At 75.1% G+C, this 55,985-nt stretch carries 50 protein-coding genes (1 of these 50 running past the window's edge); 26 read left to right on the top strand and 24 right to left on the bottom strand.

What is annotated here, in order from left to right; translation table 11 throughout:
- A protein-coding gene (locus ACZ4UX_RS29730; RefSeq protein ID WP_329490820.1) for a glycosyltransferase family 4 protein crosses the window boundary here: on the top strand, positions 1–763 show its 3' portion. 437 nt of this gene lie to the left of the window's left edge; only the last 763 of its 1,200 coding nucleotides appear in the window; the start codon falls outside the window, past its left edge; the stop codon is at positions 761–763.
- 103 nt (positions 764–866) lie between these two features.
- Here the strand turns inward: ACZ4UX_RS29730 and ACZ4UX_RS29725 are convergent, their stop codons facing one another.
- The gene (locus ACZ4UX_RS29725; protein WP_465708891.1) at positions 867–1,610 is read right to left on the bottom strand and encodes an SAM-dependent methyltransferase; all 744 of its coding nucleotides are present in this window, start codon (positions 1,608–1,610) and stop codon (positions 867–869) included.
- Positions 1,611–1,634: 24 nt separating this feature from the next.
- Positions 1,635–2,774: a glycosyltransferase gene (locus ACZ4UX_RS29720; RefSeq protein ID WP_359808398.1), complete on the bottom strand. Its 1,140-nt coding sequence runs from the start codon at positions 2,772–2,774 to the stop codon at positions 1,635–1,637.
- A gap of 57 nt (positions 2,775–2,831) precedes the next feature.
- On the opposite strand from ACZ4UX_RS29720, the gene ACZ4UX_RS29715 reads away from it, so the two are divergent.
- A complete protein-coding gene (locus ACZ4UX_RS29715; protein ID WP_465708890.1) occupies positions 2,832–3,602 on the top strand; it encodes a glutamate racemase in 771 nt (256 codons plus the stop codon).
- Positions 3,603–3,845: 243 nt separating this feature from the next.
- On the opposite strand, the gene ACZ4UX_RS29710 is transcribed toward ACZ4UX_RS29715, so the two are convergent.
- Entirely contained in the window at positions 3,846–5,054 is a 1,209-nt protein-coding gene (locus tag ACZ4UX_RS29710; protein WP_465708889.1) for a polysaccharide deacetylase family protein, read from the bottom strand.
- Between the two features lie 400 nt (positions 5,055–5,454).
- Between ACZ4UX_RS29710 and ACZ4UX_RS29705 the strand changes: the two genes are divergently transcribed.
- From ACZ4UX_RS29705 to ACZ4UX_RS29675, 7 genes are all read left to right on the top strand, one after another.
- Positions 5,455–5,679 (top strand): hypothetical protein, encoded by a 225-nt coding sequence (locus tag ACZ4UX_RS29705; RefSeq protein ID WP_329490825.1) that lies wholly within the window; start codon positions 5,455–5,457, stop codon positions 5,677–5,679.
- A 316-nt stretch (positions 5,680–5,995) separates the two neighbouring features.
- Positions 5,996–6,847, top strand: a complete 852-nt coding sequence (locus tag ACZ4UX_RS29700; protein ID WP_465708888.1) for a polysaccharide deacetylase family protein — start codon at positions 5,996–5,998, stop codon at positions 6,845–6,847.
- A complete protein-coding gene (locus ACZ4UX_RS29695; RefSeq protein WP_465708887.1) occupies positions 6,840–8,051 on the top strand; it encodes a glycosyltransferase in 1,212 nt (403 codons plus the stop codon). Before ACZ4UX_RS29700 ends, ACZ4UX_RS29695 begins: the two co-directional genes overlap by 8 nt.
- A gap of 43 nt (positions 8,052–8,094) precedes the next feature.
- Positions 8,095–8,883, top strand: a complete 789-nt coding sequence (locus ACZ4UX_RS29690; protein WP_465708886.1) for a sugar transferase — start codon at positions 8,095–8,097, stop codon at positions 8,881–8,883.
- Between the two features lie 26 nt (positions 8,884–8,909).
- Positions 8,910–9,527: an acetyltransferase gene (locus ACZ4UX_RS29685; protein WP_465708885.1), complete on the top strand. Its 618-nt coding sequence runs from the start codon at positions 8,910–8,912 to the stop codon at positions 9,525–9,527.
- 191 nt (positions 9,528–9,718) lie between these two features.
- Positions 9,719–10,207: an NUDIX hydrolase gene (locus ACZ4UX_RS29680; protein ID WP_465708884.1), complete on the top strand. Its 489-nt coding sequence runs from the start codon at positions 9,719–9,721 to the stop codon at positions 10,205–10,207.
- Positions 10,208–10,215: 8 nt separating this feature from the next.
- Positions 10,216–11,325, top strand: coding sequence for a GDSL-type esterase/lipase family protein (locus ACZ4UX_RS29675; RefSeq protein WP_465708918.1), 1,110 nt, complete (start codon positions 10,216–10,218; stop codon positions 11,323–11,325).
- A 102-nt stretch (positions 11,326–11,427) separates the two neighbouring features.
- Here ACZ4UX_RS29675 and ACZ4UX_RS29670 read toward each other — a convergent pair whose 3' ends face one another.
- Both ACZ4UX_RS29670 and ACZ4UX_RS29665 read right to left on the bottom strand, forming a co-directional pair.
- Complete coding sequence (locus tag ACZ4UX_RS29670; RefSeq protein ID WP_465708883.1) at positions 11,428–12,357, bottom strand: NAD-dependent epimerase/dehydratase family protein; 930 nt, start codon at positions 12,355–12,357, stop codon at positions 11,428–11,430.
- Between the two features lie 120 nt (positions 12,358–12,477).
- Complete coding sequence (locus tag ACZ4UX_RS29665; protein ID WP_465708882.1) at positions 12,478–13,017, bottom strand: PTS-dependent dihydroxyacetone kinase phosphotransferase subunit DhaM; 540 nt, start codon at positions 13,015–13,017, stop codon at positions 12,478–12,480.
- Positions 13,018–13,332: 315 nt separating this feature from the next.
- Here ACZ4UX_RS29665 and ACZ4UX_RS29660 point away from each other — a divergent pair, with 315 nt between their 5' ends.
- From ACZ4UX_RS29660 to ACZ4UX_RS29650, 3 genes are all read left to right on the top strand, one after another.
- The gene (locus ACZ4UX_RS29660; RefSeq protein ID WP_352295047.1) at positions 13,333–13,620 is read left to right on the top strand and encodes a DUF397 domain-containing protein; all 288 of its coding nucleotides are present in this window, start codon (positions 13,333–13,335) and stop codon (positions 13,618–13,620) included.
- 746 nt (positions 13,621–14,366) lie between these two features.
- Positions 14,367–14,861 carry a hypothetical protein gene (locus tag ACZ4UX_RS29655; RefSeq protein ID WP_329490835.1) on the top strand — a complete coding sequence of 165 codons (495 nt, stop codon included), beginning with the start codon at positions 14,367–14,369 and terminating at the stop codon, positions 14,859–14,861.
- Between the two features lie 337 nt (positions 14,862–15,198).
- A complete protein-coding gene (locus ACZ4UX_RS29650; protein WP_465708881.1) occupies positions 15,199–16,497 on the top strand; it encodes an acyl-CoA dehydrogenase family protein in 1,299 nt (432 codons plus the stop codon).
- Between the two features lie 84 nt (positions 16,498–16,581).
- Here the strand turns inward: ACZ4UX_RS29650 and ACZ4UX_RS29645 are convergent, their stop codons facing one another.
- Positions 16,582–17,574: an aminoglycoside phosphotransferase family protein gene (locus ACZ4UX_RS29645; RefSeq protein ID WP_465708917.1), complete on the bottom strand. Its 993-nt coding sequence runs from the start codon at positions 17,572–17,574 to the stop codon at positions 16,582–16,584.
- A gap of 694 nt (positions 17,575–18,268) precedes the next feature.
- Here ACZ4UX_RS29645 and ACZ4UX_RS29640 point away from each other — a divergent pair.
- A complete protein-coding gene (locus ACZ4UX_RS29640) occupies positions 18,269–19,750 on the top strand; it encodes a DNA-binding protein NsdB (RefSeq protein WP_465708880.1) in 1,482 nt (493 codons plus the stop codon).
- 125 nt (positions 19,751–19,875) lie between these two features.
- Here the strand turns inward: ACZ4UX_RS29640 and ACZ4UX_RS29635 are convergent, their stop codons facing one another.
- Entirely contained in the window at positions 19,876–20,322 is a 447-nt protein-coding gene (locus ACZ4UX_RS29635; RefSeq protein ID WP_465708879.1) for a hypothetical protein, read from the bottom strand.
- A 340-nt stretch (positions 20,323–20,662) separates the two neighbouring features.
- Here ACZ4UX_RS29635 and ACZ4UX_RS29630 point away from each other — a divergent pair, with 340 nt between their 5' ends.
- Complete coding sequence (locus tag ACZ4UX_RS29630) at positions 20,663–22,171, top strand: HEAT repeat domain-containing protein (protein WP_465708878.1); 1,509 nt, start codon at positions 20,663–20,665, stop codon at positions 22,169–22,171.
- Positions 22,172–22,294: 123 nt separating this feature from the next.
- Here the strand turns inward: ACZ4UX_RS29630 and ACZ4UX_RS29625 are convergent, their stop codons facing one another.
- Positions 22,295–23,137, bottom strand: coding sequence for an undecaprenyl-diphosphate phosphatase (locus ACZ4UX_RS29625; protein WP_329492356.1), 843 nt, complete (start codon positions 23,135–23,137; stop codon positions 22,295–22,297).
- A 238-nt stretch (positions 23,138–23,375) separates the two neighbouring features.
- The gene (locus ACZ4UX_RS29620; RefSeq protein ID WP_465708877.1) at positions 23,376–24,071 is read right to left on the bottom strand and encodes a class I SAM-dependent methyltransferase; all 696 of its coding nucleotides are present in this window, start codon (positions 24,069–24,071) and stop codon (positions 23,376–23,378) included.
- Positions 24,072–24,209: 138 nt separating this feature from the next.
- Between ACZ4UX_RS29620 and ACZ4UX_RS29615 the strand changes: the two genes are divergently transcribed.
- A complete protein-coding gene (locus ACZ4UX_RS29615) occupies positions 24,210–24,752 on the top strand; it encodes a DUF4396 domain-containing protein (RefSeq protein ID WP_465708876.1) in 543 nt (180 codons plus the stop codon).
- Between the two features lie 64 nt (positions 24,753–24,816).
- Here the strand turns inward: ACZ4UX_RS29615 and ACZ4UX_RS29610 are convergent, their stop codons facing one another.
- On the bottom strand, positions 24,817–25,347 hold the full coding sequence (locus tag ACZ4UX_RS29610) for a PadR family transcriptional regulator (RefSeq protein ID WP_352295061.1): 531 nt from the start codon (positions 25,345–25,347) through the stop codon (positions 24,817–24,819).
- 161 nt (positions 25,348–25,508) lie between these two features.
- On the opposite strand from ACZ4UX_RS29610, the gene ACZ4UX_RS29605 reads away from it, so the two are divergent.
- Positions 25,509–26,279, top strand: a complete 771-nt coding sequence (locus tag ACZ4UX_RS29605) for an alpha/beta fold hydrolase (protein ID WP_465708875.1) — start codon at positions 25,509–25,511, stop codon at positions 26,277–26,279.
- A gap of 369 nt (positions 26,280–26,648) precedes the next feature.
- Positions 26,649–26,978: a hypothetical protein gene (locus ACZ4UX_RS29600; protein ID WP_329490846.1), complete on the top strand. Its 330-nt coding sequence runs from the start codon at positions 26,649–26,651 to the stop codon at positions 26,976–26,978.
- Between the two features lie 43 nt (positions 26,979–27,021).
- Here the strand turns inward: ACZ4UX_RS29600 and ACZ4UX_RS29595 are convergent, their stop codons facing one another.
- The 5 genes from ACZ4UX_RS29595 to ACZ4UX_RS29575 form a co-directional block, all read right to left on the bottom strand.
- Positions 27,022–27,909, bottom strand: coding sequence for a 5-oxoprolinase subunit C family protein (locus ACZ4UX_RS29595; protein WP_465708874.1), 888 nt, complete (start codon positions 27,907–27,909; stop codon positions 27,022–27,024).
- Positions 27,906–28,544 (bottom strand): 5-oxoprolinase subunit PxpB, encoded by a 639-nt coding sequence (gene pxpB / locus ACZ4UX_RS29590; protein WP_465708916.1) that lies wholly within the window; start codon positions 28,542–28,544, stop codon positions 27,906–27,908. The genes ACZ4UX_RS29595 and pxpB overlap by 4 nt, the downstream gene beginning before the upstream one ends.
- Before the next feature lie 65 nt (positions 28,545–28,609).
- Positions 28,610–29,386, bottom strand: coding sequence for a LamB/YcsF family protein (locus ACZ4UX_RS29585; protein WP_352295067.1), 777 nt, complete (start codon positions 29,384–29,386; stop codon positions 28,610–28,612).
- A gap of 124 nt (positions 29,387–29,510) precedes the next feature.
- Entirely contained in the window at positions 29,511–30,047 is a 537-nt protein-coding gene (locus ACZ4UX_RS29580) for a hypothetical protein (RefSeq protein ID WP_465708873.1), read from the bottom strand.
- A 240-nt stretch (positions 30,048–30,287) separates the two neighbouring features.
- Positions 30,288–31,337, bottom strand: coding sequence for an IPT/TIG domain-containing protein (locus ACZ4UX_RS29575; RefSeq protein WP_465708872.1), 1,050 nt, complete (start codon positions 31,335–31,337; stop codon positions 30,288–30,290).
- Between the two features lie 144 nt (positions 31,338–31,481).
- Between ACZ4UX_RS29575 and ACZ4UX_RS29570 the strand changes: the two genes are divergently transcribed.
- From ACZ4UX_RS29570 to ACZ4UX_RS29555, 4 genes are all read left to right on the top strand, one after another.
- On the top strand, positions 31,482–33,023 hold the full coding sequence (locus tag ACZ4UX_RS29570) for a hypothetical protein (protein ID WP_396491343.1): 1,542 nt from the start codon (positions 31,482–31,484) through the stop codon (positions 33,021–33,023).
- 100 nt (positions 33,024–33,123) lie between these two features.
- A complete protein-coding gene (locus tag ACZ4UX_RS29565; protein WP_329490851.1) occupies positions 33,124–33,999 on the top strand; it encodes a hypothetical protein in 876 nt (291 codons plus the stop codon).
- Positions 34,000–34,094: 95 nt separating this feature from the next.
- The gene (locus ACZ4UX_RS29560; protein ID WP_465708871.1) at positions 34,095–38,657 is read left to right on the top strand and encodes a hypothetical protein; all 4,563 of its coding nucleotides are present in this window, start codon (positions 34,095–34,097) and stop codon (positions 38,655–38,657) included.
- A 42-nt stretch (positions 38,658–38,699) separates the two neighbouring features.
- Complete coding sequence (locus ACZ4UX_RS29555) at positions 38,700–39,464, top strand: phosphodiesterase (RefSeq protein WP_465708870.1); 765 nt, start codon at positions 38,700–38,702, stop codon at positions 39,462–39,464.
- Here the strand turns inward: ACZ4UX_RS29555 and ACZ4UX_RS29550 are convergent.
- Complete coding sequence (locus tag ACZ4UX_RS29550) at positions 39,440–39,841, bottom strand: hypothetical protein (protein WP_465708869.1); 402 nt, start codon at positions 39,839–39,841, stop codon at positions 39,440–39,442. The two genes, ACZ4UX_RS29555 and ACZ4UX_RS29550, sit on opposite strands and share 25 nt — an antisense overlap.
- A 158-nt stretch (positions 39,842–39,999) precedes the next feature.
- Complete coding sequence (locus tag ACZ4UX_RS29545) at positions 40,000–40,695, bottom strand: FadR/GntR family transcriptional regulator (protein ID WP_465708868.1); 696 nt, start codon at positions 40,693–40,695, stop codon at positions 40,000–40,002.
- Positions 40,696–40,838: 143 nt separating this feature from the next.
- Between ACZ4UX_RS29545 and ACZ4UX_RS29540 the strand changes: the two genes are divergently transcribed.
- Entirely contained in the window at positions 40,839–41,393 is a 555-nt protein-coding gene (locus ACZ4UX_RS29540) for a gluconokinase (protein ID WP_465708867.1), read from the top strand.
- Positions 41,390–42,781, top strand: coding sequence for a GntP family permease (locus ACZ4UX_RS29535; protein ID WP_329490858.1), 1,392 nt, complete (start codon positions 41,390–41,392; stop codon positions 42,779–42,781). The genes ACZ4UX_RS29540 and ACZ4UX_RS29535 overlap by 4 nt, the downstream gene beginning before the upstream one ends.
- Positions 42,782–43,060: 279 nt before the next feature.
- Here the strand turns inward: ACZ4UX_RS29535 and ACZ4UX_RS29530 are convergent, their stop codons facing one another.
- The 5 genes from ACZ4UX_RS29530 to mmuM all read right to left on the bottom strand — a co-directional run bounded on the left by ACZ4UX_RS29530 (position 43,061) and on the right by mmuM (position 49,293).
- Complete coding sequence (locus ACZ4UX_RS29530; protein WP_329490859.1) at positions 43,061–44,653, bottom strand: glycerol-3-phosphate dehydrogenase/oxidase; 1,593 nt, start codon at positions 44,651–44,653, stop codon at positions 43,061–43,063.
- Positions 44,654–44,806: 153 nt separating this feature from the next.
- Complete coding sequence (glpK, locus tag ACZ4UX_RS29525) at positions 44,807–46,333, bottom strand: glycerol kinase GlpK (RefSeq protein ID WP_465708866.1); 1,527 nt, start codon at positions 46,331–46,333, stop codon at positions 44,807–44,809.
- A 94-nt stretch (positions 46,334–46,427) separates the two neighbouring features.
- Positions 46,428–47,165 (bottom strand): MIP/aquaporin family protein, encoded by a 738-nt coding sequence (locus tag ACZ4UX_RS29520; RefSeq protein ID WP_380391237.1) that lies wholly within the window; start codon positions 47,163–47,165, stop codon positions 46,428–46,430.
- A gap of 294 nt (positions 47,166–47,459) precedes the next feature.
- Positions 47,460–48,224 (bottom strand): IclR family transcriptional regulator, encoded by a 765-nt coding sequence (locus ACZ4UX_RS29515; RefSeq protein WP_352295079.1) that lies wholly within the window; start codon positions 48,222–48,224, stop codon positions 47,460–47,462.
- 118 nt (positions 48,225–48,342) lie between these two features.
- On the bottom strand, positions 48,343–49,293 hold the full coding sequence (gene mmuM / locus ACZ4UX_RS29510) for a homocysteine S-methyltransferase (RefSeq protein WP_465708865.1): 951 nt from the start codon (positions 49,291–49,293) through the stop codon (positions 48,343–48,345).
- 226 nt (positions 49,294–49,519) lie between these two features.
- Between mmuM and ACZ4UX_RS29505 the strand changes: the two genes are divergently transcribed.
- From ACZ4UX_RS29505 to ACZ4UX_RS29495, 3 genes are all read left to right on the top strand, one after another.
- Entirely contained in the window at positions 49,520–50,422 is a 903-nt protein-coding gene (locus ACZ4UX_RS29505) for an NUDIX hydrolase (RefSeq protein WP_329490864.1), read from the top strand.
- A 39-nt stretch (positions 50,423–50,461) separates the two neighbouring features.
- Positions 50,462–51,010, top strand: a complete 549-nt coding sequence (locus ACZ4UX_RS29500) for an NUDIX domain-containing protein (RefSeq protein ID WP_329490865.1) — start codon at positions 50,462–50,464, stop codon at positions 51,008–51,010.
- 154 nt (positions 51,011–51,164) lie between these two features.
- Positions 51,165–53,183: an acetoacetate--CoA ligase gene (locus tag ACZ4UX_RS29495; protein ID WP_465708864.1), complete on the top strand. Its 2,019-nt coding sequence runs from the start codon at positions 51,165–51,167 to the stop codon at positions 53,181–53,183.
- A 94-nt stretch (positions 53,184–53,277) separates the two neighbouring features.
- On the opposite strand, the gene ptsP is transcribed toward ACZ4UX_RS29495, so the two are convergent.
- Positions 53,278–54,948 (bottom strand): phosphoenolpyruvate--protein phosphotransferase, encoded by a 1,671-nt coding sequence (gene ptsP / locus ACZ4UX_RS29490; protein ID WP_465708863.1) that lies wholly within the window; start codon positions 54,946–54,948, stop codon positions 53,278–53,280.
- Between the two features lie 100 nt (positions 54,949–55,048).
- A complete protein-coding gene (locus ACZ4UX_RS29485) occupies positions 55,049–55,498 on the bottom strand; it encodes a PTS sugar transporter subunit IIA (protein ID WP_352295089.1) in 450 nt (149 codons plus the stop codon).
- Positions 55,499–55,985: the final 487 nt, after the last annotated feature.

Below are 55,985 nucleotides of genomic sequence, written 5' to 3'. Positions count from 1 at the left end.
GCACCAGGACGTCAGCCTGATCGAGCCGCCGGTCAACACCGCCACCGACGCGCCGGGCCGGGGGGACGGCGCCGCGTTCCGTCGTGAACACGGCATTCGGGACGACGAGTTGCTGCTCGCGATCGTCACCCGGCTGGTCCCCGCGCTGGAGAAGGACGCCGGCGCCGAGCTCACCGTCGAAGCCGTCCGGCAGCTCGACGACCCGCGGGTGCGGCTGGTCGTCGTCGGCGCCGGCCCCAGCCTGGAGCGGCTGCGCACCCGCGCAGCCTCGGCCAATGCCGCGCTCGGCCGCCAAGCCGTGCTGGTGCCGGGGCAGTTGGCCGACCCGCGGCCGGCCTACGACGCCGCCGACATCGTGCTCGGCATGGGCGGATCGGCGCTGCGCGGCCTGGCCTTCGCCAAACCGGTCGTCGTCCACGGCGCGGCCGGCTACACCGCCGTCCACGAGCCGGGCCCGCTGGTCGAACCGCACGCCTCGCGCTGCATGTACGGCTTCGGCGACGGCTCGCGCGTGCCCGATCCGCTGGTGGACCAGCTCCGCGGGCTGCTCGACGACCCGGACCGCCGGGCGCGGCTGGGCGCCTGGGGCCGGGAGTGGGTGGACGGGCGGTTCTCGCTGGACGGCGTCACCACCGCCTTCGAGGACCTGTACGCCCGGGTGCTGGCCCGCCCGGCGCGGGTGACCGGCTGGCTGAAGGACCTGGAGCAGATGACCAGGTACGAGTTCACCAAGCCGGCCGCCCTGCGGCTGCTGGGGCGGTGACCCAGGCGGGCCCGCCCGCCTGCCGCCCGGTCCGGCGCCGCGTGGTCCGGCTCGGGCCCGCCCGCCGCTCCGTCCGGCGCCGGGCAGACCGCGGGCCGGACGGCTAGCGACGCAGCAGCAGGGTGACGAAGCCCAGCGTGCCCCGGTAGCCGTGCAGCCACTCGGCGCGGTGCCGGTCGACGGCTTCGCGGGCGGCCGCCGCGTCCTGGTGGTCCGGGTTGTCCAGCGCCCACTGGGCGAGCGAGCCCGTCCAGGAGAACTCGTAGTCGTCCCACTCCTGGAGGCTGCTGACGTAGCCGTACACCGGGGTCCAGCCCGCCGCGATCACCCGGTCCGTGGTGGTCGCCAGGTCCGCGAACTCGTCCCGGGTCGCACCCAAGCCGTCCAGCGCGGCCTGGGTGGGCTCGCGCTCCCAGAAGCCGTCGCCGACCATGACCAGGCCGCCCGGCGCCAGGTGCTCGCGGGCCGCCGCGAGCGTCGGCAGCAGCCCGCCGAAGGCGTGTGTCGCCCCGATGTTCAGCACCAGGTCGAACGGCTCCCGCGAGCTGAACTCCTCCGCGCTCTGGTGGTGCAGGCCGAGCCGGCGCTCCACGCCGAGCGCCTCCGCGGTCTGCCGGGCCCGAGTGAGGGCCGCGGCGTCGAGGTCCACCCCGACCGCCTGCCAGTGCGGGCGCGCGGTCAACGCCCGGACCAGCCAGCCGCCTTCCCCGCAGCCGAGGTCCAGGGCCCGGCCGGCGTCGGTGTGTTCGGTGGCCCGGGCCAGCAGCCGGGCCACCGACTCGTCGGTGATCGGCGCGGCGATGGGGTGATGGACATGGGCGAGGCGGGAGATTGTCTGACGATCCATTTGATCATTGTGGACCAGTCGCGCTCAGTACGTGCGGCCTTTCCAGGCCGCCCCGCGGCCGCGCCAGTGCTGCACCGCCGAGTCGACCGTCATCAGCAGGTACAGCGACGCCGTGAACGGCAGCAGCAACGCGGCCGGCGCCGGCTGCCGGTAGTAGCGCAGCATCGGGAGGAAGGTCCCCGTCATCAGGGCCCAGGCCGCGCCGCCCGCCGCGGCCACCGCGCCGTGCCCGGCGGCCAGCCCGGCGACGGTGGCCACCGGCGGCACCAGGTAGACCAGCGTCAGCCCCAGCACCGTCCCGGCCAGCAGGAGCGGGGAGTGCCGCAGCTGGGCGTAGGCGCTGCGCGAGACCATCCGCCACAGCTGGGCGAGCCGGGGATAGGGGCGGACGCTGTCCACCCGCTCGGCCAGTCCGAGCCAGATCCGGCCGCCGGCCGCCTTCACCGCACGGGCCAGCGACACGTCGTCGATCACCGCGCCCCGGATCGCCGCCACCCCGCCCGCGCGCTCCAGCGCCTCCCGCCGCACCAGCGAGCAGCCGCCCGCGGCGGCGGCCGTCCGGGCCCCGGGCCGGTTGCTGCGGCGGAACGGGTACAGCTGGGCGAAGAAGTAGACGAAGGCCGGCACGATCAGGCGCTCCCAGCCGGTCTCCACCCGCAGCCGGGCCATCTGCGAGACGAGGTCCCGCCGGTCGCTCTCGGCGGCGGCCACCAACTCGGCGAGCGAGTCCGGGCCGTGCGCGATGTCCGCGTCGGTGAGCAGCAGGTACTCGACGTCCGGGCCGGCCAGCTCCACCCCGTGCCGCAGCGCCCACAGCTTGCCGGTCCAGCCGGGCGGCAGCGGGGGAGGGGTGGTGACGGTCAGTTCCAGGCCCCCGGGCCCGGCGAGCGCGGCCGCCAGCGCTCCGGTGCCGTCCGAGCTGTGGTCGTCCACCAGGATCACCCGGGCCCGCCCCGGGTACTTCTGCGCGAGCAGGCCCGGCAGGCTGAGCGGCAGCACCTCCGCCTCGTCCCGGGCCGGCACCACCACCGCGACCTGCGGCCAGCGGACCGGTGGCCGGCGCGGCGGCAGCCGCACGTCGGTGCGCCAGAACAGCCCGTGGCAGCAGGCCAGCCAGAGCCAGACCAGCAGGGAGAGGACGGCGATCCACAGCAGGACGGTCACCCGGGCAGTCTGCCGCACCCGGGGCCCGCCACGGGGTATCGACTAGAGTCTTGCCCTGTGAAGATCGCACTGATGGACTCGGGAATCGGCCTGCTGGCCGCCGCCGCCGTGCTTCGGAACCTGCGCCCGGACGTCGATCTGGTGCTCTCCTCCGACCCGGCCTCCATGCCCTGGGGCCCGCGGACACCCGAGCAGATCACGGCCCTCGCGCGGGGCTGCGCGCGGGCGGCGGCGGCCCTCGAACCGGACGCGCTGGTGATCGCCTGCAACACCGCCTCCGTCCACGCGCTCGCCGCGCTCCGCGCCGAGCTGGAGCCCGCGCTGCCGGTCATCGCCACCGTCCCGGCCATCAAGCCGGCCGCGGCACTCGGCGGACCGGTCGCGATCTGGGCCACCCCGGCCACCACCGGCAGCGCCTACCAGCGCGCTCTGATCCGGGACTTCGCCGGACCGGCCGCCGTCACCGAGGTCGCCTGTCCGGGCCTGGCGGACGCCATCGAGCACGGTGACGACGCCGCGATCGACGCGGCCGTCGCCGACGCGGCGGCCCGCACGCCGGCCGGCACGGCGGCCCTCGTCCTCGGCTGCACCCACTACGAGCTGGTCGCCGACCGCATCCGCGCCGCCGTCGCGCCCACCGCCGCCGCCCACCTCACCCTGCACGGCTCCGCCGACGCCGTGGTGGCCCAGGCCCTGCGCCGGGTCGCCGACCCCACCCGCCGGGGCACCGGCACCCTCACCGTCCTCCACGCGGGCCGCAGCGCCGCTCTCCCGCCCGCCGTGCTCCTCTACCCCCAGGGCCTCGACCTCACCGCCCCGGCCGCCTGACCCGAACGGCCGCCGCGGCGCCCCGCTGTCGACCGCTCACGCGCGGACCGCGCAGTGAGCCGCTGCGTGATGGCTCCGCCGACCCGAACGTCGATCCTTGACCCGGTAGTGCGTGCACAGAAGGTCGGCGCGGGAGAAGGCCGCCTACCGGTCCACCGTCGGCGCTCGGCTCGCCCCCTCGCTGCGGAGCCGGCGGGGCGCGGGACGTCGGACCGGCCGACGCACCGCGCACCGCCGCCGCCGTTACGCCACGGCCTGGCCGCGCCAGCGCCGGTAGGCCGGTTCGAGTCCGGAGAGGATGGTGTCGAAGCGGCGCGTGTTGGTGGTGGAGTCGACCTGGAGCCGGCTGATCTGCAGCGGGTGGTCGGGAAGACGCGGGCCCAGGCGGTGGTCGGAGAGGAACCCGAGCCGGTAGCCCAGTTCCTGGAGGACGGTTTCGGCGCGCGGGTCGTGCCCTCCGTCGGGATAGGCGAAGGCGGTCGGCGGCTCGCCCAGCCAGCGGGTGAGCGCCTCGTGCGCCCCGGTGATCTCGGCCCGGACGGTGACGTCGTCGCAGCGTCCGAGACAGGGGTGCCCCTGGGTGTGGTTGCCGATGGCGACGCCGCCCGCGCGCAGGGCGATCAGGTCGGCCGGGGTGAGCTGTTCCTGCCGGGGCGGTCGCCGGTCCGCGCTGACCCGCAGTTCCTGGAGGCTGCGCCGCCGGTCGGGGTCGGGCATGGCCTTGAGCCGGCGCAGCACCTGGGAGGGGTGCCCGCAGTCCAGCGAGCGGGCGCGCCCGCCGTGCCGGGCCAGGAAGTCGGCCTCGTGCCACCAGAACGGCTTCTCCGTGCCGATCAGCTCGGAGATGACGAAGGCGGCCGCCGGGATGCCCCGGTCGTTGAGCGCCGGCAGGGCGTGCGTGAGCACGCTGCGGTCGGCGTCGTCGAAGGTGACCAGGACACTGCGGGCGGGCAGCGGCCGCCGCTCGGCGACGGCCTGCTGGACGGCCGCCAGCGAGACGGGGGTGGCGAGTCTTCGGAGCCGGTCGAGCTGGGCGCCGAAGGACCGCGGATCGGTCACGCCGTGGTAGGCGAGCACGGCGAGCCGCTGCGCGGCCCGGGCCCGGAACAACGGTTGGACGGGGGCGAAGCGCAACCAGTCGCCCCGCTCCTCGGGCCGGTCGGCCGCGGTCGGCGCGGCGTGCCGACGGGCGGCCTGCCGTCCGCGCGGCAGCGGTTGGGGGACCGCCGCGACCGCGGGGGCCGCCGCCGGCCGGCCCGGTGCGGGCGGCGCGGTCACGGACTGCGTGGTCATCGGTGGTGCGGCCGCCGAGTGCCCGGTGGCCCGTCGCCGAGCGGCCGGCTGCCCGGCGGCCGCCTGCGGCAACGAGCGCACGTGGGCGCTCGGCAGGGTGCTGATGACGGACCCGATCCGGGCCATGGAGGTCGACGTCGTGGACTTGGACTGCGGCACGGTTCCCCCTCGGTCGCCGGTGCGGCGTGGCGGTACCGCCGGAGGTTGGAGCCCGGCCTCCGACTCCAGGGCACGGCGGCTCCGCCCCCTGGTGTTTTCCGGTCCTCGGCGGGGACTCCCAACCCGCACCGCGGACGGCTCCTGGATCGCTCAATGTAGTGGAGACAGATGTGCCCGGTGGATGGTTGTACCGGACAGCCGAGGAATTTTCGCGGGCCGAAAACAGGCGCCTCCGGGCGTACGCCGGAGCAGCGACGGCGCCCGTGACCGGGCGGGATCCGGTTGCGGAGAGTAGTCGAAATATCGCTTCCTGCGGGCTGCCTCCCGGGCCGCTCCGGGGTACCTTGGCCTCATGGCAGATGCGGAACGTGATCATTTGCACCCTCATGGGGCGACCAGGATGGCCCGCGTGTGGAGCGGTGGCGCGCTGGTCACCCACCAGCTCCCGCTGGCCGTGGTCGGTCTGGCCTGTCTGGCGCTCGGCATCGTGGTCGCCGTGGCGGTTCCGGACAGTGACGGCCCCGCGTGGGCGATGGCCGTGGCCGGCTGCCTCGCGGCCGGGGTGCTGCTGCTCGGCCGGATCGCGTTCGCCCTGCTCCGGTACCGGCGCGGCGCCACCCTCTGAGGCACCGGCCCACGGACCCGCGCCGTCCTCGGCCCGGGCCCGGGCCCCGGGCCGTAGCCCCGCCGCGCGGCCGTGACCGTCCTGACCGGCTCGTGAGCCGCCCCGGCCGCCACCGGCCGTCACCTGAACGGGCGATCGAGCCCGACCGGTCGGATCGGCCGGTTTCGGCCCATCTGCCTACGCCTTCTCGCTTCTTTCACAATTCCGGGCCATCAGCCCCACAGTTCCCCCTACTGTGATTTCCGTCCGGCAGCCAACTGCGCCGGATGCGAGGCCACTTGACGGCGCCGGGGAGGGCGTCGCAGAGGGGGGAGCAATGAGCGGCACCGCCGCGCCCGGAGCACCCGAGGCGGCCGGACCGACCGGAGGCATCCGCACCAGGGTCAAACGCGAGCTGGCCCGCAGGGTCGGGGCCCGACCCGGCGAGGGCGCCACCGTCCTGATCTACCACCGCGTCGGCGGCGACAGCCCCGACGAGCTCGACGTCAGCACCGCCGACTTCACCGCCCAGGCCGACCTGCTCGCCGAGCTGCCGCCGGGCCGGGTGGTCTCCCTCGACGAGGCCGTGGACCGGATCGAGGCCGGCCGCCGCACCCCCGCCACCGTACTCACCTTCGACGACGGCTTCGCCGACGTGTACGACAACGCCTGGCCGCTGCTGCGCGACCGCGCCCTTCCGTTCACCGTCTACCTCGCCAGCGGCCACGTCGGCGGTGAGATGCGCTGGGAGGGGTCGACCGCCAGGACCACGGGCGCGCCCGCGCTCAGCTGGGAGCAACTGCGCGAGATGACCGCCTCCGGCCTGTGCACCGTCGCCAACCACACCCGCAGCCACGCCCGCCCCGAGCTGCTCACCACCGCCGAGCTGGACGCCTGCAACGACGACGTCGAGCAGCACCTCGGCGTCCGCCCCCGGCACTACGCCTACACCTGGGGCGTCCCGGTGCCCCACATGGAGCCGGCCCTGCGCGCCAGGTTCCGTACCGCCGCCACCGGCGAGGTCGGCCGCAACGCGCCCGGCGTCGACCCGGTCCGGCTGCGCCGGGTGCCCGTCCGCCGTACCGACCCGATCGACTTCTTCCGCGCCAAGCTCTACGGCCGGCTGATCCCCGAGCGCGCCTACGCCCGGATCGTCGCCACCGCCAAGGCGGTGGGCGCCCGTGCCTGACCCCACCCCGATACCCGCCACCGCGGCCGCCGGACCCGCCCCGCGGCTGCGCGGCCCCGGTGGCCGGCCGCTGCGCGTCGCCCACCTCACCACCGTCGACATGAGCCTGCACCTCCTGCTCGCCACCGAACTCAAGGTGGACCTGGAGGCCGGCTTCGACACGTACGGCATCAGCGCGCCCGGCCCGTACGTGTCCGAGATCGAGGCGATCGGCGTCCGGCACGAGCCGCTGCACGCCCTGACCCGGTCCTGGCGGCCGCGCGCCGACGCCGCCGCCGCCCGCGAGCTGCTCGCCGTGCTCGACCGGCTGCGACCCGACGTCCTGCACACCCACAACCCCAAGACCGGCGTCCTCGGCCGGGTCCTCGGGCGGCTGGCCCGGGTCCCGGTCGTCGTCAACACCTGCCACGGTCTCTGGGCGCAGGCCCACGACCCGCTCGCCAAGCGGGCGTTCGTCCTCGGCGCGGAGGCCTTCGCCGCCCGCTTCTCGCACGCCGAGCTGTACCAGAACGGCGAGGACCGCCGCACCCTGGCCCGGGCCGTCCCGGGCCGCCGCTCACGGGTCGTGGGCAACGGCGTGGACCTCAGCCGTTTCGCGACCGCCCCCGGCGACCGGGCCCGCGCCAGGGCCGGGCTGCGCGCCGAACTCGGCGTCGGCCCGGACGAACTGCTGGTCGGCGGCGTCGGCCGCAGGGTCGCCGAGAAGGGCATCCGCGAGTACGCGGAAGCGGCCCGCGCGCTAACCGGCAAGGCCCGGTTCGTCTGGATCGGTCCCGACGACCCGGACAAGCCCGACGCCCACGGCGCCGAGTCCGGCGTCGAGTTCCCCGGCCCGCGCGGCGACATGCCCGCGGTGTACGCGGCCCTCGACGTTTTCGTCCTCCCCTCCTACCGGGAGGGGTTCTCCCGTTCCGCCATGGAGGCCGCCGCCGGCGGCCTGCCGATGGTGCTCAGCGACATCCGCGGCTGCCGCGAGATCGGCACCCACGACGAGCACCTGCTCCTCGCCCCGCCCGGGGACGCCCGGGCCCTCACCAGCGCGCTGGACCGGCTCCTCACCGAACCCGGCCTGCGCGAACGGCTCGGCGCCGCGGCACGGCGCCGCGCCACGGCCCACTTCGACCAGCGCGCCGTCGCCGGGGTCTCGCTGGAGACCTACGCGGCCGTCGCCCGCGCCAAGGCACTGCCCTGGACGGTCGACTGAACCCACGCACTCCCACCAGACCGCATCAGGGGGAAGGACCGTCATGAAGCGAGGGGGGGACCTCGCGGTCACCGTCCTGGCCGGGATCGTCGCGATTCCGCTGGGCCTGCTGATCGCCCTGCTGATCCGCTGCACGACGGGCGGACCGGCGCTCTTCCGCCAGACCAGGACCGGATGGCACGGGAAGGAGTTCGAGATCCTCAAGTTCCGCACCATGCGGGACAAACGCTTTCCCGAGGAGCCGGACGCGCCCCGGATCACCTGGCTCGGTGACCTGCTCCGCAAGACCAGCCTGGACGAGCTGCCGCAGCTGTGGAACGTGGCCCGCGGCGAGATGGGCGTGATCGGGCCCCGGCCCACCCTGCCCGAACAGGTCGTCCACTACTCCCGCCGCCAGCGCGGCCGGCTCGACGTCCGGCCCGGCCTCACCGGCTGGGCCCAGGTCCGGGGCCGCAACTCCCTCACCTGGCCCGAGCGGATCGAACTCGACCTCTGGTACGTCGAGCACCGCTCGCTCCGGGTGGACCTGCGCATCCTCGCGCTCACCGTCGGCGTGCTGCTGCGCCCCAGCGGGATCACCGCCGCCGGCGGCGTCAACCCCGGCTTCCCGGCGCCCACCGAGCCGCTGACCGCCGGCCCGGCGGCCGCCGGCCACGAGAGCGCCGGCCACCAGCCCGCCTCCCACCAGCCCGTCTCCCACCAGCCGGTCGGCTCCGCCGCCAGGCCCGCCGAGCCCGCCGTCCGGCCGCTCACCACGATCAGCCTGCCCCGGCAGGCCACCGCGCCCCGGCTGGCGCAGCCCGTCCGGACCGCCGTCGAGGAGGTGTCCTGATCCCCGAAGCGGGCAGGATGGCCGCCATGGCCACCGACCACCGAGCACTCTGGATCGCCGGCGCCGGGGGCGTCGGCCGCGAGGCACTGGACACCGCGCTCGCGGCCGGCGTCCCGGTCGCCGGCTTCCTGGACGACCGCGGGCACGGCGGCACCGTCCGCGGCCTGCCCGTCCGCCGGCCCGACGACGTCCCGGCCGGCGCGCGCTACCTGGTCGGGATCGCCGCCCCGGCCGTCCGGCAGCGGCTCAGCGTGCTGCTGGAGGCCCGCGGCGCGCTGCCCACCACCCTCGTCCACCCCCGGGCCCTGATCGCGCCCGACACCGAACTCGGCCCCGGCTGCCTGGTGATGGGGGGTGCGTACGTGTCGAGCAGTGTGCGCCTCGGCGCACACAGTCAGGTCCACTACAACGCGACGGTCGGCCACGACAGCGTGTTCGGCGAGCGGGTGACGGTCTATCCGGGCGGCAACGTCTCGGGCGCGGTGCTGCTCGCCGACGGCGCCACCGTCGGCAGCAACGCCGTGGTGCTGCAGGGGCGCCGGATCGGCGCCGACGCCTTAGTCGGCGCGGGCGCCGTGGTGACCAGGGACGTCCCGGCCGGTGAGGTGGTGGTCGGCTCCCCGGCCCGGCCGCTGCGCGGATAGCGGCCGGGGACGCCGGCCGTCCGGATTCCCCGCCGATCCGCCCGGGCGGTGCCCGCCGAGCCGGCGGACGCCGGCCCGCACGGGCGACCGTCCGCCGGCGGCAGGCTCCCCTGCGCGCGGGCAACGCCCGGGTAGGGGCCCGGCGGTGGACTCCCCGGGTGCCTGCCCCGGTGCCGGATAGGGTGCGGGGCATGGCTATCCCCGCGTTCCTCGCCGAACTCCGCGCCGTGGTCGGCACCCGCCCGCTCTGGCTCAGTGCCGCCGTCTCGGTCGTCTTCGACGACGACGACCGGGTGCTGCTGATCCAGCGGGCCGACGACGGCCGCTGGGCCCTGCCCGGCGGCATCCTCGACCCCGGCGAGCAGCCCGCCGACGGCGCGGCGCGCGAGTGCCTGGAGGAGACCGGGGTGGTGGTCGTCCCCGAGGAGCTCGCCGGGGTCGATGTCTCGCCCGAAGTCCGCTACCCCAACGGCGACGTGACCCAGTACCTGGTCCTGGTCTTCCGCTGTCGCCCGGTGGGCGGTGAGGCCCGGGTCAACGACGACGAGTCGCTCGCGGTCGGCTGGTTCGCGCTCGACGCGCTGCCGCCGATGGTCGAGGCGGAGCACCGGGCGCTGCGCCAGGCCCGGGAGGGCCGGGGAGCGGCGTCCTTCCGGTGGGAGGGCGGGGAGCGTCCGTGACCGGCCCGATGGCCGGTGTCCCCCTGCTGGACGGGCCGGTGGAGGTCCGCGGGGCCCTGCACCTGGAGCGCACCGGGTACGGCCTGCGGCCCTGGCGGCTGCCGGCCTGGACGGCCGCGCAGTTCCCGGACGAGGCGCTGCGCCGGGTGGCCCAGATGCCCTCCGGGGTCCGGCTGGCCTTCCGGACCGCGGCGACGGTGCTCGAACTCGCCCTCCGGACGCCGGCCGATCCCGTGCGCCCCGGCGCGGTCGAGCTGGCGCTGGACGGCGTGCGGACCGACCGGGCCGCCCTGCCGGTGGCCGGCGGGCCCGCCGAACTGCGCTTCACCACCGCGCCGGCGACCTCGGCGCCGGGCGACGGCGCCACCGAGCGCGAGGTGGAGCTGTGGCTGCCGCAGTGGACCTCCGTCGAGCTGGTCGCGCTGCGCGCCGACGCGCCCGTGCTGGCGCCCCGTCCGAGCGGCCGCCGCCGCTGGCTGCACCACGGCAGCTCGGTCAGCCAGGCCCCGGAGGCCGATTCGGCCGCCGGTACCTGGCCGTGGATCGCCGCCGGCCGGGCCGGCGCGGACCTGCTGAACCTCTCGCTGGCCGGCAACGCCCACCTGGACCCGTTCACCGCCCGGACGGTGCGGGACCAGCCGGCCGACCTGATCAGCCTCAAGCTCGGCACCAACGTGCTGTCCGCCGCCTCGTTCCGGCGGCGGACCTTCGGACCGGCCGTGCACGGCTTCCTGGACACCGTCCGCGAGGGTCATCCGGACACCCCGCTGCTGCTGGTCTCCCCGCTGTTCAGTCCGCCGTTCGAAGGCACCCCCGGACCGGGCCGGTACGAGGAGACGCCCGACGGGCCCCGGTTCGCCGCGACGGGCGACCCCGCGGACGTCCCGGCCGGGGCGCTCACCCTGGAGACGGTCCGCGCCGACCTGGCCCGGATCGCCGCCGTCCGGACGGCCGGCGACCCGCACCTGCACTACCTGGACGGGCTCGCGCTGCTCGGACCGCGGGACACCGACGGGCTGGCCGACCTGCTGCACCCGAACCCGGCCGGGCACCGGCTGATCGGCGAGCGGTTCGCCGCGCTCGCCTTCGGCCCGGGCGGCGCCTTCACCGAGGGCTGAGCACCGAGGGCTGAGCACCTGGGGCCGAGCGCCGGGCTGTGAGCACCGGTGCTGTGAGCGCCGGGCCGCGAGCACCGCACCGCCCCGGCCCCGCCCCGCGCGTCAGAGCGTCCGGAACCACTCCGCCGTACGCTCCAGCCCCTCGCGCAGCGCCACCGGCCGAACGTCCGGGAAGAGCTCGCGCAGCCGCGCGTTGTCGGCCTGCGAGTCCCGGACGTCGCCGGGCCGCGGGTCGGTGTGGGTCACCGCGACCGGCCGCCCCAGCACCGACTCCATCGTGCCGACCAGCTCCAGCAGCGACGTCCGGGTGCCGAAGGCCAGGTTGACCGGATCGGCGTGCACCACCCGGCGCAGCACCGCCTCGGTGATCACCTCGGTGACGGTGCCGACGTAGGTGAAGTCCCGGCTCTGGCCGCCGTCCCCGTGCACCGTCACCGGCCGCCCGGCCAGGGCCGCGTCCAGGAAGGCCGGTACCACGGCCGCGTAGGCGTGCCCGGCGGGCTGGAGCGGGCCGAAGACGTTGAAGAACCGCAGCGGCAGCACGCCCAGCCCGTAGCAGTGGTGGTAGGCGGCCAGGTAGGACTCGGAGGCCAGCTTGCTGACCGCGTAGGGGCTCATCGGCGCGGTGCGCATGGTCTCGCGCTTGGGCAGCTCGCGGTTGGCGCCGTAGACCGAGGACGAGGAGGCGGCGGCCACGTACGGCCCGCCGGCCCGGCGGGCCGCCTCCAGCACCTCCAGGGTGCCGGTCGCGTTGGCGTGGTGGCTGGCCAGCGGGTCCGCGACGGAGCGCGGGACGGACGGCAGGGCGGCCAGGTGCACCACCGCGTCGGCGCCCGCGAAGGCCTCGTCCAGCAGGTCGGGGTCGAGGATGCTGCCCTCGTACAGGGCGGCGTCGACGCCGGCCAGGTTCGCCTTGTGGCCGGTGGACAGGTTGTCCACCACCCGGACCAGCTCCACCTCGGGGCGGGCCAGCAGGGCCCGGACCAGGTTGGCCCCGATGAATCCGGCTCCGCCGGTGACGACCACGCGCATGGCTGGGGCTCCCCCTCCGCACCCGCCCGGCCCGCCCGGCCCGGCCCTGTGCCGATGGTAGCCGGGCGGTCACCCGCGGTGGGGCGGAACGGCGAGAAGGGCCAGGCGGTCCCGGCCCGCTCAGCCCTTGCGCTGGCGGTACGCCTCCTCGGCCGCGTCCAGGACCGCCGCGAGGTCGCCGCCGGCGGTGGCCGTCGCGACCGCGGCCACCGCGCCCTCCACGAACGGTGCGTCGGCGAACCGGACCGGGAACGGCAGCCCGTGCTCGTCCGCGTCGGAGAGCAGGGCCCGGACGGTGGTCACCGCGCTGCCGAGGTCGGCGAGCATCACCACGCCGTGCCCCTGGTCGACCCGGCGGGTGGCGGCGGACACCAGGACGGCGCTGATGCCCGGACCGGAGTCCGGGTCGCCGCCGGTCGCGGCGACCGGGGAGGGGGAGTCGGTACCGGCCAGCGCGAGCGCCAGGGCGCGTACCGCGGCGGCCAGCTCCTGGCTGTGCGAGACCAGGACGACCCCGACCCGTCCGTGCAGGGGCGGCCGGCCGGGGGCCGACCGGGGCAGCGGGGTGCGCGCGGGCGGGGTGCGAGGCGCCGGGGGGTGGGCCGAGGGGGCCTCGGAGATGGGGATGACATCGGCGCTGGTGCCGTCCCGGCGGCTCATCGGCTGCTCCTGGGGGCGTCGGGGTGCGGGCCCTCCTCACTCTGGCAGCTCGGGCGCCGCCCGGCGGGGCGGGACACGCTCCGGACGGGCCGCCCGGACCGATCGACGGACGCTTTCCGGCCGTGGGTCCCAGGGGGTGTGTGCGCCGCGGCCTGATCCGACGTGACTTCGCCCCCATCCCCTAGCACAGCGCGGCGGCCCGCGGGGCCCGCCGGCGGAGCGTCGCCCCCGGTCGGGGGAGTCCTCGGCAACCCGCTGACCGGGGCGGCAGCGGTGACTAGGCTGGCCTCGAAAGCCGTCGGGAGGAGACCAGTCATGGCAGCCAATATCGGGACTGATGTGGAGTCGGCCGTGGGCACGGGCGTCGAGGTGCCCGCACCGTCGCCGGAGCTCGCGCCGAGCGGGAAGCCGAAGGTGGACTTCACCGGGGCGACCTGGCTGTGCAGCAGTCAGGGGGTCGGGGATGTCCAGATCGCGTTCGTGGACGGCTACATCGGCATGCGGGACGGCCGCCAGGAGGACGGGCCGGTCCTGGTGTTCACGCCGGGCGAGTGGCGGGCCTTCGTGCTCGGCGCCCGGGACGGCGAGTTCGACCTCACCTGAGGCCCGCCCGGCCTGCCCGACCCGCCTGATCGCCCGTCCTGGCCGCCGCGGACCGGCCGGGGAGCAGGGAGGGAAGTGCCGGAACGGGTCCCGTGAGGGGCCCGTTCCCATCTTGTGATCAGCCTTGAGCGTACCCGGTCATAAATTCTGTTGACTGTTAGACAAGCGCAGCTCAGAGTATGAGCACAGGCAGACGCCGTGCCCACCGCCCCCACGCGGCCAGACACGGCGCCTGCTGTGCAGCCCGGCAGTCACGCCGGACCTGCCTCCCAGTCATCCCCTGCGCACCGGGGGTGCGTTGGCCGGTCCCGGCCCACAAGGGGCCGGCAGTCGCCGGGAGGCTGACACCGCTGCCGAGAGCGACTCGACGTCGGTGCCGGGTGCTCGGGACCCGCACGCCCCCACGCGGCGGCGTCCCGAGCAGATCCGCGGGAGCGACGGGCCGGGGCCCCGCGGACCTTGCTTGTGTGGCTTCGAACTGCTGGCTTGTGTGCTGTGCTGTGTGCGACGACGAAGCTGGGTGCTCGGCGGATCGGCACGACGATGTGCACAGTGAGGGATACGCGTGTAGGGCCGCGTTGCGACATGCCGTCCCCCCGAAGGGTGAAACCCAGAACGGCTGTCGTGCTGAACCGAACGTAGCCCGGACGGTTGCTCAGAGTCAACATTGGTCTCTGAGCGTGGATCTCCGTCCAGCGCCCCACCCACCCCGCGAGAGTGGTGTGCCGGGCACGTACGATGTTCCCATGTCTTTTCTCCGCCGTCGCTCCGGACAGCCCACCGGCCCGGACTTCGACGTGCTCGCCATGGACCCGGGCGACTGGCCCGGCGACTTCGGCGCGGCCATGATGACCGGCCCGGACGGCTCCTGTCAGGGGATTTTCCTCCGCTACGACCTGTTCGGAGGCAGAGGCCCGGCGATGTTCATCGGCAACCTCCCCGAGGGCTCGCCGGCCCGCGAGACCGGGGACGAGGTGCCCTTCGAGGTCCGGCAGCTGCTCGCGGCGCTGGAGAACGAAGAACCGGTCGAGTTCGTCTCGGCGGAGGACTTCCCGGTGATGCTCGGGGACGACCTGCTGATCGTGAAGAAGGTCAAGGTCAGCGAGGGCCGGGTGTTCTGCTCGCAGTTCGGCCGCAGCGACGGCGTCCAGGTCACCATCGCCTCCTGGGACCGACCGATTTCGGACGACCTCTACCAGCTGCTCAAGCCGCTCCCGGCGGACATGTTCCAGCAGGGCTGACCGGCACTCCCGCGGCGGCGCGGCCGGGGCCGTTCCGGGCTCCGGGCACTGCTTGACGGTTTCGATCATCGCTTCGTACAGTCGCGAACATGTCGTGCCGTCTCCCGCTGCTGACCCGTCGCAGCTACCTGGACCTGCGGCGCACCGCAAGCGCGGCGTGTCCGGGCCACTGAGGGGGATTCGTCCCCGAGGCGGCGGGTGCCCGGCCGAGTGGCCGGCGCCGATCCGGGGGCGGGTGTTGCGCTGACTTCCGGGGCCGTCCACCGGTACCGCGCGCCCGTCCGGCGTGCCGCCCGCACTTGCCGAGCCCACGCTGCCGCCCGGAGGCACCAGCACCATGACCACCACCGCTGCCGATCAGTCGCCCGTCGCCGCCGCCCTCGCCGGGCTGCCCCGGGTCGTGGACCTGCTGGCGGCCCGCGCCGAGGAACACGACCGCGACGCCACCTTCCCCTACCAGGGCATCGAGGCGGTGCACGAGGCCGGTCTGCTCACCCTCACCGTCGGACAGCGGTACGGCGGCCCCGGCGGCACGCTCGCCGACACCGTCCGGGTGCTCGCCCAACTCGGCCGGGGGGACGCCTCGGTGGCCGTGGTCACCGCCTTCACGCTGCTGCAGCACGCCGAGCAGGCCCGGGTGGCCGCCTGGCCGGCGGCCGGCTACCGGCGGCTGCTCACCGAGTCCCGTCGGGGGCCCGCCCTGGTCAACACCCTGCGCGCGGAGCCGGGCGGCCAGGGCGGCGCCCAGCCGGCCACGGTGGCCCGGCGGGACGGTGACGGCTGGCTGCTCAGTGGCCGAAAGACGTACTGCGCCGGTGCCGAGGCGCTGGCCTGGATGGCCGTCACCGCACGGACCGAGGAGCCGGTGCCGCGGATCGGCACCTTCCTGGTGCGCGGGGACAGCGAGGGCATCGAGGTCGACCCGACCTGGGACCAGCTCGGCCTGCGGGCCAGCGCCAGCCACGACGTCGTCCTGGACGCCGTCCGGGTGCCGGGCGAACTCGCGCTCGGACTCACCGCCCCGAGGGGCAACGGCCCGAGGACCACCGGCCGGGCCGGCGGGCCCGCCCGCGCCGGAACCGCGCCGTCCGGTGCCGAGGCCAGGGGCGCCGAGGCCAGGGGCGCCGAGGCCGGCGGTATCGAGGACGCGGGTGCCGCGGCCGCGGTGCCGGCCGCCGAACTCACCCGCGCCTGGCACGATCTGGCCCTGTCCGCGGTCGCCCTCGGGGTCGCCCGCGCCGCCGAGCAGTGGCTGGTCCGCTTCCTCCACCAGCGCACTCCGGCCAACCTCACCGAGCCGCTCGGCAGCCTGCCCCGGTACCGCTGCGCGCTGGGCGAGATCGAGGCCCAGCTGATCGGCGCCGAGGAGCTGGTCAGCGGACTGGCACCGCGGGTGGACCGGGCCGAACCGGACGCCGTCGCCCGGACCGGCCCGGCGCAACTGCTCGCCACCCGGGCGGCGATAGCGGCCGTCCAGCAGGCGGTCTCGCTCACCGGCAACCCCGGCCTGAGCCGGCGTCACCCGCTGGAGCGCTATCTGCGGGACGTGCTCAGCAGCCGTGTCCACTTCGCCCCGGACGAGACCGTCCTGGACGCCGCCGGCCGGGCCGCCCTGGAGCGCGGGCGACGCCTCTGACCGGCCGGGCCCGACCGCGGCCCGAACCGCCCGGGCCCCGACCGATCGTGCGCGAGCGGCCGGGGCCCGGGCCGTACGCCCGGCTCAGCGGGTGCCGACGGCGGCGCGGACGGCCCGGCGGGCCAGCGCCGCGTCGTCGTACAGCCGGCGGATCATGATCCGCTGCTCCTCGCCGGCACCGGGCACGTCGTACAGCCGGATCTCCCGCATCAGCACGAGCACCAGGTTCACCAGGAACGCGTCCCGGGCCAGTGTGCCGCCGCTCTGCGCGAGTTGGCTGATCTGCCGGCGGGCGGCGGTGTCCCCGGAGAGGACGCTCCAGAGCACGGCCAGGTCGTAGCCCGGCAGGTACCAGCCGGCCTGCTCCCAGTCGACCAGGACCGGCCCGGAGGGCGCCAGCAGCATGTTGCTGAGCAGGGCGTCGCCGTGACAGAGCTGGAGCGGGGCGTGGCTCAGGCCGTGCAGCAGGCCGCGCAGATCGCCGGCGTCCCGGTCGGTGAGCTGTCCCACCGAGTGGTAACGGGCGATCTCCACCTGGTAGTCCAGCCGTGGCTGGAAGACGTCGGTCGGCGGCCGCCACAGGTTGAGCGTGCGGACCGCGCCGAGCACCGCCCGCACCTCGCCCGGGGTCGGCGCGTTGGCGGGGTGGCGCTCCCGGGCGGCGGGCCGGCCGGGCACGCGCTCCATGACGAGCACGCAGCGGTCGTGGTCGGCCGCGACCAGCCGGGGCAGCCGCACCGGCGGGCGGTGCCGGACGAAGGCGCGGTAGACCGCGACCTCGTGGTGGAAGTCGGCCACCAGCTGCTCGAAGTACTCGCTCCGCACCGCCTGCGGGGCCAGGCACTTGGCGACCACCGGCGCGCGCCCGATGGTGCCCGCCACCAGGATGTGGCGGCTCCCCTCGCGCAGCACCTGGCGCGGGGTGAAGGCGGGGCATATCCGGGCGACACCCGCCAGCGCGGCCCGTACGGCCGGGGTCTGCAGCGCCGCCGGGTCGATCCGCTCGGGGGCACCGGGCTGACCGGGCCGCATCGGCGGGCGGAGCATCCGGCCGTCGCCGGGCCGGACGGCCGGCATCCGGGCGCCCGGCGGCAGGACGGACTCGGGGGCGCGCAGCCCCAGCGCCGTCCGGGCGGCCTGGCCCCGCGCGTCCGTGGTCCGGCCGTCGGCGCCGCGCGGCACCGCGGGGCGGCTCGGCGGCAGCTGCTTCGGACCGGGACGGCCGGCGGCCGCGCCCGGGGGGCGCAGCGCGGTGCGGGTCGCGGTCGGCGTGGGGGAGGTCGCGGAGGAGTACATGGGGTGAGGGTGGTCCCTTTCTGTCCGTCGGCGGGTGCGCCCCGCGGTGCGGGGAGGGCCGGTGCCGCGTGCTTGCTGGCGTGACGGCGGCCCTGTCTCGGTGCGGTGGGTGGAGCGCGGGCGCCGGGCACGGACGCGGGGGCCGGAGCCCCCTGCTTCGGCGGTGACCCGGTCGTTCCGCACCCTGGGGAATGCGGACGACCGGACTGCCGTGGCCGTGCCCGGCGCCCCCGCGCCACCCGGCCGCGCCACCCCCTCGGGTGAGGACCGGGGACGCCCCGTGACACGGTCGGGGGAACACCCCCCACCTGCCCGGGGCGCCGCCCGACCCGAGGGGCGAGGTGGCGCACCTCTACATCACACCCGGACGGCACTGGTTAGTAATGTGGCGGACCCTGGCGAAGCCTGGCGAATGCTCGCCTGGCACATGACGGAGCATCTAGCCTGAACCAGCCGAGGAACCTGGGGGCTTCACGTGAGCAGGGGACCCAACACCCGACTTGCCGATCTGTTCGTCCTGGCCGGATGGTCGAAGGGCGAGCTCGCACGGCTGGTCAACCGGCGTGGTGCGGCCATGGGAGAGCAGCAGCTGTCCACCGACACCTCGCGGGTCCGGCGCTGGATCGAGCACGGAGAGATCCCGCGCGATCCGGTGCCGAGGGTACTGGCGTCCGTGTTCACGGAGCGGCTCGGCCGTGTCGTCACCATTGAGGACCTCGGTCTGGAACGACACCGGCCCACCAGGACCGGAGCGGCGCAGTCCGCAGCACATCCATGGGAGCCGGATCGTACGGCCGCGGTCCTCACCGAGTTCACGGGAATGGACCTCATGCTCAACCGACGTGGATTGGTGGGTGCGGGCGCCGCGCTCACGGCCGGGGCGGTCATCGCCGACACTCTCAAGGGCTGGCTGGGCGGGGACGCCGTCGCGTACGCGGCCGCCGCGCCGGGCCCCCGACAGGTGGTCACCCAGGGCGGGGCCCGCCCGGTGGTGGACGTGTACGACGCGGGCCCGGTCGGGCTCGACGAGGTGGAGGCACTGGAGCGCTCGGTCCAGGTGTTCCGCGCCTGGGACGCGGCGCGCGGCGGCGGACTCCAGCGCAAGGCGGTGGTGGGACAGCTCAACGAGGTGGGCGGGCTGCTGACGCACCGCCACGGCCAGGCCGTGGAGCAGCGGCTCTGGCTGGTCGCGGCCAACCTCGCGGTGCTGGCCGGCTGGATGTCGCACGACGTCGGCCTGGAGTCGACCGCGCAGAAGTACTTCATGATCGCCGCCGAGTCGGCCAAGGAGGCCGGCGACCGCCCCCGGGCCGGTGAGGCGATCTCCCGGGCCGCCCGCCAGATGGTGCACCTGGGCCGCGCCGACGACGCGATCGACCTGATGGCCGCGGCCCGGGCGAGCGGCGGCCGGGTGCTGCCCAGAACCCGGGCGATGCTGAACACCGTGGAGGCCTGGGCGCACGCCTCGGTCGGGCACTCGCAGGACACCCGGCGGCTGCTCGGCGAGGCCGAGGACCTCTTCGCCGAGGACGTGTCCGAGCCGCCGCCCTCCTGGATGCAGCTCTTCGACGAGGCCGAGCTGCGCGGGATGCAGGCGCTGGTGCTGCGCACCCTGGCCGAGCACGACCTGACGGCCGCCCCGGAGGCGCGCCGCCAGGCCGAGCGGGTGATCAAGCTGCGCGAGGGCACCGGTCAGCTGCGTTCGGCGCTGTTCGACCGGATCACGCTCGCCTCGGTGCACTGGCTCAGCGGGGAGCCCGACGCGGCGGACCTCCAGGCCAAGATGGTGATGAACCTGATCGGCCAGAACTCCTCGCACCGCACCTGGGACCGGTTGCGCGAGATGTACCGGCTGACCGCCCGCTACCGGGGGCTGCCGGTGGTGGACGAGCTGCGGGTGGAGCTCGGGCGGGAGTTGCGGCAGGCGGACGCCAAGAACCGGCCCAGGTTCGCCTGAGCCGGTCGCGGTCCGTCCGGGCCGCCCGGTGCTCCGGGCGTTCGGGGCTGTGAGCCGCCCGGAACTGTGAGCCGTCCGGGGCTGTGAGCCGTCCGGAGCCCGGCGTCGGCCGGGGGCGGCCTGCGTCAGTCGGGGTCGGCGGGGCGCAGCAGCATCCGCAGCGCCGTCACGGTGCCGTCGTTCCCGAGCACCGGCTCGCCCGCGCACTCCACCGTGGTGCGCGCACCGTCGGGGTGGCTGACCTGGAGGGTGCCGAAGGCGTGGCGGCCGTGCACCAGGGCGTCGGTCATCATCCGGCGCAGCTGCGGCCGGTCCGCCTCGGCGAGCCGGTCGGGCAGCCGGTCGAGGCTGAGCGGTCCGTGCCCCGGGTCGCAGCCGAGCAGCCGGTACACCTCGGCGGACCACCGGACGTCGTCGGTGAGGAGGTCCCACTCGGCGGAGCCGACCACGGGACCGGAGTGCGCCTGCGTCGTGCCGTCCACTCTGCCGCCCACCGACCCGTCGTCCGCCCCGGTGTCCGTCCGTCGGGCATCGCTGCGGCGGGCGGCCCGGCGGGCGGCAGTGGCAGGCATGCTCATGGCGATTCCATCGGGTCGAGGCCGGCGCCGGGCCGGCGGAGAGGGAGGTGGGGAGGGTGGCCGCAGGGTGGCCGTGAGGTGGGAAGCTGTCAAGCAGTGAGAAGACTGTCGCACAGCGGAGTCACCCTCGTGGGGGATTTGAGCAGATCTCTGGCAAAATTCCCCCGGCATATGCCACTGCGGCAGGAGGGTCGATCGCCCTGTGTGCGGCGAGGTGTCCGAGGCGGTAACCTTCGGTGATTCCGGCGCCCGGGCGCCCACCGCAGTACCGACCACCGACCCCGGCGACGGAAATCCCGTTGCCACTACGACCGCCGCAACGGATGCTGACCTCATGTTCGAGCCAGTGATAGCACCCAGTGCCAGCCTCCTCGGCCTCCTTCAGCGAGGCCGCGGTGACGGGCAGCTCCACGCGCTGGCCGCCGACCGTACCGACGCCATCGCCGCGCTCCAGGAGTGCGTCACCAGGGACCCGAGAGCCGACTGGCAGGTCGAGAACCGCTCCCTCTACTACGCGCGCCTCTACATGGAACTGGAGGCGCCGCTCGACGGCATCGAGGACCACCTCCACGACCCGGAGGACCTCCTCGACGACGACGAGTACCGCACCGGTCTCGCCCTGTCCGTCCTGGGCCACCTCGCCGCGTACGGCCGGCGCGACGCGCTGCTGATGCTGCGCGAGTACGCCGCGACCGGCACCAACTGGGCCTGGGCGCTGGACGAGCTCGCGCTGCGCGACGACGACCGCGGCCTGCTGCTGCTCGGTACCGCGGTGCTGGACCGGTTCCCGCCGGGCCCCGAGGGCGACGCCGAGCTGCGTGAGTTCATCCGCGGCGCGTACGAGCCACGGCCGTGGCGGCTCTGGGCGGCCTACCACCCGCGGGTCGCGGCGGCGAGCGAGCAGTCCCCGTTCGACCTCTGGCAGCGCCAGGTGAACCGCACCGGCGTGACCCCGGGCTGGTCCACCGCCGACGTGCTCGTCTGGGCGGACCAGGGCGAGCTGGGCGGCCTCGGCGCCGCCGCCTTCGCCGGCCGGCCCGACCGCCCGGAGCCCGCCCGCGACGGCGGTGATCCCGCCGGCCCCGATGCCGTGGACCGCAGGGCCGCCGCCGCCGCCCGCTGCCTGGCCGCCGTGGTCCGCCCCGAGGACCGCCCCGCCGTGCTGGAGGCCGCGCGGGACGGACTGCCCGGTGCCCGCCGGGCCGCCCTGCGCTACCTGGTCGACCAGCGGGACCCGGCCGCCGCCGGCCTGATCGAGGCCGCCGCCGCCGATGTCGACGACCGGACGGTGCGCGCCGCCCTGGAACTGATCGGCCGGATGCGCGGTCCCGAGGCGCTGGCCCACGCCCGCCGCTGGGCCGACCCGGCCACCGGCGGCGCGGACAGCGCCCTCGGCGAGGCCGCCGTCCAACTGCTCGCCGACGCCGGGGAGCCCGGCGACGCGGCGCTCGTGGTGGCCGGGCTGCGCCGCTGGATCTCGGTCCGCGGGGTCGGCGGCCCCGGGCTCGGGTCGCTGGTCGACGGTGCGGGGCGGCTTGCCGCCGCCGAGGCCGTCCCCGTCCTGCGCCACATCTACGGCGAGGCCGCCTCCTCCGAGCTGCGCGGCCGGGCCGCCCGCGCGCTCGCCGCGACCGACGTGGCCTTTCCCGAGGGCCCGGCCGTCGAGTGCCTCTGGGACTGCGAGGAATCCACCCGTGAGCTCGCCGCGAGGCACGTCGCCACCACCGGCGACGCCCGCGTGCTGGAGCGCCTGCGCCGCCTCGCGGCCGACCCGGCCGAGGAGGCCGAGGTCCACGCCGCCGTGCGCGGCCGGCTGACCGCCGCCCGCGAGCGAAGTCGGTAGGACCCCCCGACACCACACCCGGGGCGACACCCCCGATCCCGGGTACGACGAAGCGGGCCGGGCACCAGATCAGGTGCCCGGCCCGCTTCGTCGTACCCGGGAGGTCCTCGGTGGAACCGCGTTCTACTTCACCACGCCGGCGTCGGCCGCCAGGGTGCCGGTGCTGACCAGGACGATGATCAGAATGCCCAGCGCCACCCGGTACACCACGAACGGCATGAAGCTGTTGTTCGAGATGTACTTCAGGAACCACGCGATCGCCGCGTAGCCGACCGCGAAGGCGATCAGGGTGGCCAGGATGGTCGGCCCCCAGGCCGGTGAGGGGCCCTCGCCGATCTTGGTCAGCTCCAGCAGGCCGGAGGCCAGCACGGCCGGGATGGCGAGCAGGAACGAGTACCGGGCGGCCGCCTCGCGGCTGTAGCCGAGCAGCAGCCCGGCGCTGATGGTGCCGCCGGAGCGGGAGACGCCGGGGATCAGCGCGAGTGCCTGCGCCATGCCGTAGGCGGCGGCGTGCGGCAGGGTCAGGTCGGTGATCGGCTTGGCGTGCCGGACGGCCCGGGTCCGGTCGGCCACCGCCAGGATCAGACCGAAGACGATCAGCGTGGTGCCGATGATCCGCAGGTCGCGGAGGTTGGTCTCGATGGTGTCCTGGAACAGCTTGCCGAGGATGCCGATCGGCAGCGTGCCGATGATCACGAACCAGCCCATCCGGGCGTCCTGGTGCGAGCGCAGCGCCGGGCGGAACAGCGAGAGCGTCCAGGTCTTCACGATCGAGGCGATGTCCCGGCGGAAGTAGATCAGCACGGCGGACTCGGTGCCGAGCTGGGTCACGGCGGTGAACGCCGCACCCGGGTCGTCCCAGCCCAGCAGGGCCGAGAAGACCCGCAGGTGGGCACTGGAGGAGATCGGCAGGAACTCGGTGAGCCCCTGGATCAGGCCGAGGACGGCTCCGTGGAACCAGTCGATCACCGGACACCCGCCCGGGGTATCCGTCGCTCGATGAGCATCAGCGGTCCTTGTAGGTCGGTGCGGGAGCATGCCGTCGGCATGCACGGGGCACATGCCGATGGCATGCGAACCGCCGGGTCCGCCCGGCGCTCGGGCTGCGCGGGCCCGGCGCGCGCCTGATGCTACGCGGTGAAGGTGACAGCCTCGCTTCCGCCCCCGTTCCGGCCTGCCCGGTCCGTGGGTGGCCCGGCTCCGCTCAGCGCGGGACGGGGCGGGCCCGGACCCAGGTCCGGTCCTCGGTCAGGTGGGCGTCCACGGCCAGCCCCGCCTCGGCCAGGGCCCGCTCGAACGCGGCGGTGTCGAGCGGGCGGGACAGGAAGGTCTGGGTCCAGCGCGCGTCCGGGAACTCGTACTCGACGTGCACCGAGTTCACGCCGTCCCCGACCGGGGTGACCGACGCCACCCGCACCAGCCCGCCCCGGCCCAGCGGACGCTCGCGCGGCACGTCGCGCATCCAGTCCTCGCCCTCGCGCTGCAGCAGCACCAGGCCGTCGTCCGCGACGTGCCGCCGGCAGGTGTCCAGCAGCCCGCGCCGGACGGCCGGGTCGCCGGCGTGCACCAGGAAGGAGGCGAGCAGGACGACGTCGAACCGCTCGCCGAGGTCCAGCCGCTCGATCGGGCTGCGCACCGTCCGGGCGCCCCGGACCCGGGCCAGCATTTCGGCGGACTCGTCCACGGCCGTCACCGTGAAGCCGAGGTCGAGCAGGGGGTGGGTCATCCGGCCCACCCCGCAGCCCAGCTCCAGGATGCGGGCTCCGGCGGGGACCGCCTTCCTGATCACCTCGGGCTCGCCGTTCAGCGGCAGCCGCTCGTACATCTCCACCGCGCACCCGTCCGGGGTGATCGGGCCCGGTCCGGTTCCCTCGTACCCGTTGCGTCGTTCATCGGCCATGCCTCCCATCGGAGCACGGGCGGGCCGGAGGGGGAAGAGGGCGACGCGATGCCCGAACTGCTTGCTCCATACCCCTGGGGGGTATATGTTCGGTGACGACGAACCGAGGGGCACGGCACGGAGCAAGCGGAGGACGACATGGCACATCCCGCACAGCACGAGCACGGACACCTGCACCAGCACGCCGAGCACGGCCACGGCCCCGAGGCGCACGCCGGCCACGCCGGTCACGGCGACGATGGGGCGAGCTGGCGGACCGCCGCCCAGGCGACCCTGCACTGCCTCACCGGCTGCGCCATCGGCGAGATCCTGGGCATGGTCCTCGGCACCGCCTTCGGCCTGCACAACGGTGCGAGCGTGGTGCTCTCGGTGCTGCTGGCCTTCGTCTTCGGCTACGCCCTGACCATGCGCGGAGTGCTGAAGGCCGGGCTGGACGTCCGCGCCGCCGTCAAGGTCGCGCTGGCCGCCGACACCGTGTCGATCCTGGTCATGGAGTTGATCGACAACACCGTGATGGTCACCGTGCCGGGGGCGATGGACGCGGGCCTCGGCGACGCGCTGTTCTGGGTCGCGCTGGCGGGCTCGCTCGCCCTCGCGTTCACCCTGACCGTGCCGGTCAACAAGTGGATGATCGGCCGGGGCCGCGGCCACGCGGTCGTCCACGCCCACCACCAGCACTGACCACGAGCGGGTTCGCCCCCGTCTCCCGGGCTCGGCCGGGAGACGGGGGCCGCGGTGTCCCGGGTCAGGCCCGGTCGAGGGCGGCCAGGGTCTCGCGCAGCCAGGCCAGCTCGGCCTCGGTGGTGGCGCGGGCGATCAGCAGCATCCCGCGTCGGAACGGGTCACCGAACTCCTCGGCACCCACCGGGCGGGCGCCGTCGTAGAAGAAGCTGGCCGGCTCGCTGAGGAAGGCGAGCCGGCGGCGCAGCACGGCGGCCTGTGCCCGCGGGTCGTCGTCGAGGTGGCGCAGGAAGGCCAGCACGGTGAACCAGCGGTTCTCGTCGCTGATGTCCAGGTCCTCCGGGGTGCGGAGCCGGTCGAGCAGCGCGGTCCGGCCGGCCTCGGTGAGGTGGAGGGTGTGTCGGGGCGCCGCCGCCGTACCCGGCTCGGTCGTACGGACCAGCAGGTCGTCGGCCTCCAGGCGTTTGATCGCCGGGTAGAGCGTGCCGTCGCTGATCGGCCGGACGTGTCCGGTGAGTGCGGCGAGGTGGCGGCGCAGCTCATAGCCGTGCAGTGGCCGGTCGCGGAGGAACCCGAGGATCGCGAGCTTCAGCATGGGGCCACTCTCTCAGATCGGGCTGCGTTGACTCGCTGTCGCTATACCTCGGCCCCGAGGTATGGTCCTTCCGTCGCGCGGGGATCCGCGGCGCCCCGCTGGCCGGGCATCCGCCCCCGCGTCAGCCCTGCTCCAGCCCTGCCCCGAGAAGGAGTACGACCATGCGCCAGGCCATCGTCACCCCGAGCGAGGACCGGATCCGCTGGGTGGAGGTGCCCGGTGCCGAGCCGGCCCGGGTCTATCTGCACGGCCTCGGGGCCAGCTCGCCCGTCTACTTCGCCGGTGCGGCGGCCCACCCGCTACTGGCCGGGCGCCGCTCGCTCCTGCTGGACCTGCTGGGCTTCGGCATCAGTGACCGGCCCGCCGACTTCCCGTACACGCTGGAGGCCCACGCCGACGCGGTGGCGGCGGCGCTCGACGAGGCCGGGCTGGCGGAGGTCGAGCTGGTCGGGCACAGCATGGGCGGCGCGGTGGCGATCGTCCTCGCCCACCGGCACCCCCGGCTGGTCGCGAACCTCCTCCTGGTCGACGCCAACCTCGATCCGATCACGCCGGTCCGCCGCCCGGGCAGCAGTGGGATCGCGACCTTCAGCGAGGAGGAGTTCCTGGCCGGCGGCCGGGAGGAGGTGCGGAGGTGGGTCGGGCCGCTCTGGTGGTCCACGATGCGGCTGGCCGGTCCCGAGGCCCTCCACCGCAGCGCCGTCCACACCGCCCGGGGCACCGTGCCGACCATGCGCGAGATCCTGCTGGACCTGGAGATCCCCAGGACGTTCCTCCACCCGCAGGCCGACGGCGAGCTGCCGGGGGCGGAGCGGCTGCGGGCGTCGGGGGTCGAGGTGGTGGCGGTCCCGGACTGCGGCCACAACATCATGTTCGACAACCTGGACGGGTTCGCCGCGATCGCCGCCACCGCGCTGGCCCGTCGAGCCTGAGACCGCTCTGCCCTGTCCTGCCCCTTCGCCGGGTGGCCGCGCGCCCTGGCCGGCGATCGATCCGAAACCGCTCGCCGGAGACCCAGGCTTCGAGCTGCTGCCGGCCCTCCGCGACCGCCGGGCCGGCCTCGCCGCCACCGCCGACCTCCGGCGCGTCCTGCACCGCCGGCTCGACGGGATGACCGACGCCCGAGCGAGCGCCCGGACCCTCGCCCGTGTCCTCCAGGACGCGCTCCGGGAGGTCGGGGAGGCCGCTGCTGACTCCCACTCAAAGCGCTGTCTCCGAAGCCTCGTTGACCAGGTGGCCCCGAGGTGAAGGACGCTGTCCGGGATCAGTAGGATCCACCCGTCCCAGGGGAGGAGACGGGTGTGGGTGCCGACTGGTGCGAGCGGTGCGAGATGTCGTGGTGCGATTGCCCGGCCGACGGGTCGGTGCCGCGACTCGACCGTGCGATGGCGGTGCTGGGTGCCACCTGGGCGGGCTGGCCGACCGGGGCGACGGCCATCGTCTCGCCCACCGGCTACGCCCATCTGCCGGGGTGCTTCCATCTCACGGAGAGCGTCCTCGCCGCGCCCCGGTATGGCTGGGTGACCGAGCCGGTGTCCGGCCACCACGTCACCCGTGCGCAGCCCCTGCGGGCCACCGCGGGCAACCGCGACCGGATCGCCACCAAGTCCTGCCCGACCTGCTTCGAGTGAGCCGCCCGGGGGTGGGCGCCGGGCCCCGTCGACGGCCCCGCGCTCACCCCCGCAGCAGGACGAACCGCAGGGGCGTCCCCGGGCGGGCCTGGGCGGCCGCGGCGAGGTCCGCGGGCGGCACGACGCCCACGACGGGGTAGCCGCCGGTGGTGGGGTGGTCCGCCAGGAAGACCACCGGCCGTCCGTCCGGCGGGATCTGGACGGCGCCCAGCACCATGCCCTCGCTGGGCAGTTCACCGCTGACGGCCCGGCCGACCGGCGGGCCGTCGGTGCGCAGCGCGATCCGGTTGCTCGCCGCCGCCACCCGGTACCGGTCGCGGGCCAGCCGGGCGACCGCGTCCGGTGCGAACCAGTCGGCACGCGGCCCCGGCCGCAGCCGCAGCACCAGCTCGGCCGGGGGAGCGGGCAGGGGCACCAGGTCGGGCGCGGGCCGGTGGGGCGGGGGAGACCCGACCGGCAGCACGTCGCCGACGGCCAGCGGCGCCGGGCCCAGCCCCGAGAGCAGGTCGGCCGAGCGGCTGCCGAGCACCGGGGGCACCGCGATCCCGCCCGCCACCGCGAGGTAGCCCCGTACGCCGTGGGTGGCGGCGCCGACCTCCACCAGGGCGCCGTCGGGGACGACGACGGGCGCGCCCCAGGCGGCGGGCCGCCCGTCCACCAGGACGGCGGCGGGCGCGCCGGTGACGGCGACGACGGCCGGCCCGTGCGCGCGCAGGGCGACCCCGCCGAGGGTGGTCTCCAGCGCGGCCGCGCCGGGCCCGTTGCCGACCAGGCGGTTGGCGGCGCGCAGCGCGGGCTCGTCGAGCGCGCCGGCCCGGGGCACGCCGAGGTGGGCGACGCCGCGCCGCCCGAGGTCCTGCACGGTGGTCAGCGGCCCGGGCCGGACGACCGCCAGCGACCGGTCGACCGAGGGCCCGTCGGCCGCCGTCACCCCGCACCGCCGCGCACCGCGGTGAAGCGGACCCGCACGCCCGGGGCCAGCAGGGCGGCCGGCTCCCGGGAGGTGTCCCAGAGCGGCAGGCCGGTGCGGCCGAGGAGCTGCCAGCCGCCGGGGGAGGAGCGCGGGTAGACACCGGTGTAGGGGCCGGCCAGGGCGACCGAGCCGGCCGGGACGGAGCTGCGGGGGGAGGCCCGGCGCGGCGTCCCGTACTGCCGCGGCAGGCCGGTGAGGTAGCCGAAGCCGGGGGCGAAGCCGCAGAAGGCGACCACGTACTCGGGCGCGGTGTGGATCCGGACGGCCGCCTCGGGGGAGACCTCCCAGAGCGCCGCGACCTCGGCCAGGTCGGCGCCGTCGTAGACGGTGGGCACCTCCAGCAGGGGGCCGGGAGCGGCGCCGGCCGCCGTGGGGCGGGCGGTGCGCAGCAGGGCGGTGAGCGCCCGGACGTCGGCCACGCCGTCGAGCAGGACGGTCCGCGCGGCCGGGACGATCTCCTCCACCGGGGGCAGCTCACCCGCCGCCTGCCGTTCGCGCAGCCAGCCGTACAGCGCGCCGACCTCGGCCGTCCCGGCGACCTCGACCAGCAGCGCCCGCTCGCCGACCGCCCGGACCAGGGGTGCGTCGCCCACCGGGGCGCCCGGGGGCCCGCCGGCGGGTGCGCCGCCCGCCCGGCCCGCCGTCCCGCCGCCGGTCGTCACGCGAAGGGCTCCACCCGCACGCCCGCCGAGGCGAGCGCGCCGCGGATCCGCCAGGCCAGCTGGGCGGCCCCGGGAGTGTCGCCGTGCACGCACAGCGAGCGCGCCTCGACGCCGATCGGCTCGCCCCCGACGGCCTCGACCACGCCGTCCCGGGCCATCGCGACCGCGCGCGTGATGACCGTCTCGGGGTCGTGGATGACGGCGTCCGGTTCGCTGCGCGGCACCAGGGTGCCCGCCCAGGTGTAGGCGCGGTCGGCGAACGCCTCGGCGACCACCGGGAGCCCGACGCCCTCGGCGACCGCCAGCAGCCGCGAGCCGGGCAGGCCGAGCACCGGGAGCGGGCCGTCGCAGACCGCCCCGGCCCGCAGCACGCCCGCGACCACCGCCTCGGCCTGTTCGGCGTCGGTCACCACCCGGTTGTAGAGGGCGCCGTGCGGTTTGACGTAGGAGACCCGGGAGCCCGCCGCGCGGGCGAACACCTGGAGGGCGCCGATCTGGTAGGCGATCTCGTCGGCCAGCTCCTCCGGAGGGACGTCCATCGCCCGGCGGCCGAAGCCCGCCAGGTCCCGGTAGGAGACCTGGGCGCCGATCCGTACGCCGCGCTCGGCGGCCAGCGCGCAGACCCGCCGCATGGTGGACGGATCTCCCGCGTGGAAGCCGCAGGCGACGTTGGCGCTGGTCACCACGGAGAGCAGGGCCTCGTCGTCGGTCAGCGTCCAGCGTCCGAACCCCTCGCCGAGGTCCGCATTGAGATCGATCACCGCATCGGCCACGCCCGTCCGCCTCCCAGCAGCTGTTGAGCCAGATCGTAGGGCCTGCGCGCGACGGCCGTCGCCGCTGCCCGGGTCGCTGCCGGGTGCACGGGTGGGAGCGCCGTCCGGGCGTCCCCCGGACGGCTCAGCCGGCGACGGTGGCGGCGCCCGCGGGCCGGTCCAGCGGCCGGAGCGCGCGCAGCACGACCAGCAGCGGCAGCACGCCGACGATGCCGAACGACATGTCGATGAATCGCCAGTACAGCGGGATGCCCCGGAGCGGTCCGCAGACCAGTGCCAGCGGGATGACGCCCGCGCAGGCGAGGACGGCCCACCGGACGACCCAGATGTTGCGGACCGGGTCCTTGATCGGCCCCCAGAACGCGGCCGCGATGACCAGGTGCGCGAAGGCCAGCCAGTCGGTGCCGTAGGCCAGGAAGGGGTAGCGGGCACCGGTGTCGGCGACGCCGTCGCGGATCCGCTCGATCCACTCCAGGACGCCCGGCAGGTGGTCGGTGACCGGGGCCGCCGGGCCGGTCGCGAGGTCGGCCAGCCAGCGGGTCTCGGTCTCCAGCGGGAAGGCCGTCAGACCGCTCAGGACCAGGCAGACCACGAAGGCCCAGAGCCACCGCCGCACCCGCCGGAGTACGGCCTGTTCGGCCGCGGGCGGGGTTCGGGTCAAGCTGTCGGACGTGCCGTTCATACCGGTCGACCCCCATGCCGAAGAGGAGCTGGGACGGGCTGTCCCACCTGCACGGAAGTGACTCTAGACGGTCGAATTGAACGTGTTCAACTTGCCCCGGGCCTGCCCCCGCGCCCGGGCTCACCCCGGGGAGCCGCACGGGCCGCGCCGCCCGCCGAGCCCCCGCACGCGGAAGGGCCCGGCGCCGCTCCCGGCACCGGGCCCCGCCGTACGACCCCGTCAGGCCGTGTACGTGTACCGGCCCGCCGCGACCGGCGCACTGCTCCCGCCGGCGGTGGTCACCGTCACGTCCACCACGCCGGTGCCGGCCGGGGCGGTCGCCGAGCAGAGCGTCGGCCCGCACGAGTGGAGGGCGGCCGGCAGCCCGCCGAAGAGCACCGTGCCGGCGGCCAGTCCGCTGCCCCGGACGTAGATCCCGGTGCCCCCGGCGGCCGGCCCGCTGCTCGTGGTCAGACCGGTCACCACCGGCGCGGGGGGCGCCGGGGGAGCCGCGCCGGTGTAGTCGAAGGCGTGCGGCGCGGCCGCGGAGCCGCCGGGGGTCACCACCGTCACCGGCGCGCTGCCGGCGCCGCCGGGCGCGGTCACGGTGCAGGTGGTGCCGGTGCAGCCGCCGGTCGCGAGGGCGTCGCCGAACAGGACGAAGCCGTTGTCCAGGCCGGTGCCCGTCAGGGTGACGGCGGTGCCGCCCGTCCCGGGTCCGGTGGTCGTGCCGATGCCCGTCACCGCCGGGACGGGCGGGGCGGCGGCCGGGGTCTGCGGGCCACTGCCGAGCAGGTGGTCGGAGACGTTGTCGGACGGGTCGGTGTCGTTCCGGTTCGCCGCCGTGACCTTGATCGTCCCGGTCGGCCCGGTGCCGTGGGAGGCCACGTAGACCTTCATGAACTCGCTGCGCCCCGGAGCCCGGGTGCCCGTGAAGAAGGCGTCCAGCCGGCGGCCGTCGGGGGAGACCGTCTCGGTGAAGGAGTAGTCGGGGAGCGAGGTGATCGCCGCGCCGCTGGTGGTCAGACCGGCCGGCAGTTCGACGGTGAGGTGGGTGACCCCGGTGAGGTCGGCGGTGCCGGAGGACGTCCAGGTCACCGAGAAGTTGGTGCTGTCGACCGGGAAGATCGGGTAGTTGCCGGCCTGGGTCACGCTGACGTTCGGGCCGGTGGCCGCCGTGCGGGCGGCCGTCGCGGCCGGGGTCGCGGCGCCGGCCGCCGCGGTGCCGGCGGTGAGCGTGGCCACGGCCAGGGCGGCGGTCAGGCCGCCTCGTACCAGTCGGATGATCATATGAGGCATGATGGCCGTGGGGACCGGATCGTGCGGGTACTTTCCCGGAAGCCGGTTCCACCGCCCGCGGTGCGACCGCCTGTCCCGGCCGTCCGTAAGGTCCGTTTCGGTCGATGTCGGTGCCTACCTCTAATCTTGTCCACCGTGACCGCCATCGCTGACCCGCCCACCGAGTCCGGGCCCCGGCCGCCCGCCGGGCCCGCCGCCGCCGCGCGGCCCGCGCCCGGCCCCGCCGCCGACGAGGGCCTGGCCCGCCGGCTCAAGGCGCTGGCCTGCACGGCCCCGCTGCACGACCTGGACAGCCGCAAGGTGATGCTGGCCGGCGAGTACGGCGGCTACGCGATGGCCGAGGTCGGCCTCGCCGCCATCGACCTGGTCACCCTGCACATGGACTTCGACACCGGGGCCGACCGCGAGATAGTGCTCGCCCGGCTGCTGCCCCGGGTCGCCGCCCAGGCCGCCACCCGCCCGACCGCCGAGCACGAGCGGGTCGCCCGCTGGGTGCTGGAGTCGCTGATCAACGTCGGCAGCGTCGACCGCGGGTTCCGCGCCGTCTACGGCACCTTCGGCCAGGACGGCGCGTACGTCCGGCGCGACTACGACTTCAAGCTGATCGAGGAGGTGCCCGGCCCCGACGGCGGCGTCTACCTGCGCACCACCGACGAGGCGGTCAACGTCCTGGTCGGCGCCCTCGACACCGACGTCACCTCCGCGCAGATCGCCGCCGAGGTCAAGCTGGAGGTGCTGATCCGGCGCGGCCGGCTGGCCGACGCCCAGCTCGCCGCCGAGCAGGCCCGCTACCGCACCGTCCAGTACGCCGAGACGCTGCGCCGGGCCCTGGACGCGACCCGGCGCAACGTGCGCGCCGTGGACTGGATGCAGGCCGTCCCCGACCTCATCGACGAGGCGCTCGACCACATCGCCGACCGCTACCGGCACGAGAACGCGATTCTCACCAACATCCGCAAGGCCCGCGACGAGGCCGAGGAGCCCGAGCACAAGCGCCGCGCCGCCGAGCTGGTCGACATCGTCAAGGACTGCATCCGCCGCCACACCCAGCTGCAGACCCGCCTGCTGGAGGCCGGCCCGCTGTTCCGCGCCGAGCAGGACCGCCAGGCCTTCGCCGCGCCCGGCGCCCGCAGCGGCATCGACCTCTACGGGCAGCTGCTCGCCCCCGTGCTGCGGCTGCCGGTGGAGCAGGCCGTCCGGCCGACCGGCGCGTTCTTCACCCGCGGCACCGGTCTGCGCACGCCGGTCTCCGTCCGGGTCGCCGACCTGGTCGACCTGCTGCTCACCCCGCCGGTCGAGCGCGAGCACCTGGGCGCCGAGCTGCCCGATCCGGACCTCGTCGCCACCCCCGACGACAGCCGGTTCACCGAGGCGCAGCTGGAGGCCGCGCTGGTCCTGCTCGACCTGCCCGCCGACGCCCCCCGCCGGCTCTCCGGGCTGCTCGCCGACGCCCGTCGGCAGGATCCCGAACTCCCCTACCTGGTCGCCCTGCTGGCGGTGCACGCGGCCAGCCCGCCGGTCGGCACCGCCTACCGGCAGGGGGAGGAGCGGCTGCTCTTCGCGGTCGACGACGGCACTCCGCTGCGGGACCGCGAGTTCGGCGGCGCCGACCTCATCGTCGGCAGCGCCCTGCTGGACGCGGCCGGCATGGCGGCCGACCGCAAGGACGCCAGTTGACGACCGGACAGCCGACGCACCCCCGGCGCCGCCCCGCGGCAGCCGCGACCGACCGCCCCACCACCCGCACCAGTGGCAACACCCCCGAGGAGCACCGCCCGTGACGACCCACCACGACACGTCCTGGGCACCCGAGGCCGAGCCCGCCGCCCCGGCCCCGATCACCCCGGCCGACGTCGCCGACGCGGCCCGTCTGGTCTCCTTCGGCCTGCAGGCCAAGCTGCTCCCCGCCCGCGACGCCGAGTACGCCGAGCTGGTCCGCCGCCACCGCGAGGACCCGCCCTTCGCCCGTCTCGCCGACGCCGTCGCCACCGGCATGGGCCTGGTCGTCCTGGAGGTCTCGCCGCGCGCCGGCATGGCCGTGGCCGCCGCCGAGGACTCCGTCTTCGCGGTCCGGATGGGCGACTACTCGCGCCGCGCCGCCTCCGAGTCGACCGACCGCTTCCTGCACGGCCTGGCCCACCTCGCCGTCGCCGCGATGGCCTTCCCCCGCCCCGAGGACCTCGCCGACGACGGGTACCTCGGCCGGATCACGGTCAACGGCGTGGACGCCTTCGTCCGCCAGGCCTGCCGCCGGCTGGAGGAGCAGGCCGAGGCCGACGGCGCCAACACCGACCCGCAGAGCGACGCCCCCGGCCTGGAGGCCGCCTGGCGGGTCTGGGCCCGGCGCACCGCCACCGGCGCCACCAAGGACGCCCGCCGGCTGTCCGGCTCCACCATCGGCATCGTCGCCAAGGCCGTGATGTTCCTGGTCGACTCCGGCTTCCTGCAGAAGACCTCGGACGACGCCGGCGGCACCTACCGCACCACCGCCCGCTACCAGCTCCAGGTCCGCGACCTGGCCGGCAGCGCCGCCATGGCCGAACTGCTCGACCTCGGCATCGTCCCGGTCTCCGACGGCACCGCCAGCCTGCTGCCCCCGGACACCGGGGACGAGCTGGTCGCCGACGCGGGCCTGCCGTTCCACGCGCTCTGACCCCGGGCCCCCACCCGGACCGGCCCGCCGCGCCACCGGGCCGGGCACCCCTGACCACGCACTCCTGACCCACCCGCACTGGAGAACCGCCGCACATGTACGAGCTCAACCGGGTCCGCCTGTACTCGATCGGACCGGCCGGCGCCCGCTACGCCGACACGGTGCTCGACCTGCGCGGTGTCGGCGAGCCCGTCTCCGACCCGGCCCCCCAGCAGATCGGCCTCTTCGGCGAGGAGCCGGACGGGCCGATCCGCCGGCCCGCCCCCGCCGGGGTGCTCTTCCTGGAGAACGGCGGCGGCAAGTCCGTCCTGCTCAAGCTGATCTTCTCGGTGATGCTCCCCGGCCACCGCAACACCCTCGGCGGTGCCAGCTCCGGCGTGCTGCGCAAGTTCCTGCTGGCCGACGACTGCGGCCACGTCGCCCTGGAGTGGCAGCACACCGTCACCGGTGAGCCGATCGTGGTCGGCAAGGTCAGCGAGTGGCGGGGCCGGCAGGTCTCCTCCGACCCGCGCAAGTTCGCCGAGACCTGGTACTCCTTCCGCCCCGGGCCTGGCCTGACGCTGGACTCCCTGCCGGTCGCCGAGCGGGTCAGCCTGGCCGGCGACCAGAAGGCCCGCGGCCGCCGCCGCACCATGAAGGGCTTCCGCGACGCCCTCACCGAGGCCGGCAAGGCCCACCCCCACCTCGACCTGGTCTTCGAGGACGGCCACGACCGCTGGACGGAGCACCTCGGCGAACTCGGCCTCGACCCCGAACTCTTCCGCTACCAGCGCGAGATGAACGCCGACGAGGGCGAGGCGGCGGGCCTGTTCGCGGTCAAGCACGACAGCGACTTCACCGACCTGCTGCTGCGCGCCGTCACCGACACCCGGGACACCGACGGCCTGGCCGACCTCGTCCACGGCTTCGCCGCCAAGCTCGGCCGCCGCGCCGAGCTCACCGCCGAACGCGACTTCACCGCCGGCTCGCTGGAGCTGCTGGAGCGCATCGCCGAGTCCACCATCGCGCGGGAGACCGTCCGCGAGGCCCACCGCACCGCCGAGCGCCGCACCCGCCGCCTCGCCCACGCCCTGACCTCGCGCGCCGCCGCCGAACGCGACCGCGCCCAGGACCTCTCCATCGAGGTCGCCGCCGCCGCGAGCGCCGTCACCGCCGCCGAGGCCGACCGCACCCGGCACACCCTGATCACCGCCGAGCTGACCCACCGGCACGCCACCCTCGGCCTGGCCGCCGCCACCACCGAGGCCGCCGCGCTGCGCCGCGAGCTCATCGACGCCCGCACCCTGCACTCCGCCTGGCAGGCCGCCGAGGCCGTGCTGCGCCAGCGCGCCGCCGCCGACCGGGTGGCCAGGGTCGCCGCCGCGATCCGCGAGGCCGAGCTCGACGCCGCCCCGGCGCTCGCCGCCCGCGCCCGCGCCGCCACCGCGCTGGCCCGCGCCCTGGAGAGCGCCGCCGCGGCCGCCGAGGAGCGCGCCGACACCGAGGAGCAGCGCGCCGGCGAGCTCCAGGCGGACGGCGCCAAGGCCCAGTCCGACGCCACCGAGGCCGCCACCGCCGCCCAGAAGGCCCGCAGCGAGTCCGACCACCTGCGCCAGCGCCTCGCCGAGGTCGAGCGGGAGACCGCCGCCGCGGTCGAGGCCGGCTGGATCGACCCCGGAACCGCCGAGCCCGACCCGGCGCGCGCCGCCCTGCACGCCGCCGACGTCGAGAAGTCCGCCGCGGCCGCCCTCGCGCAGGCCCGCACGGCCGCCGAGGCCGCCGCGGCCCGGCTGCGCGAGGCCGCCGCGGCCACCGGCCGGGCCGAACTCGCCGAAGCCCGCGCCACCGACGCCCGCAAGGCCGCCGCCCAGGCGCTCGCCACCGAGCAGCGCACCGCGGCCCTGCTCGCCACCGAGCCCCGGCTCGCCGACCTGCTCTCCCTCACCCCGTACCAGGATGACGCGGACGAGGCCTCCGGCTTCCTCACCCCCGCGGTCCTCGACCGCTCCGCCGAGACGCTCCGGGAACTGCTCGACGACGCGATCGCCACCGCCGAACGCACCCTGTTCGACCTGCGCACCGCGGCCGCTGACGACTCCCGCATCCTCGCCGCGCTCGGCGACGGCGGCCTGCTGCCGCCCGGCCCGGATGTGCTCGCCACCGTCGAGTACCTCGCCGAGCACGGCATCCCCGCGCTGCCCGGCTGGCGCTACCTGGCCCAGTCGGTCGACCCGGCGGACCACGAGGCGATCCTCGCCGCCCGGCCGGAGCTGGTCGACGGCGTGGTGATCACCGACCCCCACTCGCTGGACCGGGCCCGCGAGACGCTGTACTCCGCCGCGCTGCTGCCGCGCTCCACCGTCGCGGTCGGCGCCGCCGCCGCGCTGATCGCGCCCATCACCGGCGAGCCCGCCTTCTTCCTCGTCCCGCCGAACCCGGCCATGCACGACGAGACCGCCGCCGACGGCGAGCGCCGCGAGCTGCGCTCGCGCGCCACCGCCCGCGAGGAGCACATCCGCGAGCTGGCCGCCCGGCTGGGCGGCGACCGCGCCCTCGCCGCCCGCCTCGCCTCCTGGCACGCCAGCTGCCCGCCCGGCACCCTCGCCGAGCTGGCCGCCGCCGCCGAGGCCGCCCGCGAGCACGCCGAGCAGGCCGCCGCCGCGCTGGCCACCCTGCGCGCCGACCACGACGAGGCCGAGGGCGACCACGCCGCCGCCGCGTTCGCGCACGAGGAGCAGCGCGAGGCCGCCCAGCAGGCCCGGCGCCGCGCCGACGCCCTCTCCGGCCTCGCCTTCCGCCTGCGCGAGCGCGCCGGCTGGACGCGGAGCCTGCGCGAACTCGCCGAGGACGCGACCGAGTGCGACCGCCGCCAGGCCCAGTGCGCCGAGCGCGCCCGCACCTGCGACGAGGACCGCCGCGCCGCCCAGCGCGCCGCCGACGACGCCCGCCGCACCGCCCGCACCCTGCGCGCCGAGCGCGCCGAGCTCCCCGCCGCCGAGCAGGCCGACGAGCCCGCCGCCGCCCCCGTCGCCCTTCCCGCCCTGCGTGAGGCCTACCGCGCCGCGTCCCAGCTGTACGAGAAGGTCGGCGTCGGCGCCGACCTGCGCGCCGAACAGGCCCGGGCCGAGGGGGACGAGGCCGCCGCCGCGACCGAACTCGACCGGCTCACCAACAAGGTGCGCACCCGGGCGGAGGAGCTGCTGGGCAGCCCCGACGGCGCCGACGGCCCGGCCCGCCAGGCCGCCGCCGCCCGCGCGGAGGAGCTGGTCGCCACCATCGAGGCCCGCGCCGCCGCCGCCAGCGAGCAGCTCGGCCGGCTGCGCGGCGAGGCCGAACGCTCCGCGCCCGCCGACGGCGAGGCGCACACCGAGCTGCCCGAAGACCTCGTCCCCACCGACCCCGAGCACGCCCAGGTCCTGCTGCGCACCGCCACCACCCGGCTGGCCGAGCGCCGCGAGAGCGTCGACGCCGCCCGCACCGCCCATGCCGACCTGCAGCGGACCTTCGACGCCGCCCAGGCCGCCGCCGCCGACTTCGACGAGCACGCCGGGCAGCTGCGCGACGGCCTGCGCGAGCACCCGGACGAGGACGGCCGCCCGGTCGGGCCCTACCTGGGCCCGCTCGCCGACGCCCGGACGGCCGCCGCCGAGGCCCGGCGCGCCCTGCGCACCGCCGCCGGCGAACTCTCCTCCGCCGAACTCGCTGTCCGGGACGCCTCCGACGCCCTCGTCCGGCACGCCAACGCGGCGCGCTACGAGGCCGTCCGCACCCCGGCCCGCCAGCAGATCCGCGAACTGCCCGCCGCCGCCCTGCCCGACCACGCCGCCGCCTGGGCCACCGCCTTCGCGCCCCGGCTGCGGGTGCTGACCGACGAACTCGCCCAGCTGGAGCGCAACCGCGGCTCGATCGTCGACCGGCTGCGCGGCCTGGTCGAGTCCTCGCTCACCACGCTGCGGGCCGCCCAGCGGCTCTCCCGGCTGCCCGAGGGCCTGGGGGAGTGGTCCGGCCAGGAGTTCCTGCGGATCCGCTTCGAGGACCCGGACCACGCCACCCTGGTGGAGCGGCTGGGCGAGGTGATCGACGAGGCCACCCGCGCCGCCGTCCGGAAGAACAGCGACCTGCGCCGCGACGGGATGTCCCTGCTGCTGCGCGGGGTCGCCGCCGCGATCGGGCCGCGCGGCGTCAGCGTGGAGATCCTCAAGCCGGACGCGGTGCTGCGGGCCGAGCGGGTCGGCGTCGGCCAGATGTCGGACGTCTTCTCCGGCGGCCAGCTGCTCACCGCGGCCATCGCGCTGTACTGCACGATGGCCGCGCTGCGGGCCAACGACCGGGGCCAGTCCCAGCTGCGGCACGCCGGCACGCTCTTCCTGGACAATCCGATCGGCCGCGCCAACGCCACCTACCTGCTGGAGCTCCAGCGGGCGGTCGCCGACGCGCTCGGCGTCCAGCTGATCTACACCACCGGCCTGTTCGACACCACCGCGCTGGCCGAGTTCCCGCTGGTCATCCGGCTGCGCAACGACGCCGACCTGCGGGCCGGCCTCAAGTACATCTCGGTGGAGGAGCACCTGCGCCCCGGCCTGCCCGCCCCGCAGGACCCGGACGGCCCGGCCATCCACGGTGAGATCACCGCGACCCGGATGTTCAAGCGCCCGGTGGAGGCCCCGGGTCAGGCCTGACCCCCGCTACCCCGGCGCCACCGGCCCGCCTACCGTGGGGGCATGCTGACGATCGCTCACTTCAGTGACATCCACCTCGGCCAGGCGTGGCGCCGGGACGGCGGCGCCCGCGCGTACCGGCGGGCCGAGCGGGTGATGGCGTACCTCAACGCCCTGCCGGGCCCGCTGGACGCCGTCCTGGTCACCGGCGACCTCGCGGACCACGGCCGGCCGGCGGAGTACGAGCAGGCCGCCAAGGTGCTGGTCTCCCGCCACCCGGTGCTCACCTGTCCCGGCAACCACGACCGGCGCGCGCCCTACCGGGAGGGACTGCTGGGGGAGGCGCCCGCCGACGGCCCGGTCAACCGGCGGCACGAACTGCCCGGCGCCGACCTGCTGCTGCTCGACTCGTCGATCCCCGGCCGCGACGACGGCCTGCTCGACGACGGGACGCTGGCCTGGCTGGACGCCGAGCTGGCCGGGGGCCGTCCGGACCGGCCGGCGCTGGTGGCCTTCCACCACCCGCCGGTCGTCCTCCACCTGCCGACCGTCGACCCGATCCGCCAGTTCGGGGAGGAGCGGCTCGCCGAGGTGCTGGCCCGCCACCCCCGGGTGGCCGCCCTGCTCTGCGGCCACTCCCACACCGGCGCGGCCACCGTGTTCGCCGGTCTGCCGGTGCTGGTCGCCCCGGGTGTGGTGTCGACCGTCACGCTGCCCTGCGAGGGCGGCCCCGGGATCAGCTTCGAGCAGCCGCCGATGCTCGCCTTCCACGTTCTGGACGACGACGGCCGGCTCACCACCCACTACCGGGCCGTCGTGCCGGCCTGACCACCCACCCGGGCGCCCTGCGCGGTGGGCACCCACGACTGGGGCGCCGTCCCGGTCGGGGGGCCCGCCGGGCGCGGCACCGGCCGGACCCCGGCGGGCGCCCGGCTGCCGGCCATCGGCGAGGCGGAGTTCGGCCCGCGCATCCGCTGGGCGGCGACCTGGCGCGAGATGAGGATCTCCAGCAGGCACCACATGGTGCCGAACACCCCGAGCCCCATGGCCATCAGCGCCGGCGTCATCAGCCAGCTGTCCGCGTACGAGCCCAGCGCCGCGACGACCAGGCCGACCAGGGTGAAGGACAGGCAGAGCACCGCCCGGACGGCGGCTGCGCGCACCTCGTCGGGCAGGCGACGGCGGCGACGGCGTGCGGATGGCATCGGGCGACCCCCAGGCGCGCTCACGACGGCGGGACGGGCGCGCCGGAACGCGCCCCTGCGCACCACTCTGCCCCGTGGTACCCGAACCATGCGCGGGAATCAGCCGAACTGGCGTCAAATCGTGTGATCTGCACCGGAAACCGCGCCCCCCGGGCGAATCACCCCAGCTGCTGGTCGAGCTCCGCCAGCGCGCCCTCGGCGATCGTGCGCATCGCCCGCTCGGCGTGGGCCGCGTCCCCCGCGCAGATCGCCTCCGCGACCTCGCGGTGCAACCGGATCGCGTACGGCTCGGGCTGATGAGGCATCAGATGGTACTCCGTGCGGCCGGTGAGCACCGCACCGACGGTGTCCCCGAGGTGGGCGAACATCTCGTTGCCGGAGGCCTTCAGGACGGTCGCGTGGAAGGCGATGTCGTGCCGGAGGAAGGTGGTCAGGTCGGCGGCCCGCGCCGTCATCGTCAACTCCCCGGCGAGGGAGAGCAGTTCGCGGCGCTCGTCGTCACTGGCGTGCCGGGCGGCGAGCGCGGCCGCGGCCGGCTCCACCGCGACCCGCAGCGAGCCGAGCGAGCGCAGCTGCGCGGGCCGGTCGGCCCCGGCCAGCCGCCAGCGGATCACCAGCGGGTCGAAGACGTCCCAGTCGGACTTCGGCTGGACGGTGCTGCCGACCCGCCGCCGGGAGGCGACCAGCCCCATCCCCTCCAGGATCCGCACGGCCTCGCGGACCACCGTCCGCGACACCCCGTACCGCTGCTCCAGCTCCTCGGCGCGCAGGACCGCACCCTCGGGGATCTCACCGGAGGCGATGGCCGGTCCGAGGTCGGCGAGCAGTCGGCCGGGCAGCCCCTGGATCTCCATCCGGCCAGCCTAGAGGGCCCGGCCGGCCCGCTCGCCGGGCGGCCCCCGCAACGCGCAAAAGTATGACGATTTGGTTTCCGGCACTTGAATACGTCATATCTTTGGAGCGATAGTGGCGGCCTGGCAACGAAGGAGCACCACCCATGGCTCTCAGCGTCGAGAACCACGACACCCCCGCGTCGCCCCTCACCCTCGTGGTGATGGGCGTCTCCGGTGTCGGCAAGACCACCGTGGCCCGCCTGCTGGCCGACCGCCTCGACCTCCCCTACGCCGAGGCGGACGACTTCCACCCGCCCGCCAACATCGCCAAGATGTCGGCCGGCATCCCGCTGGACGACGCGGACCGCGCGCCCTGGCTGCGCGCCCTCGGCGGCTGGCTGGGGGAGCGGGCCGAGGCCGGCACCGGCGGCGTGGTCACCTGCTCGGCGCTGAAGCACCGCTACCGCGACACCCTGCGCGCGGCCTGCCCGGGCGCCTTCTTCCTGCACCTCAGCGGGCGGCACGAGCTGGTCGGGGACCGGCTCGCCCACCGCACCGGACACTTCATGCCGCCGTCGCTGCTCGACTCGCAGTACGCCGCCCTGGAGCCCCTCGGGGCGGACGAGCGCGGTGCGGTCCTGGACGTCGGCCCGACCCCCGAAGAACTCGTCGAGATGGCCGTGGCACTGCTGCGGCCCGTCAATGGAGACCTCGCGTGACCCCCACCCTGCTCGCGGCGGCCGCCCCACCGGCCCTGCCGCACACCGACAGCGACGCCCAGCTGCTGATCGCGGTCCTGCTCAGCATCGGCGCCATCGTGGTGCTGATCACCCGGCTGAAGCTCCACCCGTTCCTCGCCCTCACACTCGGCTCGGGCCTGCTGGCCGCCGTCGCGGGCGCCCCCTTCGACAAGCTGCTGGGCAGCTTCTCCACGGGGTTCGGCGCGACCGTCGCGGGCGTCGGCCTGCTGATCGGGCTCGGCGCGATGCTCGGCAAACTGCTCGCCGACTCCGGCGGGGCGAACATCATCGCCGACACCGTGCTCGCCCGCTCCGGGCCCAGGGCGCTGCCCTGGGCGATGGCGCTGATCGCGGCCGTCCTCGGCCTGCCGCTGTTCTTCGAGGTCGGGGTCGTCCTGCTGATCCCGATCGTGCTGCTGGTGGCCCGCCGCGGCAACGTCCCGCTGATGCGGATCGGCATCCCCGCGCTGGCCGGGCTCTCGGTGCTGCACGGCCTCGTCCCGCCGCACCCCGGCCCGCTGGTGGCCGTCGACGCGCTGAAGGCCGACCTCGGCATCACCCTGGCGCTCGGCCTGCTGATCGCCGTGCCGACGCTGATCGTCGCCGGCCCGCTGTTCGCCCGGCTCGCCGAGCGCTGGGTCGGCCCGCTGGAGATCCCGCAGGCCACCGCGCCCGAGGAGACGGAGAAGCCCGCGCACACCCCGGGCTTCGGCGCGGTCCTCGCCACCATCCTGCTGCCGGTCGCCCTGATGCTCGGCAAGGCCCTGGTCGACGTCGTCGTCGACGACCCGAAGGCGATGCCGCAGCGGATCTTCGACTTCATCGGCTCGCCGCTGATCGCCCTGCTCGCCGCGACCCTGCTCGGCATGGTGACGCTCGGCCGGGCGGCCGGCTTCACCAAGGACCGGATCTCCGACACCGTCGGGAAGTCGCTCGGCCCGATCGCGGGCATCGTCTTCATCGTCGGCGCGGGCGGCGGCTTCAAGCAGACCCTGATCGACGTCGGTGTGGGCAACGCGGTCAGCGAGTGGTCCGCCAAGTGGCACATCTCGGCGCTGCTGCTCGGCTGGCTGATCGCCGTGCTGATCCGCCTGGCCACCGGCTCCGCCACGGTCGCCACGATCACCGCCGCGGGCATCCTCGCCCCGCTCGCCGCCGACATGTCCGCGACCCACGCGGCGCTGCTGGTGCTGGCCATCGGCGCCGGTTCGCTGTTCTTCTCGCACGTCAACGACGCCGGCTTCTGGCTGGTGAAGGAGTACTTCGGGATGAGCGTCGGCCAGACCCTCAAGTCCTGGTCGGTGATGGAGACCGTGATCTCGGTCGTCGCCATCGCCCTGATCATGCCGCTCAGCCTGATCATCTGACCGCGCCCCCGCGCCCCGAAGGGCGGTACCCGTCTCCCACGGGTACCGCCCTTCGGCGTTGCCCGGCGGCCGGGCGCGCGGCCCGACCGCGGCCCGGCGGGCAGCCGAGCGGGTCCTGGGGACCGCCCCGGCAGCCGACCCGCAGGAGCCCGTGAGCCCGGCCGTGCGGACATGCCGAAGGGCGGGCACCCCCAGCCCGGGGTGCCCGCCCTTCGAGTCCTGTGCGCCGGCCCTACGGGGCCGAGCGCTTCACGGGACCGCCCTCACTCGGCCACGCGGTCACTTGGCGCGCTTCGCCAGGAAGGCGTCGACCTCGGAGCGGATCTCCGGCGTGTCCAGGCCGCGGACGGTCATCGTGGTGCGGCGGCGCAGCACGTCGTCCGTGGTGTACGCCCACTCGCTGTCGGCGGCGTAGGCGACCTGGGCCCAGACGTCCGGGCCGTCCTCGTGGATCGGCCGGCCGAGCTCCGGGTTCTCGTCGATCATGCGGGCGATCTCGAAGGAGAGCGTGCCGTAGTGGCTGGCCAGGTGCTTGGCGACCAGCGGCTCCATCCGCGAGCCGGGCTCGCGGTCGATCAGCAGGCGGTGCGCGACGGCGTTCGGCGCGCCGACGCCGGGCAGCGGGACGGTCCGGGCGATGGTCGACATGTCCTCGCCGAGCGTGGTGCCGGGCACGTGGGCCAGCTTCTCCAGCACGGTCCGGCCGATGTGCCGGTAGGTGGTCCACTTGCCGCCGGCGACCGACAGCATGCCGCCCCGGCCCTCGGTGACGACCGTCTCGCGCTTGGCGGCGGCGGTGTCGCCCGGGCCGCCGGGCAGCACCCGCAGGCCGGCGAAGGCGTAGGTGATCAGGTCGCGGTCGATGTGCTCGTCACGGATGGCGTGCGCGGCCTCGCCCATGATCTGGTCGATGTCCGCCTCGGTGGCCCGGACGTCCTGCGGGTCGCCGGTGTACTCCTCGTCGGTGGTGCCGAGCAGGACGTGGTCCTCCCACGGGATGGCGAAGGAGACGCGGTACTTGTCGATCGGGATGGTCAGCGCGGCGCGCCACGGCGCACGGCGCTTGACCACGACGTGGGCGCCCTTGGAGAGGCGGATCGACGGCGCGGCGCCGGCGTCCTCCATGGTGCGCAGGTGGTCGACCCACGGGCCGGTGGCGTTGAGCACCAGGCGGGCGTTCACGCCGAACTCGGTGCCGTCCAGGCGGTCCTTGAGGTCGGCGCCGGTGACCCGGCCGCCGGTGAAGCGCAGGCCGGTGACCTCGGCGTGGTTGAGCACCACGGCGCCGGCGTCGACGGCGGCGCGCACCGTCATCACGGCGACGCGCGAGTCGTTCATCTGGTGGTCGCCGTAGACGGCCACCGAGCGCAGGCCCTCGGTGCGCAGCGCGGGCACCTGCTGGGCGGCGTGCGCGGCGGTGGAGACCCGGCCCATGCCGTCGCGGAAGGCGGAGAGCGCCGAGTAGAGGAACACACCGGCGCCGAGCTTGGGCGCGCTGTGCGGGCCGCCCTTGTAGACCGGCACGAAGAAGGTCAGCGGGTTGACCAGGTGCGGGGCCACGTCGGTGGCGAGCGCGCGGCGCTCCTTGTGGTTCTCGGCGACCAGCTTGACCGCCCCGGTCTGCAGGTAGCGCAGACCGCCGTGCACGAGCTTCGAGGAGGCACTGGAGGTGGCCCCGGCGAAGTCGCCGGCATCGACCATGGCGACCTTCAGGCCCGCCTGGGACGCGGTCCAGGCGACGGCCGTGCCGAGGATGCCGCCCCCGATCACCAGCAGGTCGTAGGTGGCCTTGCCCAGCAGCTCGCGGGTCTCGGCGCGGGAGGCGGTGCGGCCGGCGAAGCGCTCGGCGCCCAGGGTCGGGATGGTAGCCATGGTGTGTGTACGGCGGCGCGGGTCGGGCGGCGCCGTTACTCCTCTCGGTGTGCGGTGCGGCCCCTGCTGAGAGGCCGGTTCGGCCCGGTGCGGCGGGCCGGTGAAACGGGAGCGGGCCGGTCGGGGCCCGGGGGCCCCGACCGGCGTCCGCGGTCAGATCTGCTCGTCCTCCTCCACCCAGCCCATGGTGCGCTCCACAGCCTTGAGCCACTTCTTGTACTCGCGCTCCCGGGTGGCCTCGTCCATGCGCGGGGTCCACTCGGCGGCGCGGTGCCAGTTGGCCCGCAGGGTGTCCAGGTCGCTCCAGAAGCCGACCGCCAGGCCGGCCGCGTAGGCGGCGCCCAGCGCGGTGGTCTCGGCCACGTACGGGCGCTCGACCGGAGCGTCCAGCACGTCGGCGATGTTCTGCATGAGCAGGTTGTTGCTGGTCATGCCGCCGTCGACCTTGAGGGCGGTGAGCTCGACGCCGGAGTCCTTCTGCATGGCGTCGACGACCTCGCGGGTCTGCCAGGCGGTGGCCTCCAGCACGGCCCGGGCCAGGTGGCCCTTGGTGACGTACCGGGTCAGACCGGCGATCACACCGCGGGCGTCGGAGCGCCAGTACGGGGCGAACAGGCCGGAGAAGGCCGGGACGAAGTAGGCGCCGCCGTTGTCCTCGACGGTGTTGGCGAGGGTCTCGATCTCGGCGGCGGTGGAGATGATGCCGAGCTGGTCGCGCAGCCACTGGACGAGCGAGCCGGTGACGGCGATCGAGCCCTCCAGCGCGTACACCGGCTTCTGGTCGCCGATCCGGTAGCCGACGGTGGTCAGCAGCCCGTGGTACGAGTTGACGACCTCCTCGCCGGTGTTCAGCAGCAGGAAGGTCCCGGTGCCGTAGGTCGACTTGGCCTCGCCCTTGTCGAAGCAGGTCTGGCCGAACAGCGCGGCCTGCTGGTCGCCGAGGGCGGAGGCGACCGGCACGCCGGCCAGGTCGCCGACGGCCTCGCCGTAGACCTCGGCGGAGGAGCGGATCTCCGGCAGGACGGCCATCGGCACGCCCATCGACTCGGCGATCTTGTCGTCCCACTCCAGCGAGCGCAGGCTCATCAGCATGGTGCGGCTCGCGTTGGTGACGTCGGTGACGTGCTTGCCGCCGTTGACACCACCGGTGAGGTTCCAGATCACCCAGGTGTCCATGGTGCCGAACAGGATGTCGCCGGCCTCGGCGCGCTCGCGCAGGCCCTCGACGTTGTCCAGCAGCCAGCGGATCTTCGGGCCGGCGAAGTAGCTGGCCAGCGGGAGGCCGGTCTCGCGGCGGAAGCGGTCCTGGCCGACGTTGCGGCCCAGCTCGCGGCAGAGGCCCTCGGTGCGGGTGTCCTGCCACACCAGCGCGTTGTGCACCGGCTCGCCGGTGTTCTTGTCCCACAGGACGGTGGTCTCGCGCTGGTTGGTGATGCCGATCGCGCGGATGTCGTCCTTGGTCAGACCGGCCTTCTCCAGCGCGCCGCGGACCACCGACTGCACCCGGGTCCAGATCTCGGCGGCGTCGTGCTCGACGTAGCCGGGCTGGGGGAAGATCTGCCGGTGCTCCTGCTGGTCGACGGCGACGATCCGGCCGTCCTCGCCGAAGATGATGCAGCGGCTGGAGGTGGTGCCCTGGTCGATCGCGGCGATGTAGTTACCGGTGCCAATGGAGGTCATGAGGGTCCTCGGCTCAAGAAGGGGGTTGCGGGGTGGGTGGGTCCGACTCTCGGGTCAGTCCCCGTGCTCGGGTGGGGTGGAAACCCGAGGAGCGTCAGAAGGCGACGTGGTACAGGCCGCCGGCCAGCAGGCCGCCGATGACCGGGCCGGCCACCGGGATCCAGGCGTAGGACCAGTCGGAGCCGCCCTTGTTCGGGATCGGCAGGAGCGAGTGCACGATGCGCGGGCCCAGGTCGCGGACCGGGTTGATCGCGTAGCCGGTCGGGCCGCCGAGCGAGAGGCCGATGCCGACGACGGTGAGGGCGACGATCAGGATGCCGGTGCCGGAGAGGCCGAGGCCCTTGTTCAGGCCCTGGGTGAGGATGCCCAGGCACAGGACCATGGTGCCGATGATCTCGGTGAGCAGGTTCTGGACCGGGTTCCGGATCTCGGGACCGGTCGAGAAGATGCCCAGGGTCGCCTCCTTGTTGGCCTGGAACTGGCCGAGGTAGGTGACCCAGACGAGGACGGCGCCGATCATCGCGCCGAGCAGCTGGGAGCCGAGGTAGACCGGCACCTTGCTCCAGTCGCCGCTGTCGACGGCGAGGGCCAGGGTGACGGCCGGGTTCAGGTGCGCGCCCGACTTGGGGGCCGACATGTAGGCGGCGATCATCACCGCGAAGCCCCAGCCGAAGGTGATCGCCAGCCAGCCGGCGTTGAGGGCCTTCGACTTCTTGAGCGTCACGGCGGCACAGACGCCGCCGCCGAGAAGTATCAGCGCGGCGGTGCCGAGGGTTTCGCCGACGAAGATGTCGCCGTTGGAGAACGCGGACACAAAGACTCCCTTGTCCATATGGCCCGGAGGTGCGGGTGGGGGCAGGTGGCTGAGCGATCGCTGTGCGGGTGAGCGCATTGTGGGAGTGATCTGCTCGGCCATCGTTCGACAATGTCGACCGTCATGCGGAAGCTTCCTCCCCAGGCCGCCTTCACGTCAAGGCCGGGTTACGCAGCTGTGACCCTTCACTCGAAGTTACCAATCGACTCACGTCAAATATGGACAAAACGCTAAGGCGCGGACAGGCATCCCGCCTGTCCGCGCCTCAGCGTGAACGTCAGATGTCCGCGGCCGCGGCCGCCGGCGCCGGGGTCAGAACCGTCCGGCGCCCAGGTCCCGGGAGATCGCCCGGGCCGCGCTGCGCACCGAGGCGACCAGCGAGGGCCGCACGAAGCCGTCCTCGCAGACCCGCTCCACCGGGCCGCTGACGCAGACCGCGCCGACCGGGTTGCGCCGCCGGTCCTGGATCAGCGCGCCGATCGAGGCCACGCCCTCCCAGGTCTCCTCGATCGAGTCGGTCCAGCCGCGCTCACGGGTCAGCGCCGCCTCGGCGTCCACGTCCGCCAGGTCGGTCAGGGTCCGCGCGGTGTACGCCTCCAGCGGGCCCTCGCCCAGCTCCCCGCGGGCCACCGGGTCGTACGCCAGCAGCACCTTGCCGAGGGCGGTGCTGTGCAGCGGCTGCATCGAGCCGACCTCCAGCACCTGCCGGGTGTCGTCCGGCCGGAAGACGTGATGCACGATCAGCACGCCCTGCTGGTGGAGCACCCCGAGGTAGACGGTCTCGCCGGCCGCCCTGGCCAGGTCGTCCGCCCAGACCAGGGCCCGGGCGCGCAGCTCGTGCACGTCCAGGTAGCTCTGGCCCAGCCGCAGCAGCTCCGCGCCCAGCTGGTACTTGCCGCTCTCCGGGTCCTGCTCGACGAACCCCTCCTGCTGGAGGGTGCGCAGGATCCCGTGGGCGGTGCCCTTGGCGAGGCCCAGGGCCGTCGCGACCTCGGACAGCCCCAGGCGGCGCTCGCCGCCGGCCAGCAGGCGCATGATCGCGGCGGCCCGGGAGAGCGACTGGATCGGGCCGGGCATTCGGTACCTCCGCGCTGACAGGCGGTCGACAATGTCGACCGCAGTGGTAACGGGACGAGTCTGCCAGGCCGCGCCCCGTCCGTGCACCTTCCCCCTCGGTAATCTCCGTCCGGCGCGGTCAGACCCGCCCGCGCGCCACCTCGGCGGCCAGCGCCGCGATCTCCCGCGGGCCCACCCGGCAGCAGCCGCCCACCAGCCGCGCGCCGTCGGCCAGCCACCCCGCCACCCCCGCCCGGCCGCCGCCGCGAGCGGCTCCGGGCACGCCGAAGGTCGCCGCACCGCGCCAGGCACGGGCCCCGGCGTCCCAGCGCTCGCCGCTGTTCGGATAGACCACCACCGGCTTGCCGGTCACCCGGGCCGCCGTCGCCACCGCCCGGTCGGCGTCCTGCGGCGTGCAGCAGTTCACCCCCACCGCGACCACCTCGTCGGCGTCCGCGGCCAGCGCGAAGGCCTCCGCCAGCGGCTGCCCGGCCCTGGTCCGGTCGCCCGCCACGCTGAACGACAGCCAGGCCGGCACGCCCAGCCCGCGCACCGCCCGCAGCAGCGCCCGCGCCTCGTCCGCGTCGGGCACCGTCTCCAGCGCCAGCACGTCCGGCCCGGCGGCCGCCAGCACCTCCAGCCGCGGCCGGTGGAACGCCTCCAGCTCGGCGGTCGTCAGCCCGTACCGGCCCCGGTACTCCGAGCCGTCGGCCAGCGCGGCGCCGTACGGCCCCACCGACGCGGCGACCCACAGCGGCCGGTCCGCCCGGACCGGCGCCGCGGCGCGGCGCGCCAGCTCCACCCCGAGCGCCAGCAGCCGCTCCGCGTCCGCGCGGCCCAGCCCGCGCCGGGCGAACCCCTCGAAGCTCGCCTGGTAGGTCGCGGTGATCGCGACCTCCGCCCCGGCCTCGAAGTACGCCCGGTGCGCGGCGACCACCGCCTCCGGGGCGTCCGCCAGCAGCCGGGCCGACCACAGCGCGTCCGACAGGTCGTGCCCGGCCGCCGCCAGCTGGTTGGACAGCCCACCGTCCAGGACCAGCGGACCGGCGGCCAGCGCGGCGGCGAAGCCCGGTGGGGCAGGGGCGGGCATGGTGGCCTCCTCGGGGGCAAAGCTCCTGGTCACAGAGTAGAAGACCGGACGCCCCCGGCCGGCCCGAAAACCATTTGCCGCCCGGCCCCCGGATCGCTACGTTGTGCTCACCCCGAGAACGACGGCAGGTCGGCGGCCCGCAGGTCCGCCCACTACCGCCGACACGCACGACTCGCCCGACAGCGACCGACCGGCCCGACATAGCGCCAGCGGAGAGGAGCCCGCCATGACCGTGGAACGACCGCCCGCCCACGAGAACGACTGGCTCGCCGCCTACGACCCGCGCGCCTACACGCCCGTCGCCGTCACCGTCGACGTCGTCGCCCTGACGCTGCGCCACGGCAGCCTGCACGTCCTGCTGGTCGAGCGCGCCGCGCCGCCCTACCAGGGCTACTGGGCACTGCCCGGCGGCTTCCTGCGGGCCGGCGAGGAAGGGCTCGACGAGGCCGCCGCCCGCGAGCTCGCCGAAGAGACCGGCCTGCTCGGCACCGCCGACGCCGAGGCCGCCCTCAGCCGGATCCACCTCGAACAGCTCGGGACGTACGGCGCCCCCACCCGGGACCCGCGCATGCACGTGGTCTCCGTCGCCTACCTCGCCTTCGCCCCCGACCTGCCCGACCCGCAGGCCGGCTCGGACGCGGCCACCGCCGCCTGGCACGCCGTCACCGACCTCGACCTCCGGCCGTCCACCGGCCGGTCCCCAGCCGCCGGTGTGCCCGCCGACACCCACGGGGGTGGCGTCGGCGGGCACACCGGCCACCAACCCGCGGCCGACGGCCCCGCCGGCACCACGACGCTCGCCTTCGACCACGCCCGGATCGTCGCCGACGGCCTCGACCGCGCCCGCGCGAAGATCGAGTACAGCCCGCTGGCCACCGCCTTCCTCCAGTACGACTTCACCATCCCCGAGCTGCGCGCCGTCTACGAGGCGGTCTGGGACGAGAAGCTCCACCCCGGCAACTTCCACCGCAAGGTGCTCTCGGTGCCCGGCTTCGTCGAGAGCACCGGGACGACCACCGAGCGCGGCGGCGCCCGCGGCGGCCCCCGGGCCCGCACCTACCACGCCGGCGACGCCCACCTCCTGCACCCCGCGCTGCTCCGGCCCACCCGGGAGGACGAGATCCGCTGACCGGCGCCATCGGTCGCGCCCGCGCACTACCATCCGGCCATGACGACTCAAGAGGTGAGCAGGACGAGCAACCGGCCGAACTCCCACTGCCACTGGTGCGGCACGCCCTACCCGCCCGGCACCACGGCTTGGCCCCGCACCTGCCCCGGTTGCTCCGAGATCAGCTACCGCAACCCGCTGCCCGTCGTCGTCACCCTCCTCCCGGTCACCCAGGAGAGCGGCGCGCCCGGCCTCGTGGTCATCCGCCGCACCATCGAGCCCGGCTACGGCCAACTCGCCCTGCCCGGCGGCTACGTCGACTACGGGGAGAGCTGGCAGCAGGCCTGCGTCCGCGAACTGCGCGAGGAGACCGGCATCCTGGCCGAGGCCGGTGACGTCACCCTGGTCGCCACCGACTCCGACACGCACGGCGGCTTCCTCTGCCTCTTCGGCCTGCTCCCCGCCCGCCCGCTCGCCGAGCTCCCGCCCTCGGTCCCCACCGAGGAGACGGAGGGCTGGCAGCTCGCCGACCCCACGACCGCCCTCGTCTTCGCCTTCCACACCCGGGTCTCCCAGGCCTGGTTCAACGGTGAGTACGCCCACCACTGACCGTGCCCGGGGATGGGGCTGACCAGGCTCGCACGGCCGCGGCAGACCCTGGCGTACCGCGCGATCACATGGCAGGGTCTGCTCCGACAGCCCCAACCGGACGGGCCCTGCCACAAGCACCCCCGTCCCATCCAACGGCCGGGAGACCACCACCGTGAGCACCCCATCCCAGGACCAGCCGCTCTGGCGCCCCAACCCCGCTCGCGCCGCAGCCACCGGCCTCGTGGCCTTCCAGGCCTGGGCCGCCGAACACCACGGCGCACCGGCCGCCCCGCTGGCCCCCGTCGACAGCGACGAGCAGGCCGCCCGGCGCTACGCCGACCTGCACAGCTGGTCCACCGAGGACCTCGACCGCTTCTGGACGGCCGTCACCCAGTGGTTCGACGTCCGCTTCACCGAGGCCCCCGAAGCCGTCCTCGCCGAAGCCGCCATGCCCGGCGCCCGCTGGTTCCCCGGCGCCCGCCTCAACTACGCCGAGCACGCCCTGCGCGCCGCCGACGACGAGGCCAACGCCGACAAGCCGGCGATCCTCCACCTGGACGAGACCACCGAGCAGCCGACCGTCCTCACCTGGTCCGAGCTCCGCCGCCAGGTCGGCTCGCTCGCCGCCGCCCTCCGGGCCCGCGGCATCGGCCCCGGCGACCGCGTCAGCGCCTACCTGCCCAACATCCCGCAGGCCGCCGTCGCCCTCCTCGCCAGCGCCACCGTCGGCGCGGTCTGGACCAGCTGCGCCCCCGACTTCGGCGCCCGCAGCGTCCTCGACCGCCTCCAGCAGATCGAGCCCGTCGTCCTCTTCGCCGTCGACGGCTACCACTACGGCGGCAAGGACCACGACCGCGCCGAGGTCGTCGCCGAACTCCGCCGCGAGCTCCCCAGCCTGCGCACCGTCGTCCACGTCCCGCTGCTCGGCGCGCCCGCCCCCGACGGCGCCCTGCACTGGGACGACCTGGTCGCCGACGACGTCGAGCCGGTCTTCGAGGCCGTCCCCTTCGACCACCCGCTCTGGGTCCTCTACTCCTCCGGGACCACCGGCCTGCCCAAGGCCATCGTCCAGAGCCAGGGCGGCATCCTGCTGGAGCACCTCAAGCAGGCCGGGCTCCACCTGGACCTCGGCCCCGAGGACCGCTTCCTCTGGTACACCTCCACCGGCTGGATGATGTGGAACTTCCTCCTCGCCGGCCTGCTCACCGGGTCCACGATCGTCACCTACGACGGCAGCCCCGGGCACCCGGACACCGGTGCCCTCTGGTCCGTCGCCGCCCGGACCGGCGCCACCGTCCTCGGCACCTCCGCGGCCTACGTCATCGCCAGCCGCAAGGCCGAGCTGCACCCCGGCCGCGACCTCGACCTCTCCGCCGTCCGCTGCATCGGCACCACCGGCTCCCCGCTCCCGCCCGACGGCTTCCGCTGGATCTACGACGAGGTCAAGCAGGACGTCTGGCTCGCCTCCGTCAGCGGCGGCACCGACGTCTGCTCCTGCTTCGTCGGCGGCGTCCCGACCCTGCCGGTGTACCTCGGTGAGATCCAGGCCCCCTGCCTCGGCGCCGCCGTCGAGTCCTGGGACGTCCACGGCCGCCCGCTCACCGACGCGCTCGGCGAACTCGTCGTCACCAAGCCGATCCCGTCCATGCCCACCGGCTTCTGGAGCGACCCCGACGGCGCCCGCTACCACGACAGCTACTTCGAGATGTACCCCGGCATCTGGCGCCACGGCGACTGGATCACCGTCACCTCCCGCGGCACCGTGGTCATCCACGGCCGCTCCGACTCGACGCTTAACCGCCAGGGCGTCCGGATGGGCTCCTCCGACATCTACGAGGTCGTCGAGCGCCTCCCCGAGATCGCCGAGTCCCTGGTCATCGGCCTGGAGGAGCCCGACGGCGGCTACTGGATGCCGCTCTTCGTCGTGCTCGCCCCCGGCGCGGTCCTCGACGACGGCCTGGTCGGCCGGATCCGCACCTCGCTGCGCACCGAGCTCTCCCCGCGCCACGTCCCCGACGAGGTCATCGCCGTCCGCGGCCTGCCGCACACCCTCACCGGCAAGCGGATCGAGGTCCCGGTGAAGCGCCTGCTCTCCGGCACCCCGCTGGAGCAGGCCGTGAACCCGGGTTCGGTCGACGACATCGAGCACCTGCGCTACTTCGAGCAGCTCCGCCGCGACCGCCGGGCCTGACCCCGGACAGCACGAACCCGGACAGCACGAAGGGGTGCCCCCATGACGGTGGGGGCACCCCTTCGCAGTCCTCGCTCCGGCCGCGCGCCGGGTGTCACTCGCCGGACAGCACCTGCTGGGCCGCGGCCCGCGCGTCCTCGGCGCTGTCCGCGGCGCGGGCGGCCTCTGCCGCCCGGCGGCACTGCGCCAGCGTGTACTTGGCCAGCGTCGCCCGCACATAGGGGATCGACGCCGCGCCCATGGAGAGGCTGGTGACGCCGAGCCCGGTCAGGACCACGGCGAGCAGCGGGTCGGAGGCGGCCTCGCCGCAGACGCCGCAGCTCTTGCCGGTGGCCCGGGCGGCCTCGGCCGAGAAGGCGACCAGGTCCAGCAGCGCCGGCTGCCACGGGTCCTGCAGCCGCGCCAGCGCACCCACCTGGCGGTCGGCGGCGAAGGTGTACTGCGCGAGGTCGTTGGTCCCCAGCGAGAGGAACTCCACCTCCTGGAGGATCGACCGCGCCCGCAGCGCCGCCGACGGGATCTCCACCATCGCCCCGTACTTGGCGTTCAGCCCGGCCTGGCGACACGCGTCCGCGAAGTCCTTGGCGTCCTTGCGGTCGGCCACCATCGGGGCCATCACCTCAAGGTGGACCGGCAGCCCCTCGGCCGCCTTCGCCAGCGCGCGCAGCTGGGTCCGCATGACCTCGGGGTGCTCCAGCAGGGTCCGCAGACCGCGCACACCCAGCGCCGGGTTGGGCTCGTCGGCGGGGGTCAGGAAGTCCAGCGGCTTGTCCGCGCCCGCGTCCAGCGCCCGGACCACGACCCGGCCCTCCGGGAACGCCTCCAGCACCTTGCGGTACGCCTCGACCTGCTTCTCCTCGCTGGGAGCCTTGGCCGAGTCGTCCAGGAAGAGGAACTCCGTGCGGAACAGGCCCACGCCCTCCGCCCCGGCCTCCAGCGCGGCCGGCAGGTCCGCCGGACCGCCGACGTTGGCGAGCAGCGGCACCCGGTGCCCGTCCGAGGTCTGCCCCGGGCCGGACGAGGCGGCCAGCGCGGCCTTGCGCTCAGCGGCCGCGCGGCGCAGTTCGTCCTGCTTCTCCTGCGACGGCTCCAGCAGCACGTCGCCGGAGCTGCCGTCCACCGCGACCACGGTGCCCTCGGCGACATCGGTCGCCCCCGGCAGCGCGACGACGGCCGGCACGCCCAGGGCGCGGGCGAGGATGGCGCTGTGGCTGGTCGGCCCGCCCTCCTCGGTCACGAAGCCGAGCACCAGGGTCGGGTCCAGCAGCGCGGTGTCGGCCGGCGCGAGGTCACGGGCGAACAGCACGTACGGCTCGTCGCTGTCCGGAACGCCCGGCATCGGCACGCCCAGCAGCCGCGCCACGATGCGGTTGCGCACGTCGTCCAGGTCGGCGACCCGGCCGGCCAGGTACTCCCCGGCGGAGGCGAGCAGCGCGCGGTAGGCGGCGAAGGCGTCGTAGACGCCGCGCTCGGCGCTGCTGCCGACGGTGATCCGGCGGGCCACGTCGGCCATCAGCTCCGGGTCCTGCGCCATCAGCGCCTGGGCCTCCAGCACGGCCTGCGCCTCGCCGCCGGCCAGGTTGCCGCGGGCGATCAGGTCCGCGGCCACCGCCTCGACGGCAGCCTGGGCGCGGGCCTGCTCACGGGGGGCGTCCTCGGTCGGGATCTGGGTGGCCGACGGCTCCAGCACCGCCGTCCCCATGTGCCGCACCTGGCCGATCGCGACCCCGTGGCTCACACCCACGCCGCGCAGCGTCTTCTCCATGTCACCTGTCTCCGCTGAGAGAAGCGGCCCCGCCGGGTACCGCTGTGTGCCGGGCCGCCCCACCGAGTCCGGAGGGGCGGGTCTGCAGTAAAGAAAGAGGTCAGCTCCAGCTGAAGAGGGCGTCGCCCACGGCGACGTCCCCGTCCTCGCGAAGGTCGCCGAGCGAGTCGGGGGCGGCCTCCAGAGCGACGATCGGCGAGATCGGCGACTTGCCCGCGGCCTCGACGGCGGCCGGGTCCCACTTGATGACGGCCTGGCCGCGGGTCACCGTGTCGCCCTTGTTGACGAGGAGTTCGAAGCCCTCGCCGTTGAGCTGCACGGTGTCGATGCCGAGGTGCGTCAGCACGCCGTGTCCGTCCGCGTCCACGACGACGAACGCGTGGGGGTGCATGGAGACGACGACACCGTCCACCGGGGCCACGGCCTCGGTCGGCCGGCGCACCGGGTCGATCGCGGTGCCGGGGCCGACCATCGCGCCGGAGAAGACCGGGTCGGGCACGCCGGCGAGCCCGACGACACGGCCGGTCAGCGGCGACGTCACAGTGGTCATGGTTGAGCCTCCCAAGTGCGCAGTACAGAGAGCGGCCGCGAACTGCGGCAAGGACATCGACTGAAGCCTAAATCATGTCAACTTCGGACATCTGCTGACATTCCCGGGCGATCACTCACGCCCTGCCCGCCCTCACCGGCCGGCCATCTCACCGACCGCTAGTGGTCTAGTCCTCTTGGCCGATGCGCCGCACTCTACAGGCATCTTGGCGAATCGGGACCATTGCTGTATATGCTCGCGAGAGCAACAAATCATGCCTCCGAGCGGGTGAAGCTCGGCGTGCCCCGATTCGCGCTCCGGCCGACGACCCGCTATGGTTGGTCGAGTCGCCGCAAGTCGACGGTTAACAGCAAATTTCAGAAGCGAAAAGCGCCGGTAAACGGAGCGGAAAGCATCTGGTAAGCTGGAAACACGAAAGAACGAAGCGCCCGGAGGGCCCGCTGGAAGGCGGTCCGAAGGAAGTGTCCGTTCCTTGAGAACTCAACAG

It is taken from the genome of Kitasatospora sp. NPDC028961 (assembly GCF_055564815.1).
This window is presented reverse-complemented; position numbering and strand designations above follow the sequence as displayed.

What these genes read in the sequence shown, in the direction of transcription:
- ACZ4UX_RS29675 (WP_465708918.1), top strand. Translation starts at nt 10,216, where the DNA reads ATGGCCGGTGTCCCCCTGCTGGACGGGCCGGTGGAGGTCCGCGGGGCC.
- ACZ4UX_RS29670 (WP_465708883.1), bottom strand. Translation starts at nt 12,357, where the DNA reads ATGCGCGTGGTCGTCACCGGCGGAGCCGGATTCATCGGGGCCAACCTG.
- ACZ4UX_RS29550 (WP_465708869.1), bottom strand. Translation starts at nt 39,841, where the DNA reads ATGCCATCCGCACGCCGTCGCCGCCGTCGCCTGCCCGACGAGGTGCGC.
- ACZ4UX_RS29660 (WP_352295047.1), top strand. Translation starts at nt 13,333, where the DNA reads ATGGCAGCCAATATCGGGACTGATGTGGAGTCGGCCGTGGGCACGGGC.
- ACZ4UX_RS29530 (WP_329490859.1), bottom strand. Translation starts at nt 44,653, where the DNA reads ATGGCTACCATCCCGACCCTGGGCGCCGAGCGCTTCGCCGGCCGCACC.
- ACZ4UX_RS29635 (WP_465708879.1), bottom strand. Translation starts at nt 20,322, where the DNA reads ATGCCTGCCACTGCCGCCCGCCGGGCCGCCCGCCGCAGCGATGCCCGA.
- ACZ4UX_RS29515 (WP_352295079.1), bottom strand. Translation starts at nt 48,224, where the DNA reads ATGCCCGGCCCGATCCAGTCGCTCTCCCGGGCCGCCGCGATCATGCGC.
- ACZ4UX_RS29610 (WP_352295061.1), bottom strand. Translation starts at nt 25,347, where the DNA reads ATGCTGAAGCTCGCGATCCTCGGGTTCCTCCGCGACCGGCCACTGCAC.
- ACZ4UX_RS29630 (WP_465708878.1), top strand. Translation starts at nt 20,663, where the DNA reads ATGTTCGAGCCAGTGATAGCACCCAGTGCCAGCCTCCTCGGCCTCCTT.
- ACZ4UX_RS29520 (WP_380391237.1), bottom strand. Translation starts at nt 47,165, where the DNA reads ATGGACAAGGGAGTCTTTGTGTCCGCGTTCTCCAACGGCGACATCTTC.
- ACZ4UX_RS29655 (WP_329490835.1), top strand. Translation starts at nt 14,367, where the DNA reads ATGTCTTTTCTCCGCCGTCGCTCCGGACAGCCCACCGGCCCGGACTTC.
- ptsP (WP_465708863.1), bottom strand. Translation starts at nt 54,948, where the DNA reads ATGGAGAAGACGCTGCGCGGCGTGGGTGTGAGCCACGGGGTCGCGATC.
- ACZ4UX_RS29605 (WP_465708875.1), top strand. Translation starts at nt 25,509, where the DNA reads ATGCGCCAGGCCATCGTCACCCCGAGCGAGGACCGGATCCGCTGGGTG.
- ACZ4UX_RS29505 (WP_329490864.1), top strand. Translation starts at nt 49,520, where the DNA reads ATGACCGTGGAACGACCGCCCGCCCACGAGAACGACTGGCTCGCCGCC.
- ACZ4UX_RS29650 (WP_465708881.1), top strand. Translation starts at nt 15,199, where the DNA reads ATGACCACCACCGCTGCCGATCAGTCGCCCGTCGCCGCCGCCCTCGCC.
- ACZ4UX_RS29680 (WP_465708884.1), top strand. Translation starts at nt 9,719, where the DNA reads ATGGCTATCCCCGCGTTCCTCGCCGAACTCCGCGCCGTGGTCGGCACC.
- ACZ4UX_RS29540 (WP_465708867.1), top strand. Translation starts at nt 40,839, where the DNA reads ATGGCTCTCAGCGTCGAGAACCACGACACCCCCGCGTCGCCCCTCACC.
- ACZ4UX_RS29700 (WP_465708888.1), top strand. Translation starts at nt 5,996, where the DNA reads ATGAGCGGCACCGCCGCGCCCGGAGCACCCGAGGCGGCCGGACCGACC.
- ACZ4UX_RS29705 (WP_329490825.1), top strand. Translation starts at nt 5,455, where the DNA reads ATGGCCCGCGTGTGGAGCGGTGGCGCGCTGGTCACCCACCAGCTCCCG.
- ACZ4UX_RS29690 (WP_465708886.1), top strand. Translation starts at nt 8,095, where the DNA reads ATGAAGCGAGGGGGGGACCTCGCGGTCACCGTCCTGGCCGGGATCGTC.
- ACZ4UX_RS29545 (WP_465708868.1), bottom strand. Translation starts at nt 40,695, where the DNA reads ATGGAGATCCAGGGGCTGCCCGGCCGACTGCTCGCCGACCTCGGACCG.
- ACZ4UX_RS29665 (WP_465708882.1), bottom strand. Translation starts at nt 13,017, where the DNA reads ATGAGCCGCCGGGACGGCACCAGCGCCGATGTCATCCCCATCTCCGAG.
- ACZ4UX_RS29615 (WP_465708876.1), top strand. Translation starts at nt 24,210, where the DNA reads ATGGCACATCCCGCACAGCACGAGCACGGACACCTGCACCAGCACGCC.
- ACZ4UX_RS29685 (WP_465708885.1), top strand. Translation starts at nt 8,910, where the DNA reads ATGGCCACCGACCACCGAGCACTCTGGATCGCCGGCGCCGGGGGCGTC.
- ACZ4UX_RS29485 (WP_352295089.1), bottom strand. Translation starts at nt 55,498, where the DNA reads ATGACCACTGTGACGTCGCCGCTGACCGGCCGTGTCGTCGGGCTCGCC.
- mmuM (WP_465708865.1), bottom strand. Translation starts at nt 49,293, where the DNA reads ATGCCCGCCCCTGCCCCACCGGGCTTCGCCGCCGCGCTGGCCGCCGGT.
- ACZ4UX_RS29560 (WP_465708871.1), top strand. Translation starts at nt 34,095, where the DNA reads ATGTACGAGCTCAACCGGGTCCGCCTGTACTCGATCGGACCGGCCGGC.
- ACZ4UX_RS29620 (WP_465708877.1), bottom strand. Translation starts at nt 24,071, where the DNA reads ATGGCCGATGAACGACGCAACGGGTACGAGGGAACCGGACCGGGCCCG.
- ACZ4UX_RS29645 (WP_465708917.1), bottom strand. Translation starts at nt 17,574, where the DNA reads ATGCCGGCCGTCCGGCCCGGCGACGGCCGGATGCTCCGCCCGCCGATG.
- ACZ4UX_RS29500 (WP_329490865.1), top strand. Translation starts at nt 50,462, where the DNA reads ATGACGACTCAAGAGGTGAGCAGGACGAGCAACCGGCCGAACTCCCAC.
- ACZ4UX_RS29555 (WP_465708870.1), top strand. Translation starts at nt 38,700, where the DNA reads ATGCTGACGATCGCTCACTTCAGTGACATCCACCTCGGCCAGGCGTGG.
- ACZ4UX_RS29575 (WP_465708872.1), bottom strand. Translation starts at nt 31,337, where the DNA reads ATGATCATCCGACTGGTACGAGGCGGCCTGACCGCCGCCCTGGCCGTG.
- ACZ4UX_RS29725 (WP_465708891.1), bottom strand. Translation starts at nt 1,610, where the DNA reads ATGGATCGTCAGACAATCTCCCGCCTCGCCCATGTCCATCACCCCATC.
- glpK (WP_465708866.1), bottom strand. Translation starts at nt 46,333, where the DNA reads ATGACCTCCATTGGCACCGGTAACTACATCGCCGCGATCGACCAGGGC.